The following is a 56,103-nucleotide window of genomic DNA, read 5'->3' on the forward strand; positions in this document are numbered from 1 at the left end:
GGCAGCAGCGCATAGGTGTCCCAGAAGGACTGATGTTTGGGCGCAAAGATGCAGCCGGTTTCGGGGATGTTTTCGAGGCCTTCGATCTCGAAGGTGGTGCCGACGATGGTCTTCATCAGCCAATGATTGGACCGGGCCCAGTTCTTCGGGATTTCATAGGCGATCTTGCGGGGCAGAATGAAATAGATCGGCGTCAGCACGATCATGCGAACGATCAGATTGAGGTAAAACAGTGTATTGAAAAGAAAAGAGCGCAGCTTGAGCATCAACAGCCTTCCCGGGATGCAGCCGTTCCGATGCCTTGGACAGGCTTCGGTGCCGGATGCCGATGCCAGACGCCTACACGAAAACAAGGGGCGGCAGCAAGCGTGTTTCTGGACGCTTACGACGAAGCCGCGGTAACTTTCGGCGGGGCGTGATCCGTGACGGCCTTGCGCAGACCGTCGCCCTTGCCGAAGCCGGTGAGGTCGCGTCCGGCTGCCGCCACGAACTTCAGATATTCGTAAAGCAGTGTCCGCACCACATCCGGCTCCACGAACCAGTTGGTGCGGACGAGATCGGCGCTGATGACGGGATAGGCGATGAATTCCGTCTGTGGGCTGGCATTGCGCAATTCATGCAGGCTGCGGTGCATGTGATAATTATTGGTGACGACGACAATGGAAGAATAGTTGTGATCACGTATCCAGCTTGCCGCCTCATTGGCGTTGCCGATTGTGTCTATCGCCTTGTAGCCCATGTCCACGCAGCAGGTGAACATGTCGGAAGACCCTTGAGTCATCTTGCGGATCTGCGAGCGGGTGGTGGCCGGGTTGACGCCTGATATCAAAAGCCTCTTGCCCACGCCGTCCCTGAGCAGGCCGACGGCCTGCTCGATGCGCTGATAACCGCCGGTGAGCACGATGATGGCATCGCCTCTTGCTCCCTCGGGCGGGCGCATGGAGGCAACGGAATCGGCAAACCACAAAAAACCGCCGGAAAATGCGCCGAGCGCAATGACGCAAACCAGGATGAGGCCGCGGATAAAACGGCGCAGACGGCCACGCCGCGACAACAGACCCTTTCGGGCCGGCCGCGCCGTCGTCTGATCCTGGTCCATCCGACTCACAAACATTCCTCCTGAATACTCGCCGATTAAGGCAAGGAACAGGCATTTTTGTCCACCGTCCGCAGGTTACATCCGGCGTGTGACGGTTTCAGTTTTCCGGCGAAATTCCGACCGTAATTTCACGATGCGAGGCCGTCGCTTTTCGACGGATCCGATCGGACGCGGTCAATATCGTCGATGGTGCGGATGACCGTCATGCGCGCCGTGATGGTGGTGAGAAGCGCGATGATGATCATCGTCAGGGCAATGCCGAGATAACCGCCGAGACCGACCGAAAACGAGCCAAAAAGCGCGCTCGCCTGATCGCTCTGCGGCGTGGCGACCGTGCTCGACTGCCAGAAACCGGCGACGAGAAACACGGCGGCCGCCAGTGCGCTGCCGGCCGCCGCGCCCTTGAGGCTGATCTTCAGGAAGTGCTTCTGGAATTCACGCGCCACGAAGCTGCTTTCCGCACCGACGAAGTGCAGCACCTCGACGATATGCCGGTTGCCGGAAAGCGCGCCGCGCGTGGCGAACACCACCGTCAGCACCATCGCCGTGAAGACGAGGATGAGCACGCCGACGCCGATCATGACCGTGGTTCTGGCCATGGAAACCAGCCTGTCGACCCAGGTGCGGTGGTCGTCCAGAAAGGCCTGCGGGATTTCCGTCTTCAGCATGTCCCGCATGGCCTGGAAATCGGGCGGGTTGCTTTCATCGATGGTGATGACGACGAGGCGCGGTATGGGAAGTTCGGAAAGATCAAGGCCGCTGCCGAGCCATGGCTCCAGCAGGCGCGATGTCGCCGCATCGTCGAGGATCGTGCCATCGCGGGTGCCGACGAAAGTCAGCGCCAGATTGCGCGCCTTGTTCAGCGCCGCTTCCATGTCCAGCCCGTCCTCGGGCTTGATCTGGATGGTGATCTCGCGGGAAATCTGGCTCTGCCATGTGGCGGCAGTGGCGCGCACCATGGAGACGGCGCCGAGCGTCAGGCAGGCGAGAAATGCCATGATCGCGATCACCACCATCAGCGCATTGCCCTGAATGTTGGAGGGCGGCAGGATGGGCGCCATGGGGCGGATGCGCATGGGCGGGCGTTTCGGCTGGGCCGCTTCGGGTTTCAAGGGCTTGCGGGTGATCTCATTCATATATGTCGAGCCGCCCTTCGGTCAGGATCATCCGGCGCGCGTCGATCTGGTCCATGAGCGCAAAATCATGGGTGGCGATGACGACAGCCGTGCCCAGCCGGTTGAGTTCAAGGAAGAGGTTGAGAAGGCGTTTGGCCATCGGCGGATCGACGTTACCCGTCGGCTCGTCGGCCAGCAGGATTTCCGGCTGGTCCATCAGAGCGCGGGCAATGGCGGCGCGCTGCTTTTCGCCGCCGGAAAGGATGGCCGGCAGCACATTGATGCGCTCGCCAAGCCCAACCCATTTCAGAAGCTCGATCACGTCGTTGCGATAGGCGCTTTCTTCCTTGCCGCGCACGCGCAGCGGCAGGGCGACGTTCTCATAGGTCGTCAGATGATCCAGCAGCCGGAAATCCTGAAACACGATGCCGACGCGGCGGCGCAGCATCGGCAGCTCACTGCGCGGAATGCGCGACACATCGCGGTTGAACATGCGGATATGGCCGCGCGTGGGCTGCAGCGACATTAAAAGCATGCGCAGGAGCGAGGTCTTGCCCGCACCCGAAGGGCCGGTCAGAAACTGGAACGAACCCTTGGGGATATCGAAGGTCATGTCCCTCAGGATCTCGGGTCCCATGCCGTAACGCAACCCGACATTTTCGAAATGGATCAACGGACTTCCAGTCTCTTCGTTTCGTGGTGGTTCGCAACCGCTGTCGCCTGGGGGTGCCGGACGTCGCGGTGTAACCCGGTTCCGGTGGCCTGTGCGAGCCGTTTTTGCGAAGCATTAACCAATTAAATTTAAAACTTGGCAGGATTCGTTGCAATGCCCAGTTTTGCGGGCCGGAAAACCTCACCCAAGGAATTCTATGGCTATGTTCCGTTCATCTCGCCGGCAAGCGGCATTCGATTTTGATCTCCTGATGCCGGAAACACCGGCGCGCCGAACGGCGCGGGCGGCAAACCCCGACCGCGATGTGGTAGACGCGGAATTTGTCACCATCAAGGAAAACCGTGTCCGCCAGCCGGGAAATGACAATCGCGGCGCTGCGCGTCGGCGAATGGTAAAACCGTCCGTCACCATCGGTGCGCTTGGCCTCGCCTTCATCGGCTGGCTGGATCGCAGATTGTCGCGCCTTTCTGCCGATGCCTATTCGGCGCTGGTGGCGGGGCTTGCGATTTTTGTTTTCGTCTGCTCCGGTGGCCTGTCTGTCGTGGTGCCGGAAACCTCGGCGGTCGCCGCCTCGGTCAACCCGCTCGCCATTTCCCATGTCACCATCACGCCGCAGGAAGCGGGCGGCATGGATATATTGCTCATTAACGGCATCGTGGAAAACAATGGCGGCAACCTGGAAGAGGTGCCGGCCCTTCGCGCCGATCTTTTCGCCGCCAAGGGGCAGCTGGTGGCAAGCATGGTCATCGAGCCGCCGGTCAAGGAGATGCAGCCTGGTTTTAGCCACGGTTTTTCAGCAAAACTGCGCCATCCCGGTGGAAAAACGCCCGAGATCAAGCTTTCCTTTGTTGAGGCGGGTGCGTCCGCACGCTGACTGTGCTAACGCGTGGTCTTCGTATTTTTACTGAAAGGTAAAATCGGCAAGGCGCAGCACAGGAGTAAGAATGCCCGTCGTCCGTGGAAAAAACATCGAGCCGCTCTACACCGCCGAGCAGATCGCCGAGCGCAATCGCGATATGGCCAAGCACATTGCCGGTGGCCCGACCAAGGATTTGCTGGTCATTGCCGTACTCAAGGGATCGTTCATTTTCGCGGCCGATCTTATCCGCGCGCTGCATGATAGCGGCTTTGCTCCCGAAGTCGAATTCATCACGCTTTCGAGTTACGGCGCCGGCACGGTTTCCCAAGGGGTGCGGATCGTCAAGGATATCGACAGCGATGTGAAGGACCGCGATGTCCTGCTGATCGACGACATTCTCGAATCCGGCCGAACGCTGCGTTTCGCCAAGGAACTGCTTTACGAGCGCGGCGCCCGCCACGTCACCATCGCCGTGCTGCTCGACAAGAAGGTCAAGCGCAAGGAAGATCTGGAGGCCGACTATGTCGGTTTCGAATGTCCTGACTATTTCGTCGTCGGTTACGGCATGGATGTGGCTTATGCCTTCCGCGAACTGCCTTTTGTCGGCGTCGTGACCGGCGACGCTTGAGCATCTTTGCCGTGCCGGAACGGCACAGGGCGGAGACGCCTCATTAACCATTCACCCAGCCAAAAGCTGGGTGTTTACCTCTTGAAAAGAGGAGCCTGCGATGTTGCTCACGGCTGGAAATGATGCCCAGGAGCAATAAATAATGGCGAAAATTCTGATTACCGAAGACGAGGATGCATTGCGGGCTTTCGTCGCCCGCGCGCTGCGTCTCGACGGTCACGAGACCCATGAGGCGGCTGACGGCGAGCAGGGGCTGGAGAAGCTTCAGGAGACCAGTTTCGATCTTCTTCTTTCGGATATCCGCATGCCGGTCATGGATGGCATCGAGCTGGCGCACCGCGCCGCCGAAAGCTTCCCGGCGATGCGTATTTTGTTGATGACGGGTTATGCCGAGCAGCGCGAACGCGCCGATGATCTGGCGACGAAGATTGTGGACGTGGTTTCCAAGCCCTTTGCGCTGCCGGATATTCGCAAGGCTGTGGCGCGGGCGCTGGCGGCCTGAGCGACGGGATTGCAGAGATTAAAGGGCGGCCCGCGGGCCGCTTTTTTTTGTCGAGGAGTTGTCAGCTCGCTCCTCCGTCATGCTCGGGCCTGTCCCGAGCATCTGCGACGTGTCGATTTATGAGAGGTTGGCGGATACTCGGCACAAAGCCACTGTTGTCCGGTTTAAGTTTCTGGACAAGGCACAAGACTCTCATTCGAATAGGCTTTCCGGATTTTCGCCTTAACCGGACACCAAAGAAGAGCGGCGTCGTCCGATGGGAAGGAAAGTCGTGCCAATTGCGCCGACGTCATCAACTCTGTTGTAACAAGTCGTCCCTGAGCCTTGCGTTTATGGTCACGACGATCTTTCGCATGGTTGCGGCGATAGCGACGATGGGCGGTTTTCCGTTTCGGATGAGGCGTTCGTAGAAGGGGGCGAACTGTCCCTTTCCCTGTGCTGCACACATTGCGGGCATGAACAATGCGGTTTTGGCCTGGGGTCTTCCGCCGCGCTGTCGCCGTCGACCTTTGGCGTTTCCGCTTTCGCTGGGATGGGGAGCGGTTCCGGCAAGGGCTGCGGCCTGGCGGCGATGCAGGGAGCCGAGTTCCGGCAGCTGGGCGATCAGGTTTGCAGCGCTTAGGGTTCCGACGCCGCTGACCGTGGTGCAGATACGGATGCGCCTGGCAAGCCTGTCGCTTCTTTCGACGAGCGCTGCGATTTGGCCATCGAGGGCGTCGATCTGGCGCTGGATGGCACCGAGCATGGCCTTGAACGAGGCTGCGATAGCCTTTGCGCCAGGGGCTTTAGAGCGGTTCTGCTCGGCTACCCTGAGCGCCACCAGATCGGTCCTGCGCCGCACCAACACCTGCAATTCCACCTCATCGGCATCCGGCGCATGCCATAGCGGCAACCTCGCCCAACGCTCGCAGCCATAGGCAGCCATCTGTCTGGCGTCGATGGCGTCGCTTTTGCCAAGCGTTCCCAGCGAACGGATATAGGCTTTGAGCTTCATCACATCGGCGCGATGGCAGGCAATGCCCACTTTGAGGCATTCCTCCAGCAGCATGAGCTCGTATCCGCCGGTCGGTTCGCAGATGACGAAATCCGGCCGCATCGTCTTGAGCAGCGCGCGGACGCCGCAGCGGTTGTTGTCGACGGTCAGGATGCGGCTACCCTCGCTGGCGACGAGACTGTCCTTGGCGACATCGACACCGAGGCATCGAAGGGGTGGCGTGTGCAAAAAGTCCATAGGTCTGCTATCCTTTGCAGGCTTCGGATTGTTTGCGGGCGTGGCGATCAGCGGCCCAATCAACTCTCCAAGCGGTGAAGCAAAGGCGGCAGGGAACCTTGATGACGTCGGGCGTGATCCCGATCCTTGGACGGTCGCCCGCCGCCGGGACTGCGGGCTGTGAAGGGCCCGCAGTCCCGCACCGACAATACCCGGAAAGCAACAAACAATCCTCGGACCTGTCCCGAGGATCTGCCAACGTATTGATTTTATTCGACGTGGTTAGATCCTCGGCACAAGGCCGAGGATGACGTTGAGTGAATGTTCACCCTTCATCACCGACTTCAAGGGACTGCGACCTGCCCGGAAATTTAAACCGGACAGCAGTGGCACAAGGCCGAGGATGACGCCGAGGGGATGGTTACCCTTCAGTAGAAATCTTTCCAATCCTCACCGTATATCCAGCAACCGTTCCAGATAACGCCGTTCTACTTCACCCGGCGGATTGTTGCCGAGCTTTTCCCTGATAGCGTCGAGAATTTCACGGGCGCGCTGCACGTCGATCTCGTCAGGCACCTTCACCGGATCGCCGAAATCCGGACCGGTGGTACTGCGCGGCCGGCCGAGTGGGTCACGGCCGTTTTGCCCGCCCTGACCGGCCATGCCTTCCTGACCTTGCCCAGGCTGCTGGCCCTGCTGGCGCATCGCCTGCATGATCTGGCCCATCATGTCCTGTGCGCCCTGTCGCAGCGCGTTCAGCGCGTTGCCCTGGCCTTCAACCGCCTGTTCGCCCTGACCCTTGCCCAGCGCTTCGCCGGCGCCCTGCATTTCCTGCTGCGCCTTGCCGAAGTTTTCGCCCGGTTCCATGCCGAGATCGCGTAGGCCCTGCTGCAACTCACCGAGTTGCTTGCCAAGAGCATCCTGCTGTGCCCGCAGGTTTTTCAATGCCTCGCGTAGCTGTTCAGCGGTCATCTGGTCGCTCGGCTGTTGTCCGCCCTGCTGACCATTTTGACCCTGTTCGCCTTGCTGGCCCTGCTGCGGCTGCTGGCCGTTTTCGCCCATCTGCTGGTCGTCTTCGTTTTCGCCGCCCTGCTGCGGGTCGCCGCGCTGCATGCGGTCGCGCAACGCCTGATCGAGCTTGAAAGTCTCGTCCATCAACTTCTGCTGCTGCTGAAGAATTTCGCCCAGCTTGTCGATCTGCTGGCGCATCTTGCTGCTCTGTTGCTGTCCCTGCTGGCCTTGCCGCTGCGGGCGGCCAGCCTGCAGATTGTTCATCATGCGCTGTAGCTGCGAGAGCATTTCCTGCGCCGCGTCACGATTGCCGGAACGGGCAAGGTTCTCGATCTGGTTCATCATGTTTTCCAGATCGCGCTGGCGCAGCACGTTCTGGGCCTGATTGTTCATGTTGGCCTGCGGCGCGTTCTGCATGCGCTGCGCCAGCTCGCTCATGAACTGTTGCATCGCTTCGCGCAGCTCCTGCATCAGCTTGGCAACTTCCTCATCGGAAGCATTGCGCTGCAGTGCCTCGGAAAGCGCGGTCTGCGCATCGCGAAGGCGTCTTTCGGCCTGCGAAAGGTCGCCATCTTCAATGCCGAGCGCGATTTCCCAGAGATAATCGGCCGTGTCCTTCAGCATCTCATCATTATAAGCGAGACGCATCCGCGTCTGCGCCGATTGCAGCAGGAGATAATGCGTAGTGTTGGGAATGGTCTCTTCCGGGCGCAGGCCCACCGCCTCATTATAGGCGATCGCCTTCGGCATCTGGCGTGTGTCGAGCGAGAAGATTTGCCGTTGCTCGGCGATCGCAGCCGCCAGCGGTTCGGAGAAGTTGCGGCCCGGCAGCACCATTTCATGCGCGGGGCTGCGGCCGGTCTGGCCGGCGCCATCAGTCGCCACCAGCGTGATGCGCACGCGTTTTCCCGCCATCGGATGTTCGGTCAGGTTACGGCTGGTCAGGCCCTTGATCTCGCGATTGCTCTGACGCGGCAGATCGAGCTTGAATTCCGGCGGCGGGTAAAGTGCTGTCGCGCCTTCCGCCACGCCGATGGGTTCGATGATGGCATGCGCTTCCTTCAGGCCATAATCGTCCTTGGCAGTGAAGCCGATTTCCAGCGCGCCGTTAACGGCGCGGCGCGGCATGTTGTCGAAGGCGATGCTGGGCGGCTGGTCAGGAATGACGTTGAATAGCCATTGTTCACCATTGGCGGTGATCATGCCGCTTTCGGTAACATCCATGGCGAAGGTGCGCGGCGCGACGGGCTGATCCGCTGAGCGGGGTGGCGTCTGGACAGCGACATCGCCGCTGGCGCTGTCGGCGCGCGCGGCTTCGGGCGCAAGCTTCTGCAATGCGCCAGCCATTTCCGGCTCGAAGGTCACTTCCTCACCGCCATCGCCACCGGTCATGCGGATCGTCAGCTTGGAGGATTGCGGCACGGAAACCGCGTCACGGTTTGTCGCGTCACGTCCGGTAAGGAAAATCGGCGCGCGGCCGGTATAGGCGGGCGGGGTGACCCACGCATCGAGACGGATATCTGGGTTGAGCGGACCGACGGCCGGTCGGCTGCGGAAAGCATCGGCAACCGTGCCCGCGCCGTTCGAATAGGAAAAACCGAAAGCGGTGACCAGAAGCAGTGCCGGAATGGCGCGCAGCGCCAGACGGTCATAACGGGCGATATCGGGTTTCGGCAGGCCGGCATTGAGCGCGGCAATGCGCTCCGCCATGCGGATCTGGTGTTCTTTCCAGAGGGCGCGGGAAAACGGCGTGTCGAAAGCGGGTTCGTCTTCCTGCACACCGACCGGCTGGTGCGCCAGGCCGTTGCGATCTTCAAGAAGACGCGAGGCCTCATGATCCGTCGGCCATTTCAGCCGCAGGATCGGCAAAAGCGTGGCGATGAAACTGAAAATCAGAACGAAAACGATGCCGAGCCGCAGGAAATCCGGCATATGCCGGTAAAGGCCAAACCATGACAGTACCAGAAATACGGCGGCGATGGAGAGAGGCCAGAGCGTTTTCGGCGTGATCTTCTCCGAGAGCAGCACGATTTTCGCGAAGAACCGCTTGGCCGCAACCCGCCGGGCAAGGTCCGGCCGCTGCGCGAATGCGCCGGTCGGGCGCTTTCTGCCTGTGCTGTCCTTACCGGCTGTGGTCATCAATCCGTTCTCCCGGTTCTGGCCACGTCGAACGCCATTCCCGGAACGGCGAGCTGTTCATATCACAGGGGCAAGGATAACATTGTTTGTGGCGAAGACGAGGGCACCTAGGCCCTCACCCCCATTTTTTAGGCAGCTTCGCTTGATTGTGATCGATTGCGCAGCGTCAATCGAGCCAGGCGGGCACGGAATCGAGGGCGATCAGTTCCTCATAGGTACCGCGCGGGCGGATGACGTGGAACCTGTCGCCCTTGACGAGCACTTCCGGCACCAGCAGACGCGAATTATAGGTGCCGGCCTGCACCGCGCCATAGGCGCCGGCTGAACTGACGGCGATGAGATCACCCGGCTGCGGTGCCGCCATCTCGCGGTCGAGCGCCAGATAATCGCCGGTTTCGCAGACCGGACCAACGATATCGGCCTTGATGCGCGGCGCGTTCTCTGAAGGCTGCACCACCGGGCGGATGCCGTGATAGGCTTCGTAGAGCGTCGGGCGAATAAGGTCGTTCATGGCGCCATCGACGATCACGAAGGTTTTGTCGCCGCCATCTTTCACATAGATCACTTCCGTCACCAGAATGCCGGCATTGCCGACAATCAGGCGGCCGGGCTCGGTGACGATCTTGCAGTTGAGGCTCTTCAGCTCGTTCTTGACGATATGAGCATAGGCATCCGGCAGCGGCGGCGGATTGTTGTCGTCGCGGTAGGGAATGCCGAGGCCGCCGCCAATATCGACGTGGCTGATCGCATGGCCATCGGTACGCAGCACTTCCACCAGTTCGCGCAGCAGCCGGAAGGCATCTTCGAAAGGCTGCAATTCGGTGATCTGGCTGCCGATATGCATGTCGATGCCGGTGACTTCGATGCCGGGCAGGGTGGCGGCATGGGCATAGACCGCACGCGCCCGCTCATAGGAAATGCCGAACTTGTTTTCTTTTTTTCCGGTGGAAATCTTGGCGTGGGTGCGCGCATCCACATCCGGATTGATGCGGAAGGAGACATGCGCCCGCTTGCCGGCCTTGACGGCGCGCAGGTTGAGGACTTCCAGTTCCGGTTCGGATTCGATGTTGAAGCAATAGATGCCGGCTTCCAGCGCGTAATCCATTTCCGCCACGGTCTTGCCGACACCGGAGAACATGATGCGGCTTGCGGGCACGCCGGCAGCCAGTGCACGGCGCAATTCGCCGCCGGAGACCACGTCGATGCCGGCACCGAGTTTCGCCAGCGTCTTCAGCACCGCCTGGTTGGAATTGGCCTTCATGGCGTAACAGACCATGGCGTCCACATCCGCGAAAGCGCCTGAGAACACCTTGTAGTGGCGCTCCAGCGTTGCTGTGGAATAGACGTAGAAGGGCGTGCCGACCGCCTTGGCGATCTCGGGCACGGGCACGTTTTCGGCGTGCAGCACGCCGTCGATATAGCCAAAATGGTTCACGGCTTTTTACCCGTCAGAGAAGCTTGTCGAGGATGAACGGCCGTTCCGCTGTCGCCGGCTTCGGCTCGCTGCCATCGGCGGCGCGTTTGTTGCGCATTTCGACCGGCGTGCTCGGCGGGTCGATGTCGCCCTTACGCCCGCAGGCACTGAGAGCAAGGCTGACGGCGAGCGTCATGCCGATGGGAACGATGAGTTTGCGCGCGGTTTTTGAAAGCATGAGCCTGTCCAAAGGAAATATGTGCCTCTCTGATAACGAAAAACAGGGCGCTTGTGCACCCTGTTTCTTGTGATCGCAGCGTAACGTGAATTTATCAGTTGCGTCCACGCCACCAGGCGATCTGCTTCCTGACTTCCGAAGGAGCGGTGCCGCCAAAGCTTGTGCGGCTGGCGACCGATGCCTCGACCGAGAGAACGTCGAAAATACCGTTGGTGATGTCGGGGTGGATGGCCTGCAATTCCTCCAGCGAAAGATCGGCCAGATCGCAGCCCTTTTTCTCCGCCAGCGCCACGGCATTGCCGGTCACATGGTGGGCATCGCGGAACGGCAGGCCCGCCTCGCGCACCAGCCAGTCGGCGAGATCGGTGGCTGTGGAATAACCCGAACCGGCGGCCGCACGCATACGGTCCTTGCGCACCTCGAGGTCGCGTATCATGCCGGTCATGGCGGCAATCGCCAATTCCAGGCTTTCGGCGGAGTCGAAAACCTGTTCCTTGTCTTCCTGCATGTCCTTGGAATAGGCGAGCGGCAGGCCCTTCATGACAGTCAGCAGCGCCACCAGCGAGCCGTTGATGCGACCAGTCTTGGCGCGCACCAGTTCGGCGGCGTCAGGGTTCTTTTTCTGCGGCATAATCGAAGAGCCGGTGGAAAAGGCATCCGAGAGGCGGATGAAACCGAATTGCGGCGTCGACCAGATGACGATTTCTTCGGCGAGACGCGACAGATGCGTGGCGCAGATCGAAGCGATCGACAGGAATTCCAGCGCGAAATCGCGGTCGGAGACGGTGTCGATAGAGTTGCGGGTCGGCTCGCGGAAACCGAGCGCCTTGGCTGTCATATGGCGGTCGATGGGGTAGCCGGTGCCGGCCAGCGCGGCTGCGCCGATCGGGCTTTCGTCCAGATGCTCGATGGCGTGCCGCACACGGGCACGGTCACGGCCGAACATTTCCACATAGGCCATGCAATGGTGGCCGAAGGTGACGGGCTGCGCCGTCTGCAGATGGGTGAAGCCGGGCATCACGGTATCGGCATTTTCCTCGGCGCGGTCGAGGAAGGCGGCGATGAGGGCTGTCAACATGCCCTCGGTCTTCTGCAATTCTTCCTTAACCCACAGGCGGAAATCGAGCGCCACCTGGTCGTTGCGCGAGCGCGCGGTGTGCAGGCGGCCGGCCGCCGTACCGATGAGGGTTGCAAGGCGCGCCTCGATGTTCATGTGAATATCTTCGAGCTTGCGCGAGAATTCGAAGGTGCCGGCTTCGATCTCTGACAGGATCGTGTTCAGGCCGTGAACGATCTTCTCTTTATCTTCCTGCGAAATAATGCCTTTTTCCGCCAGCATGGTGGCGTGCGCTATAGAGCCGCGGATGTCCTGGGCATAAAGCTTCTTGTCGAAGCCGATGGAGGCATTTATCTCTTCCATGATGGCTGATGGCCCGGAAGCAAAACGTCCGCCCCACATCTGGTTGGAGGATTTCTGATCTGTGCCGTCAGCCATGTTTAGTGCCCTGGAGTATTCGATGACAGAAAAAACGCCGTTCAGGCTTCCTTCCGCCAAGTTGGTTGCAATTGCTGCCGTTGCCGGTGTGCTCGCCGGTGCTGGCGCGGTCGGGTTCAGGCATATTGGGTCTGAGAGCCCGGTTCAAGGGGCTGCGGTGGCAGAGGGCGGTTTATGTGAGGGTGCTGCAAACCGCATCGCCTCGCTGAAGCCGTTTCTGAAGGGGCAGGTGGCTGCCATGTCGGCGGCGGACAAGCCGCGTGTCATCCCGCTGTCCTTCGAGGGGCCCGAGGCCAAGGACATGACGCTTGCCGATCTCAAGGGCAAGGCGGTTCTTCTCAATCTCTGGGCCACATGGTGTGTACCCTGCCGGGAAGAAATGCCGGCTCTGAACGCGCTGGAGAAGGAAAAGGGCGGTGACAAGTTCGAGGTTGTGGCCGTCAATATCGATGTCGGCGCGGATGAAAAGCCGAAAGCCTTCATGGATGAATACAAGATCGACGCGCTGAAGCATTACCGCGACAGTTCCATGGGCGTCTTCAACGTCCTGAAAAAGGAAGGCCTCGCTTTCGGCCTGCCGGCCACCCTGCTGCTGGATGAAAACGGCTGCCTGCTGGGCGCCATGAACGGGCCGGCCGCCTGGGACAGCGAAGATGCGAAGGCGTTGATATCGGCAGTCAGATGACTGCCGATAGGATTTCTCGAACTCAATATAATGGGTCAACCGACACGCCGTAATAGAGACCTCGGCCGACACGCCCCTGATTGCCCCCCAGCGTAATACCGAAGCCGGCTTCAATTTCCTTCAATATTGTGGCTTTGATGGAGGCGCTGGCCGATGCTTTGTATGTGATGGCGTAGTCTAGATCGGCCTTGAACGCAGAACGCACGATATGTGCATTTTGCTTCTGGCGCTGTTTGCACAGGACATTTCGGCACTTCGGCCCTAGGCTCTTTTCTATGGCTTCGAGTTTGTCGAGGCCATATTCGAGATATTCGATATTGCTGAACTTGATTGTCAGGTTGCTCACATATTGTGCGCTGGTTGAAAATCCGAGTTTTTGCAGGTTGTCTGCGTTGAAGGAAAAATCCTTCTTCCGCCCGAAATCGTTGATTTCGCCCATCCCTTTTTCAGGGCTGCCGGGAAACGTCACGTATTCCGGGGAGCAGATGTAACCAAGCGAGATGTCGTCTTTGTCATTATATCGATTAGTTCTTTTCCAGACGATGTTGCCCGGGCCGTAATTGGTGCTGGGCGGTACTGTCGTGAGATAACCTGCCCTTCTGACAATTTCCCGCGGATTTTCTGAAACGCAGCCGCTTGCGAGAATGGCGACAGCAGACATTGCAATATAAATTTTCATATAAGCCCCCAAAAGAATCACAGTCATGATCTTGGGTGCGCGCGCATTGCGCGTCTACTTATCTGATAATCGCATAGATTGCATTGTCACCCAACTGCTATGCGCGTTGCGACAACGGAGTACAGTCAAGGATTTACCGTGTCGGAACCGGCGTCTCGCCCCGATAGTCGTAGAAGCCGCGACCGGATTTGCGGCCTAGCCAGCCGGCCTCGACATATTTGACCAGTAGCGGGCAGGGGCGGTACTTGCTGTCGGAGAGACCGTCATGCAGCACCTGCATGATCGACAAACAGGTATCGAGACCGATGAAATCGGCAAGTTGCAGCGGACCCATCGGGTGGTTCGCGCCGAGCCGCATGGCGGTATCGATGGCTTCCACCGAACCGACGCCCTCATACAGCGTGTAGATCGCCTCGTTGATCATCGGCAGCAGGATGCGGTTGACGATGAAGGCCGGGAAATCCTCGGCGACGGTGATCGCCTTTTCAAGCGTCCGCACATAGGCTTTCGCCGCGTCGAAGGTTTTTTCGTTGGTGGCGATGCCGCGCACCAGCTCGACCAGTTTCATGACGGGCACCGGGTTCATGAAATGGATGCCCATGAACTGTTCGGGGCGGTCAGTGGCGGAAGCAAGCCGGGTGATGGAAAGTGAAGACGTATTGGTGGCGAGCAGCGCCTCGGGTTTCAAGACCGGGCAGACCTGCGCATAAATCTTGCGCTTGATCTCTTCGTTTTCCGTGGCTGCCTCGATGACGATATCCATCGGCGCCAGATCATTGACGTCGGTCGATCCGCTGATGAGCGCCAGCGCCTGCTTGCGGGCGTCATCGGAAAGCTTGTTGTTGGTCACCTGGCGGGCGAGATTGCCGTTGATCGTGGCAAGGCCGGCCTCGATGCCTTCTTTCGAAAGATCGTAGATGTGGACCCGGTAGCCGGCAATGGCGGAAACATGCGCAATGCCACATCCCATCTGACCGGCTCCGATGACACCGATGTTTTTAAAGGGGGCGGTCATATGCGGTTCTCCCATGTGATGCATCTGCAAATTCGCTGGCGATGTTACGCATATCGCCGAAAAAGAGAAGGCGGCGCGTTCAAAAAACGCGCCGCCTTCATCATGTATTTAAAATCAAAGGGCTTTTTGAAGTTCCGGCAGGGCCTCGAACAGGTCTGCGACGAGACCGTAATCGGCAACCTGGAAAATCGGCGCTTCTTCATCCTTGTTGATGGCGACGATGACCTTCGAATCCTTCATGCCGGCCAGATGCTGGATGGCGCCCGAAATGCCGGCAGCGATGTAAAGCTGCGGCGCAACCACTTTGCCGGTCTGGCCCACCTGCCAGTCGTTCGGCGCGTAACCGGCATCGACGGCCGCGCGGCTGGCACCAACGGCGGCACCGAGCTTGTCGGCGACGGGGAGGATGACTTCCTTGAACTTTTCCGACGAGCCAAGCGCGCGGCCACCGGAGATGATGATCTTCGAAGAGGTCAGTTCCGGACGATCGGAAGAAGCCAGCGCGTCAGAAACGAAGCTGGAGACACCGGGATTTTCAGCAGTAGCGATTGTCTCGACCGATGCCGAACCACCTTCGGCGGCGGCTGCAAAGGCGGTCGGACGCACGGTGATGACCTTCTTGGCGTCGCTTGCCTGCACCGTCTGGATGGCGTTGCCGGCATAGATCGGCCGTTTGAAGGTATCAGGCGATACGACCTCGATGATTTCCGAGACCTGCGCCACGTCGAGAAGCGCTGCCACACGCGGCAGCACGTTCTTGGCGGATGCCGTCGCGGGGGCGATGATGACGTCATAGGAGGGGCTGAGCGAAACGACCAGCGCCGCCAGCGGCTCGGCAAGCGCGTTGGCATAGGAGGCGTCGTCGGCGAGCAGCACCTTGGAGACGCCCGTCAGCTTCGCGGCCGCGTCGGCGGCAGCTTTCGCGCCAGAACCGGCGACCAGCACATGCACGTCGCCGCCGATCTGCGTTGCCGCCGTCAGCGTCTTTGCCGTCAGGTCGGAAAGGGTTGCGTTGTCGTGTTCTGCCAGAAGAAGAATGGCCATAAAAATATCTCCCTTTTCCGAAACCTTAGAGGACGCCGTCGGCTTTGAGCTTTTCGACCAGTTCGGCAACCGAGCCGACCTTGATGCCGGCCTTGCGGCCCGCGGGCTCCTCGGTCTTCAGCACCTTCAGGCGTGGCGAAACATCGACGCCGAAATCGGCCGGAGCCTTTTTGTCGAGCGGCTTCTTTTTTGCCTTCATGATGTTCGGCAGCGAGGCGTAACGCGGCTCGTTCAGACGAAGATCGGTGGTGACGACGGCTGGCAGTTTCAGCTCGACAGTCTGCAGACCGCCATCGACTTCACGGGTAACTGCGACCTTGCCGTCAGCAGGCACGACCTTGGAGGCAAACGTGCCCTGGCCCCAGCCGAGCAGGGCTGCCAGCATCTGGCCGGTCTGGTTCGAATCGTCATCGATCGCCTGCTTGCCGACGATGACGAGACCGGGCTGCTCAGCCTCGGCCACGCCCTTCAGGAGCTTGGCGACGGCGAGCGGCTCGACGGTTTCGTCGGTCTCGATCAGGATGGCGCGGTCGGCGCCCATGGCAAGCGCGGTGCGCAGCGTTTCTTCCGCCTTGGCCGGGCCGATGGAGACGACCACGACCTCTTCGGCTTTGCCGGCTTCCTTCAGGCGAAGGGCCTCTTCCACCGAGATTTCGTCGAACGGGTTCATCGACATCTTCACATTGGCAAGCTCAACGCCAGAACCATCCGACTTCACGCGGATTTTCACGTTGTAGTCGACGACTCGTTTAACGGGGACAAGGATTTTCATCGGCGGCTTTCCTCAAACTCCTGTCCGCGGGGCGGGTAAACCGCGCGGACCTCCAAAAACAGGTGGCGACATGGATAAGCATTTTTCCCGCAAATACAACGGAGCAATCTTCATTATCACATGCACGTAAGGCATATCTTACGTTGACGTTAACGTAAATACTGTATCTCTGACGAGAGGTCTCATCTACCCCCGTCATAGCCCCGTTCGATTTGCGACAACCCTGCCGTTTGCGACGTATTCTTGAACTGCGCCGCCCTCGGCGCAACAATGGTGCGGTCAAACAGGGGAACACCCGGCCTGCGCATGAAAATCACCATGATCGCGCCCGCCAGAATGCCACCCACATGCGCCCCCCAGGAAACGTTTTCCTCCAGCCCCAGCGCCAGCATCAGGAACTGCTGACCGATCCACAGCGCCAGCGGGATGAAGGCGGGCAGGGGAAGTGGAATGCGCATCAGGACCAGCACCCAGACACGTACCCTTGGATGCAGCAGAAAATAGGCCGCAACCACACCGGAGACCGCACCCGATGCACCGATCAGCGGTCCTTCGGAGGTGGGGGCGACAAAGCCGTGAAACAGGGCGCCGGCAATCGCGCAGACGAGGTAGAAGATCAGGAACCGGAAATGGCCGAGCGCATCCTCGACATTGTCGCCGAAGACCCAGAGAAACAGCATGTTGCCGGCAAGATGCCAGAAATCGAGATGTAGGAACGCATAGGTGACAACGGTGAGATCATCAGGCACCACCTGCAGGGCCGGTTCCAGATAGGCGTAATCGAATACCACGGCAGGGATGAAACCGAGGCCGAGCGCTGCGGCGTTGGCTTGCACGTCGCTGGCAAGCACGCCGGTAAACAGCCAGACCAGCACATTGATCACGATCAGGCCGATGGTCACATATTGCAGCCGGATATGTTTGAGGGAATTCGCATCGTGCAGCGGTATGAACATCGAACGCCCTTCGTTTGCGCCATGGACAGGCTTTAGCGGTTCTTGCCGGGAACCCACAATATGTCGGCACGCCCCTCGTCATTGGCGAAGCGGGCGGCGACGAACAGGAAATCGGACAGGCGATTGGCATATTTCAGGGCCGCCGGACTGACGATCTCGTTGTCAGTGACGGAAAGTTCCACCATCAACCTCTCCGCTCGCCGGCAAATGGTGCGCGCCATGTGCAGATTGGCCGCTGCCGCGCTGCCGCCCGGCAGCACGAAGGAGGTGAGCGGTTCAAGGGCGGCATTGAGTTCGTCGATTTCGTTTTCCAGCCGCGTGACCTGGCTTTTAACGATGCGCAACGGCTCATAGGAAAGCGGCTCGCCATTATCAGGCGTGGCGAGATCGGCGCCGAGATCGAAAAGATCGTTCTGGATGCGGAACAGCATGGCATCCAATGTCTCCAGCCCGCTCGTATGAAGCCGCGCGATGCCGATGGCCGAATTGGTTTCGTCGACCGTGCCATAGGCCTCGACGCGAAGATCGTGCTTCAGGCGGCGTGGGCCGGAAACCAGCGCCGTCGTGCCTTTGTCGCCGGTGCGGGTGTAGATCTTGTTCAGCTTCACCATGTCAGCGGCCACCGCCGGTGAGCCAGAGCGTCAGCATGATCAGCACGATGGCGATGGCCTGCAACAGCAGACGCAGCTGCATCAGCTTGTTGGAGCGGTTGGCGTCCTGTCCCTTCAGCATGTTGAAGAGGCCGCGTATCAGCACGATGACGACAAGGCCCATGGCGATAAGGGCCAGAACAGTGGTGAAGCCGGACATTTAGGGGTTACTCCTCCTCAATCGAATCTGCGCAGCAGACGATAGAACAGTCCGGCAGGCAAGAGCCGTTTCAGTAACAGCCCCTGTTTGGCAGGAACGGTGACGGGATAATGCGGTTTCGGCCTGGCGGCGGTCAGGGCATGTTTCAGTACGGCATAAACGGCCTCGGGGCCGAGCTTGTGGCGGTTGACGGGGCCTGAACCATCCATGCGCGCCAGCTGGCGTTTATATTCCGCCGCATGGGCCGAATTTTCCAGATCAATCTTGTCCTTGACGTGGGCAAGGGCCGTTGCCGTGAATTTCGAGGTAATCGGACCGGGTTCGATCAGGCTCACATGAATGCCGCTGCCCTGAAGCTCCATGCGCAGTGTGACGCCCAGCCCCTCAATGGCGAATTTCGATGCCGTATAGGCGCCGCGATAGCGATAGGGCACGAGGCCGAGAATGGAGGAGCAATGCACGATGCGGCCCGAACCACGCTTGCGCATGAAGGGAATGACCCGCCGTGTCAGATCGTGCCAGCCGAAGACATTGGTTTCGAACTGGGCTCTCAGCGCTTCGACAGGCAGGTCTTCCACCGCGCCCGGCTGGCCGTAGGCGCCGTTGTTGAAGAGCGCATCAATGCGGCCGCCGGTCCGGGCTGCAACGGTGTCCACCAGCGCGGCGATGGTTTCCGGCTTGGTGTAATCCATGATCAGGGTTTCGATGCCCTGATTTTCGAGCGCGGCCATGTCGACGATACGCCGCACGGTGGCAAAAACCCGCCAGCCGTCCCGCTGAAGCGCGCCGGCGCAATAGGCGCCGATGCCGGAAGAACATCCGGTGATGATGATGACCGGTTTTTCAGACATGTTCCGCTCCGCCAATGGTCTTTGCGCCAGGTTGCGCCCAGGTTTACAAAATTAAATTGCGCGAAATCCTTTTCGGCAATGGAACCGAAAGCCCGGCCTGCGCGCTGTACAAAGCGAAGCTGACTTCCCATATTCGGGGCGAAGTTACAAATGAAATGCCGATGAATGGAGGTGACATGGTTGCCGCAGTGCGCCTGGCAGGCAAGGTTGCCTTCGATGCCTATTCCCATTTCGCCGAGGATGACGGCTGGGCGATGGCGAGCCATATGGCGCTCTCCATCCTGCTGGCGCTGTTCCCCTTCCTGATCTTCGGTACAGCGCTCGCCGGTTTTCTCGGGGCCGACCAGTTTTCCGAGACGGCGGTGCATCTGATTTTCGATACATGGCCGGAGGCGATCGCGGGGCCGCTGGCGGCGCAGGTGCAGCAGGTGCTGACCATTCCGCGCGGCGGGCTGCTGACGATTTCGGTGCTGGCCGCCGCTTACTTCGCCTCCAACGGTGTCGAGGCGCTGCGCATTTCGCTGAACCGCGCCTATCGTGTCACCGAGACACGCTGGTGGTACGTCACCCGCCTGCTCAGTTTGCTTTACGTGCTGATTGCCGTGGTGGTTTTTACCGGCATCAGCATCGTGCTCGTCGCCGTACCGGTCGCCACCTCCTTTGCCGAGGCGCGATTTCCGTGGCTGACGGATTTGCTGAACACCGTCTCCAGCCTCGGCCTCTATGGCACGATCGTCGTGCTGACGGCGGGGCTGGTGGCTGCGCATCTGTGGTTGCCCGCCGGCAAGCGCCGCATCTGGGATGTCTGGCCCGGCATCCTGCTGACGATGATCTTCTGGGTCATCGGTGCGGCGATCTTCGCCTATTATCTGTCCACCTTCGCCAATTATGCGGCCACCTATGCGGGTCTCGCCTCTGTCATGGTGGTTCTGGTCTTCCTTTATATGGTCGGCGTCATCTTCATGCTCGGCGCGGAGGTGAACGCGGCGCTGATGAAATACAAGGTCCGACAGATCATCCGCCGCAATATCGGCAGCAATGGCGCGCGCCGCGAGCGGGCACTAGACGAGGCCGACAAGCCGGCGGATATCTGAGGGCGCGATACCTTCTGCACGAAGGGCGGCAAGGCCGGTGCTGCCTTCGCTTTTCGAAAGTTTGCGGCCGTCCGCACCGAGGAGCAGCCGGTGATGGTGATAGGTCGGTTGCGGCAGGTCCAGCAGATGCTGAAGCAGCCGGTGAATGGCGGTGGCGTGGAACAGATCCATGCCGCGCACCACATGGGTGATGCCCTGCAGTGCATCATCCACCACAACGGAAAGATGATAGCTCGAAGGCGCGTCGGAACGCGACAGCACCACATCGCCCCAGAGCCCGGGAAGTGCCTCGATGCGTCCCGTCTCGCCATCGCCGCTCTCCTGCCAGAACAGGGGGCTACCGGCGGCGCGGATTGCCTTTTCCATGTCGATACGCCAGGCGTGCTGCCGACCGGAGGCAAGCAGCGCTGCCCGTTCCGCGTCGGGCCTTTCGCGGTCCATGGATGGATAGAGCGGCGCGCCATCCGGATCGTGAGGCCAGAGCCTGCCATCGGCCTCGAAGGCCCTGACGATGGTTTTTGTTTCACCCCGGCTGAGAAAAGCCGGATAGGCAAGGCCCGCGTCGATCAACCTGTCCAGCGACACGCGGTAGGCGTCGAAATGGTCTGATTGACGACGCACCGGTTTTTCCCAGTCGAGACCCAACCAGTCGAGATCATCATAGATCGCCTGCTCCAGTTCCGGTGTGCAGCGGGTCTGGTCGATATCCTCAATGCGCAGCAGGAAGCGGCCGCCATTGTCCTGCGCCATATCATGGTTCAGGAAGGCGGAAAGCGCGTGCCCGAGATGCAGCGGGCCATTCGGGCTTGGTGCAAAACGATAAACCGGTTTTTGACGGAGAGGCGAAGGCATGGTTTCTTCTGCCATGTTTTAAAGTGCCCCGCCAGCCGGCTGGCGGCCTAGGGAATGACCGATATGAAAATCATCACCGGGATGGATGACATCAGCGAAGGGCTGGACCATCTCGCCCGCCTCGATCCTGCGCTCAGCCCCGTCATCGAAAAAGCAGGCCCGCTGGAATTGCGCATTCACGAACCCGGCTTTGCAGGCCTTGCCCATATCGTCGTCTCGCAGATGGTCTCGCGCGCCAGCGCCAATGCCATATGGGCGCGTATCCTTGCCGGTACCGGCGGCGAGGTGACGGCGGAAAATTATCTGGCCGCATCGGAGGAATTGCGCGCCACCTTCGGGCTTTCGCGTGCCAAGGCCACGACGCTGGAAGGTCTGGCGCGGGCCGTCACGGAAGGGCAGGTCGATCTTGACGGCGTGGTGCGCAAGGAGGCGGGTGCTGCCTTTTCCGAGCTGGTGGCGCTTCGTGGTATCGGGCCATGGACGGCGGAGGTCTATCTGATGTTCTGCGGCGGGCACCCGGATATCTTTCCGGTAGGGGATGTGGCGTTGAGATCGGCGGTGGCGCACGCGCTTGATCTGGAGGTGAGGCCGGACGCGAAATGGCTGGCGGAGCGGGCGACGCTCTGGTCGCCATGGCGTTCCGTCGCCGCCCGACTTTTCTGGGGCTATTATGCCAATATCATGCGGCGCGCCATGGTGCCTTTGCCCTGAGCGGGCTGCCTAAAAATCTGCGATCTGGTAGGGCAATGCCCCGCGCGACAGATGATCGAAATGCAGCTTCCGTTTCAACGGCGGCACGGCGCGCTGTACGCAGTCCACCCTCTCGCAGACCCGGCAGGATATGCCGATCGGTTTGAAGGATGCGGCATTGCCGAGATCGAGCGTATCCGCATAAACGAAATTCTGCGCGTGGGAAATTTCGCAGCCAAGTGCGATGGCGTAACGCGGTCTCTCCGTATTGAAACCGGCGCCGGCTTTCTCGATCTGGGTGGCAATGGAAAGATAGCGCACGCCGTCGGGCGTTTCCGCCAGCTGCCGCACGATCCTGTCGGAGCTTTCGAAAGCCTGATGGATATTCCACAGCGGACAGGCCGCGCCGAAACGGGCAAATTGCAGCCGTGTGGCACTGTGGCGTTTGGTGATGTTGCCGGCCCGGTCGATCTTGGCGAAAAAGATCGGCACGCCTTTCATGCCCGGGCGTTGCAGCGTGCTCAGCCGGTGGGCCACCTGTTCGAGGCTCGCGCCGAACCTTACGGCCAGAAGTTCGAGATCATGGCGCAGTTCCTGAGCCGCCCGATGAAATTGGCCATAGGGCAGGATGAGGGCGGCGGCGAAATAATTGTGCAGCCCGATACGACAGATTTCCGCCGCTTCCGCATTGCGGAACCCGGCGCCGGCAAGCACCCTGTCCACCGTCGCGCCGGCATGAAGCTGGGCGATCTGCAACGCAAGCTGAAAACAGCGGGTCGGCGCCGCCATGTAGGAACTGAGGGCGAGCGTCTTGCCGGCGGGATCGAAAAGCCGGATCAGCCCACCCGCGGCCTCGGTGCGGGTGATATGGATGCCGTAGCGGCTGCGCAGATGCGCCGCGAGAATGCCGTAGGTCTCGCCGCCTTCGATCTCCAGTTCCTGCGCCAGCTCCTCGGCCAGAAGATCGATCTCCGCGACGTAATTGTCGACGAAGTGGAAGAAGTCCCGCACTTCCTCATAGGGTGTTCTTTCCACTTGCGCGGTTCCGCGGCCCAGACGGTCATCCAGCTGCACCAGCTGCTCGCTGTTTTGCCGGTAAGCCTGATGGGCGCGCAGCAGCGCATGGGCAAAACCCGGCGCGTTCTGGGCGATCAGCTTCAATTCCTGAAGCCCCGGCTCGTAATTCATAAACAGCGGGTCTTTCAGCGCCTCGCGCACGGCGGAAACCAGCCGGTCGTTTTCGCCGGTCGCCAGTTCCGCCATGTCGAGCTGGAATTTTTCCACCAGCGTCACAAGAACGCTGGCCGAAACCGGGCGCTGGTTGTTTTCGATCTGGTTCAGATAGCTCGCCGAGATGCCCAGCCGTTCGGCAAATTGCGCCTGTGTGGCGCGGGCGTTTTCGCGCAGACCACGCACCTTGCGGCCAATGAAGAGTTTTTCCGTCGCCATGTTGCAACTTTGCAAAATTAAATATTGCAAATATTTATGGCACGCATACGCGCACGATCAAGGCTTCTAGGTGAATGTTTTCTAAGCTATTGATTTTGAGGAAACGCATGGAGGAAACATGCCCGGCATTCTGGAGCAGTTGGAAACGCGGCGACAAGAGGCCCGGCTCGGCGGTGGCGTCAAGCGCATCGAGGCGCAGCATGCGAAGGGCAAGCTGACGGCGCGCGAGCGTATCGATGTGCTATTGGATGAAGGCTCCTTTGAAGAATACGACATGTACGTCACCCACCGGGCGGTGGATTTCGGCATGGCGGAACAAAAGGTGGCGGGCGATGGTGTCGTTACCGGCTGGGGTACCATCAATGGCCGGCAGGTCTATGTGTTTTCTCAGGATTTCACGGTGCTCGGCGGTTCGCTATCAGAAACCCACGCCCAGAAAATCTGCAAGATCATGGATATGGCGGTGCGCAACGGCGCGCCGGTAATCGGCCTCAACGATAGCGGCGGCGCGCGTATTCAGGAGGGGGTCGCCTCGCTCGGCGGTTATGCCGATGTCTTCAAGCGCAATGTTGTCGCCTCCGGCGTCGTGCCGCAGATATCGGTGATCATGGGGCCTTGTGCCGGTGGTGCGGTCTATTCGCCTGCCATGACCGATTTCATCTTCATGGTGCGCGACACCTCTTACATGTTCGTGACCGGGCCGGATGTGGTGAAGACCGTCACCAACGAAATCGTCACCGCGGAAGAGCTGGGCGGAGCCTCCACCCATACGAAAAAATCCTCGGTTGCCGATGGCGCTTATGAAAACGACATCGAGACGCTGGAACATGTGCGGCTGCTGTTCGATTTCCTGCCGCTCAACAATCGCGAAAATCCGCCGGTCCGGCCGTTTCATGACGATCCGGCGCGGCTGGAAGCGCGGCTCGACACGCTGATCCCTGATAGTTCCAACAAGCCCTATGACATGAAGGAACTGATCCACGCGCTGGCCGATGAGGGTGATTTCTTCGAGTTGCAGGAGGCTTTTGCCCGCAACATTATCACCGGCTTCATCCGTCTCGAAGGCCAGACGGTGGGTGTCGTCGCCAACCAGCCGATGGTGCTGGCCGGCTGCCTTGATATCGACAGTTCGCGCAAGGCCGCCCGTTTCGTGCGCTTCTGCGATGCCTTCAACATTCCGCTGCTGACGCTGGTGGATGTGCCGGGTTTCCTGCCGGGAACGGCGCAGGAATATGGCGGCGTTATCAAGCACGGCGCGAAACTTCTCTTCGCCTATTCGGAAGCGACGGTGCCGATGGTGACGCTGATCACCCGCAAGGCCTATGGCGGTGCTTATGACGTGATGGCCTCGAAACATATCGGTGCGGATGTCAATTACGCCTGGCCAACAGCGGAAATCGCCGTCATGGGGGCGAAGGGGGCAGCGGAAATCCTTTATCGTTCCGAGCTTGCCGATCCCGAGAAGATTGCTGCGCGTACAAAAGAATATGAGGAGCGTTTCGCCAATCCTTTCGTGGCGGCAGAGCGCGGTTTCATCGATGAGGTGATCATGCCGCATTCCTCGCGTCGCCGCATCGCCCGTGCGTTCGCGTCGCTGCGTAACAAGAGTGTCGAAACCCGCTGGAAGAAACACGATACTATTCCGCTCTGATCCCGCTGCGGGGCTGGAAAAATGCTTCGGCCACCTTACTATATTGATGTTCAGGCGCCCGGATGTCCGGATGTCCTCCCGAAACGAACAAGGACACATTTTCATGGCCGAAAATTCCTCCGCCGATAATTTCCCCGCCGGATATGAACCGCCCAAGGTCTGGACCTGGGACAAGGGCAATGGCGGTCAGTTCGCCAATATCAACCGCCCGATCGCCGGTCCCACCCATGACAAGGAACTGCCTGTTGGCAAGCACCCGCTGCAGCTTTATTCGCTGGCGACGCCGAATGGCCAGAAGGTCTCGATCATGCTGGAAGAATTGCTGGCCGCCGGCCACAAGGGCGCAGACTATGATGCGTGGCTGATCAAGATCGGCGAAGGCGACCAGTTCGGCTCCGGTTTCGTCGGCGTCAATCCGAACTCCAAAATCCCGGCACTGATGGATCATTCGACGCCTGAGCCGACGCGCGTTTTCGAGAGCGGCTCGATCCTCGTTTATCTCGCGGAAAAATTCGGCGCTTTCCTGCCGAAAGAGGGCAATGCCCGCACGCAGGCGCTGAACTGGCTGTTCTGGCAGATGGGCTCCGCCCCCTTCCTCGGCGGCGGTTTCGGCCATTTTTATGCCTATGCGCCGATCAAGATCAAATATGCGATCGACCGTTACGCCATGGAAGTCAAACGTCAGCTTGATGTGCTGGACCGGCACCTCGCCGACAACCGTTATCTGGCCGGTGACGAATACACGATCGCCGACATGGCCGTCTGGCCGTGGTATGGCAAGATCGCGCTCGGCCAGGCCTATGGCGATGCCGGTGCTTTCCTGGAAGCAGACGGCTATAAGAACCTCATGCGCTGGACGCTTGAAATCGGCGAACGCCCGGCGGTCAAGCGTGGCGTGATCGTCAACAAAACCTCGGGCGACCCATCCGAACAATTGCATGAACGCCATGATGCTTCTGACTTCGACACGAAGACACAGGACAAGATCGGTAAGGCATAACGACAAGACTAGAGCGCTTCTGGTTTTCATGGGACCATGGAAGCGCTCTAATCATTTGAACGACGCATTTTCCGCAGGTAAAGGCGAAGCCGCTTTTACTGGAAATACTTTTCGAAGGATAAAACATGGCGAACCTGCCCGAAATGACCAAACACAAGGGGTTTCCCTCCGGCATGCCGAGCACGGGCGTCCAATTCACCATCCGCCGGGCCAACCCCAAAGGGGTAACGCCCGTCAAGATGATACCCCGCAGGGCACGCGACGACTCCAAGGAACATCGCATCGATGCCGCCTTCCTGCATTCGCTCTGGCACCATTTCGGTCCGGAACCGTTCGAGCGCGGCAATCTGGACGCTGCCCGCTTAAGCCTGCTGTTCGGCCGTGAGGTCGTGGCGGCCGAAAAGAATTTCGATCCGCTTTCCTATCAGGCGATGCTTGTCATCGACGAGCGCGTCGCCCGGCAGAACTTCCCGGAATCCTTCGAGAATTTTTTCGAGATTTGAAGGGTGGCCATCCACCAGCGGGGAATGAAATTCGATGTCGACGGCGACCAGTAAGTTCCTGAGTTATGTTCTGCGCCATGCGCCTGAAAGTATTGGCCTTGTCCTGGATTCTCAGGGTTGGGCGGATGTCGCAGACCTGCTGGCAAAAGCCAATGCGAGTGGCACGCCGCTCGATGAGGCAGGCTTGCGTGCAGTCGTCGCAGAAAGTGACAAGAAGCGCTTCACGCTGTCGGAAGATGGTCGCCGCATCCGGGCCGCGCAGGGGCATTCGGTGAAGGTCGATCTTGGCCAGCCGCCAGTCGAGCCGCCGCCGCAATTGTTTCACGGTACGGCGACCCGTTTCCTCGAACCCATCCTGCGGGAAGGCCTGCGCCCGGGGGAAAGACAACAAGTTCATCTTTCCGCTGACCGGACGACCGCGCTTGCTGTCGGGCAACGGCATGGAAAGCCTGTGGTCCTGATTGTCGATGCCGGTCAGATGTTTGCGGATGGTTGCCGTTTCTACCTGGCCGATAACGGCGTTTGGCTGACGGATGCCGTGCCATTTTCGTATCTGACCGTGTCTGCGGATTCCTCAGCGGAAAACGACAGGTGACGGCGTGAAGTTTGATAATGGGGGAGGGAGGCGAAATGGGTGTCGGCATATTTCAGATCGATATGGATTGGCTGCATCGCTGGCTGCGGCACCGGCGTGGCCCTGGCTCCGGTAAGACATCCGGCAACCGTAATCTGAAACCCAGGCTGACACCGGCGGCCGCGCAGCAAGATCATCGACAGATGCTGTGCTTCATGACGCTCAATGCAGCGGTTGGTGTTTTGATCGGTATCTGCGTTGGTGCGGCACTGATATTTCTCGATATTGGCGGTTTGGGTGCGCGGATCGGCCGTGCCGCAAGTCCTTTCGTGCCCTTGCTGCTGGTCGTCGTGCCCATCGCGTCCCTGTTCGGCGCGGCGGCCGCTGCGTCGGCGATCTTGCTGATGCCCTATGAGAAGAAGTTCCGCGACGATGACGACGATGCGAGGGGAGAATAACCGCATGATCAAGAAAATCCTCATCGCCAATCGCGGCGAGATCGCCTGCCGGGTGATCAAGACGGCGAAGAAGATGGGCATCGCCACCGTTGCGGTCTATTCGGATGCGGATGCCAATGCGCTGCATGTGAAAATGGCGGATGAAGCTGTTCATATCGGTCCAGCGCCCTCGTCGCAGTCCTATATAGTCATCGATAAAATCCTTGAGGCGATTCAGAAGACCGGGGCGGATGCGGTCCATCCCGGTTATGGTTTCCTGTCTGAAAATGCCGCCTTCGCTCAGGCGCTAGAGAAGGTAGGCGTTGTATTCATCGGCCCGCCCGTTGGTGCGATCGAGGCCATGGGTGACAAGATCACCTCCAAGAAGCTAGCGGCGGAAGCCGGCGTTTCCACCGTGCCCGGCCATATGGGGCTGATCGAGGATGCGGATGAGGCGGTGAGGATCGCGTCGCAGATCGGTTATCCCGTGATGATCAAGGCCTCGGCCGGCGGCGGCGGTAAGGGGATGCGCATCGCCTTCAACGATGCCGAGGCGCGGGAAGGCTTCCAGTCCTCGAAGAACGAGGCGAAATCCTCCTTTGGCGATGACCGTATCTTCATCGAAAAATTCGTCACCCAGCCGCGCCATATTGAAATTCAGGTGTTGGGCGACAAGCACGGCACCATTCTTTATCTCGGTGAGCGCGAATGCTCGATCCAGCGCCGCAACCAGAAAGTCATCGAGGAAGCACCGTCGCCGTTTCTGGATGAGGCAACACGAAAAGCCATGGGCGAAGAGGCCGTGGCGCTGGCGAGAGCTGTCGGCTACCATTCGGCTGGCACGGTGGAATTCATCGTTGATGGCGAGCGCAATTTCTATTTCCTCGAAATGAACACCCGCCTGCAGGTGGAACATCCGGTGACGGAGCTTGTCACCGGCATTGATCTGGTCGAGCAGATGATCCGTGTGGCATCGGGCGAAAAACTCTCTCTCGCGCAGGGGGATGTGAAGCTGAACGGCTGGGCGATCGAAAGCCGGCTTTATGCCGAAGACCCCTATCGCAACTTCCTGCCCTCCATTGGCCGGCTGACGCGTTATCGCCCACCGGGAGAGGGTGCACAGGACAGTGGCACCGTCATCCGCAATGATACCGGCGTTTTCGAAGGCGGCGAAATCTCGATGTATTACGATCCGATGATCGCCAAGCTGTGCAGCTGGGGCAAGGATCGGGAGACCGCCATCGATGCCATGGGAGAGGCGCTGGATCGTTTCGAGGTTGAGGGTATTGGCCACAATTTGCCGTTCCTGTCCGCCGTCATGCAACATGAACGTTTTCGCTCCGGCCGGCTGACGACAGGCTTTATCGCGGAAGAATTTCCGGAAGGCTTTTCCGGGATCGAGCCGGACGAGACCGCTGCACGCAAGCTTTCCGCCATTGCCGCCATCGTCAATCAACGCTTGCAGAGCCGCGCGGTCGAAATTTCCGGCACCATCGGCAATCATCGCCGCGTCGTCGGCCATGACTGGATGGTTTCGTTTGGCGCGTTCCGCCACGGGATCAGCGTTGAAACCAGTGCGGATGGCACAGCGGTCTGTTTTGAAGATGGGACGACCTTGGCCATTGATACCGGCTGGCGTCCCGGCCAGAGCCTTGGCCTCTTCACGGTGGCGGGCGAGGTCATCGCTGCCAAGGTGGATCTTGCCGGCGCAGCGGTTCGCCTGCGCTGGCGCGGCATGGATATTCTTGCCCGGGTGCGCAGCCCGCGCCTGGCGGAACTGGCGCTGCTGATGCCGGAAAAACTGCCGCCGGATACCTCGAAACTGCTGCTCTGCCCGATGCCGGGCGTCATTACCGGCATTTCGGTGGGTGAGGGCGACGAGGTGGAGGCCGGCCAGGCGCTGGCGACGGTGGAGGCCATGAAGATGGAAAACATCCTGCGCGCGGAAAAACGTGGTCGCGTTGTAAGAGTGGCGGCAAAACCGGGCGACAGCCTCGCGGTGGATGAGGTCATCCTCGAATTCGAGTGACGGCCGCCGCCGTTTCTTCGGAACGCATGCGGGCCGCAGCGGTTTACGGGCAGTGGGTGGATCGTTCGATTTTCGTCATGATCGCCCGTCATAATGCTGAAATGGAATGCAGAAGGGGAGAGATGCATGTCGGGTGAAAAAACGGTGCGGGACTGGCTGCAGCTTGCCGAAAAGGAGCTGAAGCGTTCACCGGAAACGCTCGTCTGGAATACGCCTGAAGGCATCGAAGTCAAGCCGCTCTACACCGCTGACGATCTGCAAGACGTTTCGCATCTGAACAGCCTGCCGGGTTTTGCGCCGTTCACGCGCGGCCCGCGCGCCACCATGTATGCGGGGCGGCCCTGGACTATCCGCCAATATGCCGGTTTTTCCACGGCCGAAGCCTCCAACGCCTTTTACAGAAAGGCGCTCGCCGCCGGCCAGCAGGGCGTTTCCGTCGCCTTCGATCTCGCCACCCATCGCGGTTATGACAGCGACCATCCGCGCGTGGAGGGCGATGTCGGCAAGGCGGGTGTGGCGATCGACAGCGTCGAGGACATGAAAATCCTGTTCGACGGCATCCCCCTCGAAAAAGTCTCGGTATCGATGACCATGAATGGCGCCGTCATTCCGGTGCTCGCCAATTTCATCGTAGCGGGGGAGGAGCAGGGCGTTCCGCGCGCTGCGCTTTCCGGCACCATTCAGAACGATATCCTGAAAGAGTTCATGGTCCGCAACACCTATATCTATCCGCCCGAACCCTCGATGCGGATCATCGCCGACATCATCGAATATACGGCCAAAGAGATGCCGAAATTCAACTCCATTTCCATTTCCGGCTATCACATGCAGGAAGCCGGCGCGACGCTGGTGCAGGAGCTTGCCTTCACCCTGGCCGATGGTAGGGAATATGTGCGGGCGGCCCTCGCCAAGGGGCTGAATGTCGATGATTTTGCCGGCCGCCTGTCGTTCTTCTTCGCCATCGGCATGAATTTCTTTATGGAGGCGGCGAAGCTGCGCGCCGCGCGCCTGCTGTGGTCGCGCATCATGGAGGAATTCAAGCCGCAGAAGGCGTCATCGCTGATGTTGCGCACTCATTGTCAGACCTCCGGCGTCTCGTTGCAGGAGCAGGACCCCTATAACAACATTGTCCGCACCGCTTTCGAGGCTATGTCCGCCGTGCTCGGCGGCACGCAGTCGCTGCACACCAATTCCTTCGATGAGGCGATTGCCCTGCCGACGGAATTTTCCGCCCGCATCGCCCGTAATACCCAGCTGATCCTCCAGCACGAGACCGGCGTGACGAAGGTCGTCGACCCGCTGGCCGGCTCCTATTATGTCGAAAGCCTGACCGATGAACTGGCTGAAAAGGCGTGGGCGTTGATCGAGGAAGTCGAGACGCTTGGCGGCATGACCAAGGCGGTGGCGGACGGCCTGCCGAAACGGCTGATCGAGGAAGCGGCGACACGCCGGCAGGCGGCTGTGGACAAGGGCGAGGAGGTCATCGTCGGCGTCAACCGTTACCGGTTGGAAACGGAAGAGGATATCGACGTTCTCGACATCGATAACGCCGCCGTACGCGCCGCACAGATCCGCCGCATCGAGGAGACGCGCCGCCGCCGCGACGGCAAGGAAGCGACCGCCGCTTTGGAAGCGCTTTCCGAAATCGCCCGCAGCGGCAAGGGCAATATTCTCGAAGCCGCCGTCGTCGCTTCCCGTGCCCGCGCCACGGTAGGCGAGATTTCCGACGCGCTGCGTGTGGCCTTCGGCGACCACGCCGCCGTGCCGGAAGTGGTGAGCGATATCTACGGCGAGGCCTATAAGGATGAACCGGAGCTTGCCACTCTCTCCGCCCGGCTCTCCGGCGTCGCGGAAAGGATCGGGAAGAAGCCGCGCATCATGGTCGCCAAGCTTGGGCAGGACGGGCACGATCGTGGCGCGAAGGTCATTGCCTCCGCCTTCGGCGATATCGGGTTCGATGTGCTGGCCGGGCCGCTGTTTCAGACGCCGGCGGAGGCGGCCGATCTCGCCGTTCAGAACAAGGTGCATGTGGTCGGCATGTCGTCGCTCGCGGCGGGTCACAAGACGCTTGCGCCGCAGCTGGTCGAGGCGCTGAAACAGAAGGGTGCGGAAGATATCATCGTCGTTGTCGGTGGCGTTATTCCGCGTCAGGATTATCAGTTCCTGCTCGACCACGGTGTCGCGGCCATTTTCGGCCCCGGCACCAATGTCATGGACGCGGCCAACAAGGTGCTCGACCTGCTCGAGGGCATCAGGCGAAATGCGTGAGGGGTTGGCAAGCATGTTCGGAAGATTGAACCACGTCGCCCTTGCCGTGCCTGATCTCGATGCCGCCGTTTCGCGATACAGGGCGCTCGGCGCACAGGTTTCCGAGCCGCAAGCGTTGCCGGAACACGGCGTGACGGTGGTGTTCATTGCGGCTGACAATACCAAGATCGAACTGCTTCATCCGCTCGGGGAGAATTCGCCGATTGCCGCTTTTCTCGAGCGGAATCCGGGCGGCGGCACGCATCATCTCTGCTTCGAGGTGCCGGATATTCTGGCAGCGCGCGATGATCTCCTCAAAAAAGGCGTCCGTATCCTCGGCGATGGCGAACCGAAGATCGGTGCGCATGGCAATCCAGTCCTTTTCCTGCATCCGAAGGATATGGGCGGCGTGCTTTACGAACTTGAGCAGGTTTCGCAGACACACGGCTGAAACATAAATCTCCTAGGAGACTGACCCTGTGGGGCACCGCTCACGGCGGCGCTTTCACTTGCGCCTTTCTGGTTCGTTTATTTTCTTTTGACATTCGTTTTGTTTTCGCTTTTATGTAGTTGTCTTTCCATAAAGGGGTTTTTCCCTTGCATTGTCGCGGAGGCTTCATGTCCGGCGAAAACAACATTTTCGATCTTTTTGTCATCGGTGGCGGCATCAATGGCTGCGGCATTGCCCGCGATGCGGTGGGCAGGGGGTATTCAGTGGCGCTTGCGGAAAAGGGCGATTTTGCCTCTGGCACCTCGTCAGCGGCCACCAAGCTCATCCATGGCGGCTTGCGTTACCTCGAACATTATGAATTCCGCCTAGTACGCGAGGCGCTGATGGAACGGGAAATCCTCTGGGCCATGGCGCCGCATGTCATCTGGCCCATGCGTTTCATCCTGCCCGTGCAGAAGGGCGGCGTGCGTCCATCATGGATGGTCCGGCTCGGCCTGTTTCTTTATGACAATCTCGGCGGCCGCAAGCTCTTGCCGCCGACGCGGACGCTCGATCTTCGCAAGGACCCGGCTGGCAAACCGCTGAAGCCTGTTTTCGCCAAGGCTTTCGAATATTCCGACGGCTGGGTGGATGATGCCCGTTTCGTGGTTCTCAATGCACGCGATGCGGCGGATCGTGGCGCGACGATCATGAACCGCACACGGGTCGTTTCGGCGCGGCGCGAAGGCGGGCTGTGGCTCATCGAGACGCTGGACGAAAAAACCGGCCGGCCGGCCATGCACAAGGCCCGCATGCTGGTCAATGCCGCCGGTCCCTGGGTGGACAATGTGCTGTCAGGCGTGTTCGGCCGCAATGACGTGCACAATGTCCGCCTGGTGCAGGGCAGCCACATCATCGTGCGCCGGAAATTCTCCGATCCGCGCGCCTATTTCTTCCAGAACCCGGACAACCGCATCATCTTCGCCATCCCCTATGAACAGGATTTCACCCTGATCGGCACCACGGATCGCGACTACAAGGGCGATCCGGCCAAGGTGCGCATTTCCGAGGAGGAAATCTCGTATCTCTGCAATGCGGCGAGCGACTATTTCAGCGAGCCGGTGCGCCCGGACGATATCGTCTGGACCTATTCCGGCGTGCGGCCGCTCTTTGATGATGGCGCTTCGAAAGCGCAGGAAGCCACCCGCGATTACGTGCTGAAGGTGGAGCAAGCCGAAGGCGAAGCGCCGCTCCTCAATATTTTCGGCGGCAAGCTCACCACCTACCGCCGGCTGGCGGAACACGCGCTGGAAAAGATCGGCACGGCAATCGGTGAAAAAGGCAAGCCGTGGACGGCGGGCTCGCATCTACCGGGCGGCGATTTCGGCGTTCAACGATTTGACGCGCAGGTGAAGACGCTTCTCTCGCGTTATCCCTTCCTGGACGAACGCCATGCCGACCGGCTCGTCAAAAACTATGGCACGAAAGCAGCGAACCTGCTCGGCGCCGCCACCGATATTTCCGGCCTTGGCCGGCATTTCGGCGGCACCGTCTACGAATGTGAAGTGCGCTGGCTGGTGGAAAATGAATGGGCCTTTTCAGCCGAGGATATTCTCTGGCGCCGCACAAAACAGGGCCTGCGTTTGAGCAAGGACGAAGCCGCCGCTCTCGACGAATTCGTGGCTGTGCTGACAGGTATCAGGGAAAAGCCGGAAGCCATGGCGCAGCGGGCCTGAGTACCCGCCGGCCGGCCTCTCATGTTCCCTAATTCCGCACCGGTTTCTGAGCGCCTTCGGCGCTCAGAATGTAATCATCGGCGGCGGAAAGTGCGTGTTCCATGTGGCCTTCGAACACCAGTTCCGGCTCGTTGGGGGCGATGGTGATTTTGGGCATGCCGCCGAAACGGACGGCCTGCGATTGGGCAAGCCCGTCGCGCAGGCCGCTTTCCAGAAGATCGAAATAACGTGTGCCGGTTCCGGTGATGAAGACCGGCATATGGCCATGCAGGCTGAACAGGCGCGAAAGGCCGTTGCCGAGCGCAAGGCCGGCGGTGCGGAAGGCGAAGCGGGCCATGCGCGCGCCGGCGCGGGCTGAAGCGGCGATCTTGTCCACCTCTGCGACAGGTACGAATTTTGCCGGCTCCGCCTGCGGCGGTGCTTCAAAAGCCGAGCGTAGGATGGCGTAGAAGCCCGAATAGGCCTCGATACAGCCTCTGGTGCCGCAACGGCACAAAGCGCCATCGGCGAGATGCAGCATATGGCCGAAATTGGGGGCGCTGACCTCGATTGTGCTGGCTCCGGAGCGGGCAATGCCGAGACCGATGCTGTGGCCGAGCGACAGGGTGACGAGGGCTTCCGGTTTTGGGCCGTCTTTTGCCTGCTCTCGCATCCAGATGGCTTTTGCGGCCAGCAGCGTTTCGTTGTTCAGCGTCACGCGGATGCGACCGTCCTGCGAAATCAATTGCTGGAAATCTATCTTTTCGGTGCCGAGCACCGGAGACCAGACGAGCACTGCTGCTGCCGCGTCCACAAGCCCCTTGCTGCTGATCGACACCTGAAGAATATCGTGCCGGTCGATGCGCGAGCGGTCTGCAAGCCTTGCGAGGCCTGAGAGGATCGAGCCGCCGAACGAACCTTTTTCAGCCGTGATTCTCTGCTCGGTGAAACGGTCCACCAGCTTGCCGGCATAATCGACCAGTGAATATTGCACGCTGTCGGACGAGATGATGATGATCGCGACGTGGCAGAAGGCGCCGTTAGGTGCAAAGAGGATGCGCGGCCGTCCGCGGCCGGCAGCGGCGATCTGTTCCTTACGCAGGATGAGGCCAGTCCGTTCCAGATCGGTGGTGATGACGGAGACGGTGGCAGAGGCGAGACCGGTGAAGGACGACATGTCCGTGTGGGACAGGCTGCGATAAAGGCGCAATGCCGCCATCACCGATAGACTGTTTTTCTGGCGCACCAGTTCCGTGCTTGCAATGGCGGACATGGGCTGGGGCATGCTCCCTGAACGGCCTTTTTTCCTGTCGTGCTTATCCCCTCTGATGGCGCATGCCACGAGCAAGATCAAGGCACCCGGATGCTGCCCGCAGCCGTTGTTGACAGCATGGGGAATCTCTGACATTAATTTTCTCGACTGTCGAGAAAATTGTGAAACCACAGAGACCGACAGCTTTTTCCGGGCGTTTTCCCTGCATGGAGGTGCGGGGCTTCGCCCCTACCGGGAGGACATCATGAATTCATTTGCCAAGCTTTTGGCGGGTACGGCTGTACTCGTTTCCCTGCACACTGCCGCCATTGCGGCTGATCTCGTCGTTGGCGTTTCCTGGTCGAATTTCCAGGAAGAACGCTGGAAAACAGATGAGGCGGCCATCAAGGCAGCGCTCGACAAGGCCGGTGCGAAATACATCTCCGCCGATGCGCAGTCGTCCGCCGCAAAGCAGTTGACTGACGTGGAATCGCTGATTTCCCAGGGCGCCAACGCGCTGATCATCCTGGCGCAGGACAGCGACGCGATTGGCCCGGCCGTTGAAAAGGCCGTTGCCGAGGGTATTCCGGTTGTCGGTTATGACCGCCTGATCGAAAACAAGAGCGCCTTCTACATCACCTTCGACAACAAAGAAGTCGGTCGACTGCAGGCCGCCGAAGTGTTCAAGGTCAAGCCGGAAGGCAACTACGTCTTCATCAAGGGCTCGTCTTCCGACCCGAATGCGGACTTCCTTTTTGCCGGCCAGCAGGAAGTGCTGAAGGCCGCCATGTCGTCAGGCAAGATCAAGAATGTCGGCGAAGCCTATACCGATGGCTGGAAGCCGGAAAATGCCCAGAAGAACATGGAGCAGTTCCTGACCAAGAACAACAACAAGGTCGATGCGGTCGTCGCCTCGAACGATGGCACGGCCGGTGGTGCAATCGCCGCTCTCGCCGCGCAGGGCATGGCGGGTTCGGTTCCGGTGTCCGGTCAGGACGCTGACTTCGCCGCGCTCAATCGCGTTGCGCTAGGCACGCAGACGGTATCCGTCTGGAAGGACAGCCGCGAACTCGGCAAGGAAGCGGCCGGCATCGCGCTTGCATTGGCCGGCGGCAAGAAGATGACCGAGATCAAGGGCGTCACCGCCTTTGATGGCGGGCCGAAGAAGGTCACGATGCAGTCGGTCTTCCTCAAGCCGATCGCCATCACCAAGGACAATCTCGGCACTGTCATCGACGCCGGCTGGATCAAGAAGGAAACGGCCTGCCAGGGTGTGAAGGCCGGATCCGTCAAGGCCTGCAACTGAGACCGTTAGGTTGATGTTTGGGCGCCGCGTCACGAACAGGTGGCGCGGCGCCTTTAAGATGTAAGGAGGACCGGCAGTCCATGGCCGACATGACACAATCCAATTCCACGACGTCCCCCAAGACGGAAAAGACCGGCTCTATTTCGCGTTTCATCAGTGCTACGGAGCTCGATACGCGGCTGCTTGGCATGGTCGGCGCGCTTCTTCTGATCTGGATCGGTTTCCATATTCTTTCGGGTGGACTGTTCCTGACGCCGAGAAACCTCTGGAACCTCTCTGTCCAGACCGCTTCGGTCGCGGTGATGGCGACAGGCATGGTGCTTGTCATCGTTACCCGCAACATCGATCTGTCGGTCGGGTCGATCCTCGGTTTTTCCGGCATGATCATGGGTGTCATGCAGGCGGAAATCCTGCCGCAAATCCTCGGCTTCGAACATTGGGCGACATGGATCGTCACGCTTCTGGTCGGTATTCTCGTCGGCGGCGCCATCGGCATGCTGCAGGGCTCGATCATCGCCTTCCTCAACGTACCGTCCTTCATCGTCACACTTGGCGGTCTGCTGGTCTGGCGTGGTGGCACGTGGTTCGTTACCAGCGGCCGCACCGTGGCACCGATGGATTCCACCTTCCGCCTGATGGGCGGCGGCACCAGCGGATCGATCGGCGCGACATGGAGCTGGATCGCAGCCATCGTCGCCTGCGTCGCCATTGTCGCGGCGATCCTCAATTCCCGTCACCAGCGCCGCCGTTTCGGCTTTCCGCTGCGGCCCGTCTGGGCGGAATATTTCCTGGTGGCGCTTGGCTGCTTCGTCGTCGTCGGTTTCGTGGCTGTCGTCAACAGCTATCCCTGGCCGATCAACATCGCCCGCAACTATGCCGATGCCAATGGCATAGCCTGGCCGGATGGCGGCCTGTTCATTCCGCACGGCATTGCCATTCCTGTGCTGATGGCGCTCGCAGTCGGTGCCGTCATGACCTTCATCGCGACGAGGCTGCGCTTCGGACGTTATGTTTTCGCCATCGGCGGCAACCCGGAAGCGGCGGAACTGGCCGGCATCAAGACCCGCTGGGTCACGGTGAAGATATTCACGCTGATGGGCGTTCTGTGCGCCATCGCCGCGGCAATCTCGACGGCCCGCCTCAACGCGGCCACCAATGCCCAGGGTGAACTTGACGAACTTTATACGATCGCGGCCGCGGTCATCGGCGGCACCTCGCTTGCCGGCGGCGTCGGCACCATAGCGGGCGCGATGCTCGGCGCGCTCGTCATGCAATCGCTGCAATCCGGCATGGTGCTGGTGGGCATCGATACGCCCTTCCAGCGCATCGTCGTCGGTGTGGTCCTGGTCGTCGCCGTCTGGCTCGACACCATCTACCGCGCCCGCGCCAAGTAAGAACCGAGGAGAACTCCAATGACGGACCAAGTCACGCCCCTCGTGGAAATGCGCAATATTTCCATTTCCTTCGGCGGTATCCATGCGGTGGAAAACGCCTCAGTCGATCTTTTCCCCGGCGAGGTGGTAGCCCTTCTCGGCCATAACGGCGCGGGCAAATCGACGCTCATCAAGATATTGTCCGGCGCATATAGGCGCGATGGGGGCGAAATCCTCATCAATGGCGAGGATGCGGATATCCGCAATCCCCGCGACGCCAAGAAATACGGCATCGAAACCATCTACCAGACGCTGGCGGTGGCCGATAATGTCGATGCGGCGGCCAATCTTTATCTCGGCCGCGAGCTGAAGACGAAATGGGGCACGCTTGACGATGTCGCCATGGAAGCCTCGGCTCGCGAGGTGATGGGACGCCTCAACCCCAATTTCCGGCGATTCAAGGAGCCGGTGAAGGCGCTCTCAGGCGGTCAGCGCCAGTCGGTCGCCATTGCCCGCGTTATTCTGTTCGACGCCCGTATCCTCATCATGGATGAGCCGACGGCAGCGCTCGGGCCGCAGGAAACGGCGCAGGTGGGGGATCTCGTCAAGGAACTGAAACGGCAGGGCATCGGCATCTTCCTCATCAGCCACGATATCCATGACGTCTTCGATCTTGCCGACCGGGTGTTCGTCATGAAAAACGGCAAGGTGGTCGGTCATGCGCGAACCGAAGATGTCACCAAAGACGAGGTTCTCGGTATGATCATTCTGGGCAAGGTACCGGCAGGCGCGGTGGCGGGTCCGGGCGCGGTCGTCTCCTGATGACGGGATTTGGCAGTCTTTACTTCCGATATAAATCGAGGCCCGGTAAAAACCGGGCCTCGACAAACGCTAGGAACAAAAGTTCTTGGGGTTGATTATAAAATATATGCGTCCGGTGTGTTTCAGCCCAGCCGGAACCGCAGACGAAAAATGTCTGCGGCTCTGCGCAATTGCAGACGCGGTCGTTTAAAATGCGGTCGTTTTAATGTAGTTCGGCGTGTGCGAAACCGCTGCCGTTCATCTCTGCGCCGGCCTGTGGCAAACCGTGCTGATTGATGTCCTGGGCCAGCGATAACAATGCCATTTCCAGAAAATAGGTCGACATGCCCAGTTCCAGAGATTTGGAGCGCTGGCAGAGATAGGAAACCATCCGCCCGAGCGCCAGAATCTCGTCCGCATTGTCCTCTTCAACTATTGCTGTGGTAGACGCCACCATGATTTCCCTCTCGACAGTCGACAGTATGAAAACGCGTTGATCCCGCGTTATTCATTTTCGACCACATCGAGCGTCACGCGAGCGTCACACCTGCGTCAATCGTCGCTTTTGTCCGTCGGCGTGCCGGCATTTTCAGCCGTTTCGCTCGCGGCGAGCGATGTCACGAGGGCAACGATGCTTCTGCGCACGGTCGAACTCTTGATACGCGAAAACGCCTGGTTGAGCGAGAAGCCCTCATTTGAAGCCACGAAGCTCTGCATGGCATTGATCGTGCCGAGCGCCGGGTTGGCGGGGTCGCCATCGGGCGTGGCATTGGCGAACAGGGAGCTGACATCCACGCCGAGGATCGACGCGATGGCCTGCAGACGGGACGCGCCGACGCGGTTGGCGCCCTTTTCATACTTCTGGACCTGCTGGAAAGTGATGCCCAGTCGCCCGGCCAGCGCACTCTGGCTCATGCCAAGCGATTTGCGGCGCATTCTGATCTGCGTGCCCACATGGACATCGATCGGGCTGGGTAGTTTGGCTTGCATTACAAAATCCTCCTGTTGAGGTTATTAAATTCGATGATCGTCAATTAATATTGTTGAAGGTATACATTCAATACAATTTCCACGGGTATTGTGAACCTTTATTGACAAAGCGCCAGGGTTTTCCATTCATAATCTTGTGTCTGAATCGCGATCGACGATCTTTATTGCACAGCGCAACGCGCCGTTGCGGCTTGAAAGGTGGCTCCATCCAGCTACGCCAATAGGCTGAAAGCCCAGCCCGTCCCAGATTTTCCGGTTCACCGTATCGAACTCCTCAAGCGTTTCAGTATCGCCGAAATGCGGAATCCAGACGAATGGCCGTTTCTGACCGGAACGTGTGACATTTTCAAGAACGACATTGTTGTAAAGTCTGGGCAGGCATTTATTGGTATCGATAGCAGGCGCAACCGGAATGGGGTTGCGTTCAATCGCAAAACCCTGCCGTGCAAGCGAGAGGGCCGAGGCGTCCAGTTTTCGTTTCAGCTCGGTTGCAACACGGACATTACATCCACCATGCGCGACAGGATCGGCGACGAGCAGGAGCGGACGGCCACCGTGTTCGAGACCGGTAACGGAAACGAACTGATCGACGTGGAAACCGCACTGGTGCATCTTTCCCTCGAGTGCTGCCGGGTCGACCGGTATCGCCAGAAGATCGAAGGGGACATTGCTGAGGTCTTGCGGCCTGTACCCGAAACTATGCACGCTTCTGCCGTCGAGACCTTCAATTTTCCGCCGCCGATGTGCGGAGACGGCCGTCGTCCTTCCGATCCCGCTGTTTTCAACAAGGCTGGAATGGCCCACCAGCCGAAAATCCGCGCCAATAAGCTGGTTGCCGCCTGCCAGGGTTACATCCGAATGCGTGATTGCCGCTCCGAGATGCTCGGCCAGACCAGGGCCGACCCTATTTTCCGCCGCCAGGACAAGTTCCGGTGCCGCTCCCCGTCCGCGATCGCTTGCCCGCACATGGAACATGTCCTGTATCCACGGATGCGGGATGTTGTCGTTTCCAGAGAGGGGCACAAGTTCGGAGATGCAGCGGATTGGCAGGCTGGAGAGCCAGTTTCGTGCCGAGGCAAGAGAGGCGCTATCGATCACAAGAATGGAAATGATATCAGAAGGCAGGGCCGAGAGCAGGTTACCGATTGGGATGAGCGGCGAAACGGTGCCCTCTACCCCGCTTTTAGCAAAAAAAGCGGCCGGCAATGCCAGCGCGACCGTGCGGATCAAACCGCCACAATCGGGCACCAGTGGCGGGGAACCGGCGATGGTCAAGACGCTTCTTCTCCCGCTACCCGCCGTGCAGCCAATTGCTGGAAAAACAGGGTGTTCTGCAGTTTCCACGATTGCGGCACCGGGGATGGCAATGGCTCCCCCTTGAGCGCCGCCAGAAGTCTGGCTGCATCGTTTCGTTTGGCGGATACCGCATGGGCGGCGAGCAGATTTGCTGTTGCGGAGCCGAGACCCGCTTCAACGGTGATGGCGCGCCAGGTCCTACGGGTAAAATGCAGGGTGCGCGCGGCAGAGACGAGCGCTTCATATTCCTCCGGGGTGACTGCATCACCGCAGGCGGCGAGCGTGGCCTCGGCATCGACCAGAGCGATCGTCAGCGGGCGGTAGCCGAGTTCGCCGGGCGCGTGGCTCACCGCCACGTCAGCATCGGAAACACGGTGGCTGTCGCGATAGGCTTCGAAGATATCGCCTATGCCGATCATGCCGAAGGCTTCACATTCCGCCGCCCTCAGCGCCCCCATGCTGGCGGCGCCGAAAACCGCGATACCGCTCGACAATGCAAACAGGATTTCCTTGTGCCATACGGCGGCGCAATCGCCGTAGAGACCGTCGATCAGCCCGATCGCCCGCGCACCTTGCCGCACCGCATCGAAAATATCACCGCAGGCCGCCGGTCCGCGACGATCGAGGCCGGAGAGATGTTCATCTGCAATGCCGTGGATGGACGGTCCTGCAAAAACCACCGGCTGCATCAGGTACCTCCAAGATTTAAAAGGTGATCGAGCGTGCGTGGCGAGATGTGTTGCAGGCCGCCGCCGGCCGGGGCGAGGCCGCTGGCCAGAACCCTGACAACATGCAGGCCGGAGACCTCCGTTTCCAGCGGAAAGACATGGATATCCTCGATACCGCGGGCGAAAAGGTGCTCCGCCAGCTGGCGCCATGGCGGCAGAGATAGATCGCTTTCTGGAAAATTGAGATCGGCTGGCATCTGCCGCAACGGCTGCGCACGGGAGGCCGTGGGGCCCGATGTTGACAGGTCGCGTTGATAGCGCAGCGGGGAGAGGTCGTCCCTAGCGCCGCTGATATCAGTCAGCCGCGACTGGATCGCCTCCAGCAGCGCGGCCATGGCGGCGGCGTGGGTGTTCGGGCGGCAGGCCGCACCCGCGGCGCTGCGGGTGGCCGGACCGTCCTCAGCCTGAAGCGAGCGGGGCAGGCTCGCCATCACTACCGGCACGCCGAGCGCATTCGTCAGATCGAAGAAGGACGGCGGCAGGCCGATATTCGAAAGATGTTGAATGAGATCATCGAGGAGCGAGTCCATTCCTGCCGGAAAGAGAAACGGTTGCGGCGTTATGGCGCGCGTTTCGAACGTATCGACGAGAAAGCTGGCGTCGTTTTCAATGAGTTCGAGCAGGGCATGGAGAATCGCATGATCCTGGTCGAACCCGGCCGCGAGCCCTTGCGAGCTCATGCGGAAGGCCTGCCGGTCCCATGGGAAGTCCGCACGGAAGTCCATGCCGATGAGTTCGTAAGGGGCAAAGACCTCCTGCTGCCGGCGAATCGAGGTTCCCTTCACCCAGGCGCGCTCCCTGCGCAGATCGAGAGCGTCCGGATCGATCCGGCCGACGGTTTCGAAGGGAATGAGCGGGATGCCTTTGTTCCGCATCTCCTCGATGGAGCCGAAAGCCGCAACGTGTCTGCGGGTTTCTTCGGCAACCGCGCCTTCGATCGCTTCCATGATCGCCGATAGCCGGGCCTGGTCGGCAACAAGCCCCTTGCCCTGCGAGACGGAGAGGCCGCGCGAATTGGGTCGGGCCGCAAACCAGACGGGGACGCCGATGATGTCGAGACCGGTCACATCGCCGACGCGTGTAATCCCGAACCGCCGAAGCAGTCCGGGATCGAAAAATGAAGCGTCTGCTTGCCCTGAAGCCGCGGTCGCTGACATGGGAGCATCGGCGCCGGTCAAGGCAAGAGGGCCGTCATCAGCGCGCCGTGTTGCTGTCGTCGGCAAGGATGGCGTCGAACAGTTCGCCGGTGACGGAACCCGCCGGGCCGACAGCCTTCAGAGCCGCTTCGATCGGTGCCTGCACCATGCGGTTGAAGTCCCAGCCGGCATCGACCACTTCGCCGATGAAGGCGAAATCGGCTTCGGAAACCACGGCGCCGCCGGCGACGAGGGCTTCGATGCCCTGAATCTGCACCTGATCCAGTTCCGTTTCCTGCTCGCCGTCCTGGCGAACGAGCATGGACTTCGCGGCGGCAGCCACGCGGGCGTAACCGTCCACGCCCGGATGGCTGGCTTCATAAGCGGCAATCGTTTCATGCGATACGGACGCAACCCGAAGCGGCGCCGTGCGAATGAAAAGAACGCCAAAACCCTTTTTTCCGACAATGAAGAAATGCGAGGACATAATATCTCCTATTTGATCCCGGCTAATCGAAGTGCGTGATAGAATCGTTCATTCGCTATCGGGTCTCGGTCCGGAGACAGGCTGCTGATCTCCCTTGCCGTCATACCCGGATAGTTTTCCTGAAGCCTGCTGCCGCTTTCGCGGGCGGCGAGCAAATCGCCATGCAGGGCGTGGCTTGCGGTCAGAACGCGCAGCGCCGGTTCGTCATTTTCCATCCGCCCGCACAGTTCCACCGCCGTGCCGTAATCCTGACGTTTGAAGGCGATGCTGGCACCGGCCCACCAATAGATGTCCGGGGCCAGCGGATTGAGGTCGATGGCCTGCTGAAACTTGTTCCAGGCAATTTCCGCATCGCCAAAATGGGCGAGCGCATCGGCGTGCTGCAGGAGAAGATCGGCGGAGTTGGGCGCCAGCGCCTCCGCCTCGAAGAATTTTTCGGCGGATATGTCAAAATCCCGCTGGTAGAGCGCCACGACGGCGCACATCCAGTGCCCGACGCCAAGTGCCGGATCGATCTCGACGGAGGCATCGGCCTCCGCCTTGGCGCGATGCAGCAGGTGGGGGTCATTGCCCCCCAGCATCAGCCATTCCAGCTGCAGGCTCTGCGCCACCCGGGCGCGGGCGACCGCCAGGCTGTGGTCGAGATCGACCGCCTTGCGGAACAGGGAGCGTGCTCTCCTGAGAAGCGGCAGGTCGCATTTGCCGCGCAGAAGCTGCTGCCCCTCCAGCAATTGCCGGTAGGCTTCGCCGCTGTGGTTACGGTCGGGCTCCACCTGCAGCCGCTCGATTTCGCGGGCAAGTGCTGCCGCCACCTGTTTGGAGAGCAGCCGGAAGGCGGCGTGGATATGCCGCTCTGTCAGCACCGCCTCCAGCGACCAGACGATTTCGCCGCTCGCATCCTCGATCAGCGCAACGGACATGCGGCTGTCGTCGAAGACCGTGGAGATGATGCGGTAATCCGCCCGCAGCATGGCGTAACTGTCGTCTACCCGGTCATGGGCCAGCGCAAAGGTGCTGTGCGGCGAAAGCACGGTGAAGGTGCGGTATCGGACGAGGCTGTTGGCAACATCCTCGACAAAGGCATGCATGATCGTGGGGACCGGCTGCCCGTCTACCCGGGTCGGGCGAATGAATGCAACACGCGGTTTTGCCAATGTTTTTCGGCGGCTGCCTTCTTCCGGCTCCGCCGGGCCGGTTATCGTTGCGGCAAGGCTCTGTATCCGCCGTTTCAGGGCCACGGTTTCCGCTTCCGGCGAGCGGGCCTCCTGACGAAGCTGTTCCATCAGAAGCTGATACATGCCTTCGCAGGCGCTGATATTGCCTATTCGCGCATAGGCCGCCATGGCGGCGCGGTAGGTTTCCTCGCGCTCCGGCTCGATCTTGCAGGCGCATTCTGCCAGTCTGGCAATGTCGTTGGAACTCGCACGCCCAAACCGGGTCAATTCCTCCAGCAGCTGGGTATAGCTCGAAAAGAATAGGTCCTTGAGGCGACGGCGCTCCGAAAGCAGTCACAGGTAGAGATGATCCTGCCCGGCCTCCAGACCCTCCAGCAGATCACCGCCGAATTCGAGCAGGGCATTGAGCCGCCGCATCGGGTCCTCGGCTCTTGCGCCAGCCAGGAAGATGGCAAGATCGGTGCGCTGTGCCAGCGCTCCGGCCTTCAGATCGTTCCCTTCGGTCAGAAGGATGGCGTCATCTTCATTGGGAAGTTTCTGCAGGCGCAGGATGAGCTGCCGCAAGTTGCCAAGCGCTCGTTTCTGCTCGACATTTTCCCACAGCAGCGATGCGGCGTGCTGGCGGGAAAGCGACTGGTTCGGGGCAAGGATCAGGGCGGCGGTGAGGGCAAATCCCTTGGACGGAAAAAATGCGTCCCGCACCGCTTCGCAGCGCGGGGTGCCAAATAGCCGGATCGGTATCAGTTCAGCGTTCCCAGCCACGTTCGTCCCCTCATGAAACATCATCTAACAATGTGCTCGGGAAATTGAAAGTCATCATAGCGTTCCATTTGACGCTGGTGTGACGCGGCCTGTCTATTGTCGGAAACAGAAGAATGAATGACGGGCGGAAAACAGCGGATATGCGGCGGGCAGGCATCGGGATTTTTCGACAGTGATCGCGTTTAACGGAAGCTACATGGCGTTCGAGCCGCGTACCGAACCTTACCAGCGTGCCGACGATGTCGGTTATGCGGTCAGTGAATTCATGTGGTTCAAGGGCCGGCCTTTTTATCCGGTTTCGGCGCTTGTTCATGCGAAGGTCGCCCATGCCAGACTATCGGTGGAAAAAGGCGACGAGGAAGACGAGGATAATCTCGATATTCTCTTTCGCATGCCGCTGGTGGCAGGCGGGCATTTTTTCGAGATCGTGCTGCGGTCGAATGAAGGGACGTCTTACGGCGGCTGGGTGTGGGGAGAAGAACTGGAAATCCTGAATGAATTCGTCAACGGCTATCGCGTTCTGGCGGGGAAGTTCGACGACAGGCTCATCCGGTTTGAATATTCCAGGCGGTTTCAGCGTTATCGGACGCTCGAGCCGCTACCGGTGGAAAAGTCCGTCTTCCTGATCCAGCGTGAGGCAAAACCTTACGCAGGCGGGCGTGGCCTGCCGGAAAAGCTGGCTCCCTGATCGTGGGGACGCTTTGCCGCAAGGGGCGCAAGGCGTGGAGAAAGAGGGGCGATTGACGCGGCGGGGGTCGTGCATATCGCAGCATGCCCGGTAAAGCGCGGCATTACCGGATGTCACCTGAATTTTTTTATTTTTATTGTGTGGAACATTATGATGCCCAATAGAGGTAATGTGTGTAACAGGGGGATATCACCGCAACTTGTGGCGGTGGGCTGTGCTTCCGGCGACAGTGCGCTTTCCGATGCGGAGAGCGTTGAGGATGTGTCGCGTCCACTTCTGCGCAACGACAGGCTTTACGTTGTCAGTGAGCCGATTTCGCAGACGCGGCCACCTTCCGCTTTGGATGATCGGCTCGAGGAGGCTGCGCCGGGCAGGCTCGAAATACGAAATACGGTTGTCGATGCCGATATCAGGGTCGCAAAATGGGCGTGGGCGATATTGGCCATCGCACATTGCTGGCTGATCTATTTCATGGTCCATAATCTCGGTTGATGGCTTTCGCCCGAAGACCGCTGTCTTCAGTCCGCTGATCGCTCAGGGCCACCGCCGCCACGCCGCGCGGGCGCCTGGTTATCCCAGATTTACAGCGTTCGCGGCAACAGGTGCCGCTTCACGAACCGGGCACCGGTTTCAGCCTTTCCCAACAGCCTCTTGCGCGCTCTTTCCCGATGACGCTGCGTATTCGCGGAGATCCCGTTCATCACGCCCGGAAATGTCATAAAGCTGTAAATGAAGAAACTTAATTGAATGATCGGTTTCAACGCAAACCGATCACCATGTTCCCGTCGCTTTCCACCGAGCGGCGGCGACCGTGGACTTTTCTGACGACATCGCGTCGGTCGGCATAGACGACGTCAAAATCGACCGGCCGGACCTGTTTCCATGCGGCACGACGTGTTGCGCTGTCGCACGGCCCCGTATGACCTTTTTAGCCCTGGAGATGACGACGTGAGCAATCTTATAGGTACCGGCTTCAATGCCGGCTCGGACGACGGCGAACTGACCACACTCGAAAGCGATCTGCACGCGCTTGCCGATATCGGCTGCGATACCGTTGAGATTGCGGTGACAAGCCTCGACCTGATCGCCGGCGGCCGCATCATCGAGGAGCGCGCCGAGCGTTTCGTGGCGCTGGCAAAGCAGTTTGGCTTCCGCTACACCGTGCATGGTCTGGTGTCGTCCAATTTCATGGATCCGGTGACATGTCGTTACCAGATCGATGCCGCCAAGGCGCTCGCCGTTCTCTGCGATCGTATCGGTGCGGGTATCCTCGTTCAGCATAGCGGCGCGCTGCGTGCCGACCAGATTGCCGAACGGGCCGATGCCGATGCCCGTGAGCGGGAAGCGCTTTTCGAACTGGCGGAATTCTGCAAGCCCTATGGCGTGCGTATTGCCCTTGAAAACATCTTCTCCACCGAATCCGGCCAATATCGCCAGACGCCCACCGAGGTGGCTGCTACGGTGAAGGCTCTCGGTCACGACAATGTCGTGGCGCTGATCGATTTCAGCCATGCCTATCTCGAATCCACCTATCGTGGCCTCGACTTCCGTACCGAGCTTCGCGCCATGGCGCCGGTTGCCGGTCACCTGCATGTGCATGATTCCTTCGGCCGCCCGCAGGGCTTTTATGAGCCCTATTTCCCGCAGGAGAGCACGGCGTTGGGCATCGGCGACCTGCATATGCCGCTCGGCTGGGGCGATATCGACTGGCAGGACATCTTCTCGGAACTCACCTTCCTGCCGGATACCGTGCTGATGATGGAAATCGGCCGCCGTTACCGCGCCGAGCAGCCGGCAAGCCTCGAAACGGCGCGGCATCTGATGTCGCTGAATGCTGCACGCACCCAGCTCGCTGCCGAGTGATGCACTCTCACAGGGCTTAGTCGCGACGGGTTGATATGTGAACACCGGCAGTCAAATACGACTGCCGGTGAATTAATTCATGCCGCCCAGTCGGAGAGCGAATAGACCCTGATGTAATCGATCATCATCTGTGAGCCGTCGCTGAAGTCGCTGGCCGATGGTGTTCCCGCCATTCCGCCAACGGCCAGGTTGACGACCATATACATGGGGTCATGCATGTCATCAGGCGTCTCCGTCTGGGCAACGGCGACATCGTCGAAATACCAGGTGATATGTTCAGCATCCCATAAGACACCGTAAGTGTGAAACCCCTCCGTGCTCGGCACGCTGACATTGTTGATGACCGATGTCTGCTCGCCGGTGGCATTGGAATGGGTAGACATGATAAGCGTGTTGGGATTCTGGCCGCGCATTTCGATGACATCGAGTTCTGGCGGCCAGGATCCGTCTTCCGGCAGGAGCCAGAAGGCCGGCCAGGCGCCCCGGTCGGTCGGCATATCCGCACGGATTTCAAAATAACCATAGGTCTGGCTGAAGGAAGAATAGGTGTTCAGCATGCCGGACGTATAGTCGTAACCCTCGACTTCATCGGCGATCGCCTGCGCGGTTTCCGCGGCCGTGATGGTCAGGACGCCGTTTTGAACGCTGAACGGATTGACCTCCGCCGTGCCGGCATAAGCGGGGTTGACGTACCATTGCGCCTCGCCATTAGCCGTCAGCGAACTTCCCTTTTCCGGCGCCCACCAATATTTGGCATCCCAGATACCCTGACCGCCGCTGCGCAGCGACAGCGCGTCGAATTCATCGGCAAAGGTCTGGGTAAATGACGATCTGTCGAGGCTGAGTTCGAACTGATCGGCCTGAAGATCGTCCACGGTGGTCCCGGCAAGAACGACGGCTTCGCCATTCGAAAAATTGAGCCAGAGGTCGTTGCCCTGCTGTGTGGCGTTATTGACAAGCTGATCGAAAGACGTGACGCCGTAACCATTGAGGCGGATCGTGTCATTGGCGCTGAAATCCATGATGAGATCCGTGCCGTTACCGCTCGTGAAAACGAAGGTGTCTGCACCGCCGCCGCCGATCAGCACATCGTTGCCGGCCCCGCCGTCGATCGTTTGGCTGCCCGATCCGCCGGTGATGATATTATCGAGCGAATTGCCGAAGGCATAACGCCCGTCGCCCGTTACCCGCAGGTTTTCGAAATTCTCGGGCAGGGTATAGCTCATCCAGGTATCGATGGTGTCGATGCCTTCACCGGCGTTTTCGACGGCGCGATTGATGCTGGAATAGAGATAATAAATATCGTCGCCGGTGCCGCCCGCCATCGTCACGTTTACGGAACTGTCGCCCCACATGGAATCATTGCCGGTAGTGCCGCCAAGCATGGGTCCGGAACCCGTGGCGGAGAAAAATCCGGTGGAACTGCCGCTGTAATAGAGTGTGTCTCCAAGCGCATTCACTACTGTGCGGGCCATGAACCGTCTCCTGTCCGTTCGCGTTGGTGTCCTCACTCCTCCCTGCTTCACACCCTAACAGGGCAAAAAGCCTCTCGTTAGGCCGAATTATGAGGGGTATGTTTCCTATTGGTTGCATCGCGCTGTTGAACGGGCGCGTTGTCATCAGCCGGTTCCGCCTGTTACATGTCCGTTTTTGAACCAACGGCGTGGTCTTGGCGTGCCCCTGTGGGCGATGGCAAGATTGGCTCGGAAGATGCCCGCGCGGCATCTCGGCAGTGGAGTGTCAAAATTGAGCGTAGCCTTTACCAAGGAAGACAGTGCGGAAACCGCAGCCGAAACCGTTCTGCCGGATCGGGTGATCTCGCCTCATCTCAATCTGGTGACGCAGGCCGGGCTGAAGGCGCTGGAACAGCAATTGCAGCTGGCGCGGCAAGCCTGCGAGGCGGCCAATGCCATCGAAGACATCAATGAAAGACGGCGCCTCTCGGCCAGTCCCCTGCGGGACATGCGATATTTCGCGGAACGGGTGCGCACGGCACAACTGATGCCTGATCCGCAGGCGGATGGCGTCGTCGCCTTCGGTAGCCTGGTGACCTTCAGTCGCGATGATGGTCGAACGCAACGGTTCCGGATCGTCGGCGAGGATGAGGCCGATCCTGCTGCGGGCACGATGTCCTATGTTTCCCCCGTTGCAAAGGTACTGATGGGGAAAACGGTCGGAGACGTGGTCAGCCTCGCCGGCAGGGAGATCGAAATCATCGACGTTGCCTGACGCCTGTGCCGGAATGAGCATAAGACGCCCACCAACCTGAGAGTCTTTCCGCCGTTATCTGCCATCGGACAATAATGTATTCAGACCCGGATTCCCTATGATGCCTTTTTCCTCTCGGTCACGATCGTCATAGGCCGTTCCCAGTATCCGCATCATCGTGTTTTTCAGGAAAAGCCTGAAGTCCAGATCGATGGCGGCATAGGCGAGGGCAAGTCCCACATGGGCCATGAAGACGGGATTGAAATTCAGCTCCTCGAACTGATAGCCGATCATGATCCCGATTGCCGAATAGACGAAAAAGCCGACCTTGCGTTTCCGGAAAATTGCATAAAACAGCGCAAAGGCGCTCATCAAGCAAAATCCCAGGCCGGAAGCGTAGGCAGTGGCCATGAAGCCGTTATGGGGGGTGCCGATCTTCGCGATACGGACAAGCTCTTCATATCGAGCGGTAAATCCTATGCCCAAGGGATGCTGGAACATGACCTGAAAACCGCCGGTGATCGTCTCCCACCGCTCATGCAGGTTGTTGCTGCTATTGCTATCCTCGAAGAACCGTTTTGAAAAAACCTCTCCCGCAAAATCGAAAGCGCCGAGCGGCAGAACGGCGGCAATGACGAGGGCACACAAAGCAAAGCCGAGATAGGTGCTGAGCAGCATCTTGATCGAAAAATTCCGGATGTAGAAATAAAGCCCGATGGCGAGAACGGCAAACACGCCAGAGCGGTTGAGCGTGAGCGTGAAGCTAGCCAGATATATGAGCAAAAACACCGCAAACAGCGCGGGCCGTCTTTGCCGTTCCGCGACATAGGCGGCTGCCGCTCCGGCCAGCGCGAAGGCCGGTCCAGCCGTGTTGCCCACTGGCCAGATGCCGCCTGCCTTTTCGACGCGCAAAAGCAATGGGGTTATCTCACCTTTTGCCGCAAGCTCCAGGACGCCAGCCTCGTCGAACATGAAGGATAATCCGAGGGAGGCAAGCTGGTCATGGATGACGATGTCCAGGAAAAGCAGGATCGTCACCGCTATGAAGCCTGCAAATATGCCCCAGCAGAACAGTTCGAGGAGGTTTTCCCTGAACAGCATATAGGCAAAGAACAGAAAATAGACCGCATAAAAATAGGTCATCGCCGTCGTATAAAATTCGCCATCACCCCGCGCGTCGGCGAAGAGGGTGGTGAGGGCAAAAAGAACCGTCAGCGGCAGGAGGTAAAACAGGACGATGGAGGGCGTCAGGCAGCGAATGTAAAGTAGCGCTATGACGGGCAGCGTTATCAGCACCAGCATGTCGGTGATGTTGAGGAAACGTAGGCCAATATTGCTGGTCACAACATTGCATTGAATGAAGAAACCAATGGCAAAAACGAATGTCGCGAGAAAGACGCCGGGAATATTGATTATTTTTGAAGGATAAAGCGGCATTGCAAAAACAAAACCCGGTAAAGCGGGTTGGTGCGATGCCGCATCATTTGCTCGTCTTTTCATTGGCGGCCTTTATTTTTTATCGACGGATTTCAGCGGTCCCGTAGAGACAGCGCTACCGCGCGGCAATAAATACAATATGGTGACCATTAGTGGGCTTGATGACGTCGCCACGCAAGATATTTTATCGGTTTCTTCATGGGATCAGATTGCCTCTCGGCAAGTCTCCTTCGACAGCAATGACACGCTGAATGTAAACGGGTTCATTCGAGGCAGGGGCGCTGGTGCCGAATGCCGGAAGGATCCTGATGTAGAAATTATATCCGGACGGGCTGATATCGGCGTCGATGGGGATTTCATTGGCAACGGCCCACATCCAGCCGCTGTTGCCGGAGATACTGCCGCGCCCGAATTGCAGGGCGGAGCATGAGATCGTTCTGGTTGCGCCGCCGCTTTTGGCGACTAGGTTGATATATGGGAGACGTTGCTTTTCGTTGTTTTTGTAGAGCACGGCGAAAGAAATGGTCCTGCCAATCAACGATGCTGCTTCCGAATTGCGGAAATAACGTGTGAGTCTGGCTGCCTGGTTGCCATTTGCGTAGAGGGCAAGGCAACTGGCGAACGATGAGGAAAAGACAACCTCTGTGGTTTTGATGGCGGAGCCCGGCGCAATCAGGCCCCAACCCGTCGGAATGGCGCTGGACCAGTCGATGAAATCACCATTGCCGATGAGATTGGCGGCAACAAGCCGGGACCCTATATCGTTTGGATGGATATTATCCGGGTAAAGGGCGGTGTCTTTTCCTTTCGCCAGAAATGCGGCGTGCGTATCCACCAGCGTGAGGTTTGGATGTGCTCGGGCCAGCTCAAGGGTTGCCTGATAGACCTTGTCGTAACCGGTCCCCTCACGCCGGGGGTTCTGCGTGGTGATAAGCTGTGGTGTGCTGGTCATTGCCATTCGGTCATGCCCAGCGGACCGAGCAGGGTGGACCGGCCGGAACCGAGGATGCCACCCGGCACTTCGAAGGTCTGCATGTTATGGCCATGATGCATGATACACAGATCGGGCCGGGGAATTTTCAGCGCCGCGGCGCGCTGCTCTGCCAGCATATACCGCCATGCCGCCGGGCAGCGTTGCGAGATAGAGTGTCCGCGTTGCTCCCTTGCCGGTGCGCAGGGTGACTGGATCCGCATAGGCCTTCGGCCCGGTGGTGGCGTTCGTCTCCCATTCCGCGCAGCGGTATAGTATCACCTTCGCATCGTGCAGATCGCCGAGCATCATGGCAAATTGCTGAAACGGTCCCGCTTCGGCATGAGTGGTGCTGTCGCCGTTCACGAAGATCGTGGCGTTCCGACCGGCCTTCAGCAGGGCGCGCACGGGAGAAAGTGCGGAGGCCGAAAAGCCGGTGACGCCGATGCTCTGCGGGCGGATACCGAGCGTTACACCGATCATGCTGCCACCTCTTCCGTTCGCACCATATATATGCATAAGTTGTCTTTGAGCGGTGTCATCGTTCGTTCTCCAGGTCTGGCCGCAGGATAAGCCGGTCTCGAAGGGCGGGGAAAAGACACAGGCAGCGAAACGGCGAACAGTAAAGAAAACTGATCGCAGCTGAGTGTTCTCAGGTTTTGGCGTAAATATAAAAATAGAATATTTGACTTTTATATTTGTTGTTATTGAATTTTATTATGAATAAAGGTCTGAATTCTGGTAGTTTTATCTAGCAACGTGCAATTTTGTGCGGTTTCCGTTGAAAATATTTTCGTCGCGCTCCGACAGGTGATTTCTTGTTACGGGGCGGCCGCTCATTCCCGCAATCCAGTGCAGAGTCACCGCGCGCGGCTGCATTCGGCAGGGGAAATGCGATGACGTCGGCTCTTTTTGTCAGTCATACCGGAGAGAAGGGCGGTGCCGAGCTTTTCCTGGCGGACCTCGTCAAGGCTGGACCGCATTCCTGGCGTGCCTGTTTTCTCAGTGGCGGTGCCACCGCGGAAGATCTGGCGGAGGCGGGGCGGCCGCCGGTGATGTTGTCGGCCGGAGAGAAAATGCTGTCGATCCGCCGTAACTCGTCATTCGGCGCGCTGGCGCGCGGAGCGGCTGATGTCATGGCGGTTGCCTGGCAATTGAGCCGGGAAGCCAGACATTTTGATGTGATCTGTGCCAATTCGCAAAAGGCGCTTTTTGTCTGTGCTCTGGCGGCGAAGCTTAGCCGTCGGCCGCTCGTCTGGATATTGCATGACATCGTCACCGATCCGGCTTTCAGCGCCACCAACCGCCGGGCCTCGCTGGCATTTGCGCGTATTTTCGCCAGGCTGGTGGCGGTCAACTCCGAGGAGACGGGCCGGGCGTTCATCGAGGCCGGTGGCGAAGCGGATAAGGTTCGCATCGTTTACAACGGCTTCGACCCTGCAAAAGCAAAACTTCGTGACCCCGATGTGGCTGTGCGGCTGCGAGCGGAGCTTGGCCTTGGTCCGCAACCGCTTGTCGGCCTGTTTGGCCGTTTGAGCGAATGGAAAGGGCAGCATGTGTTTCTGGATGCTCTTGCCGCCATGGAGGGTGTGCAGGCCGTTATCGTTGGTGGCGCCCTTTTCGGACAAGAAGCCTATGAGGCGCGCATTCGCGAACAGGCGTCGCGTCTGGGGCTGGATGATCGCGTCCGCTTCCTTGGTTTCCGTTCGGATGTGCCGGAACTGATGGCGTCGATGGATGTGGTTGCCCATACCTCGATCGTTGCCGAACCCTTCGGCCGGGTCGTTGTCGAGGCGATGATGTGCGGCCGGCCGGTCGTCGCCACGCGTGGTGGTGGGGTTACTGAAATCATTCGTGACGGAGAAACGGGTCTTCTCGTGCCGCCGGGGGATGCAGCGGCGCTGGCGGCGGCGCTTGGTACGATCCTGTCTGATCCTGCTCTGGCGCAAAGGCTGGGACAAAGCGGGCGGGAGGATGTGAGCGACCGTTTCTCGCTGGAAGAGACATGTCGATCCGTCTCCGCATTGCTGACAGAGGCAGCGTAGTCTCGCCCCGTGGTTGACAGAAATAGCCAATGCCGGCAGGCGGAAGGGCCAGAATGCGCATTCTCGTAAACATGCCGAGCCAATATGGCGGCAAGGCCTCCGGTGTGGCGCGCGTGACCTTCAGCCTGCTGGAGCGGCTGCTTGAGCAGACGGCCGACGACTATATTCTGCGCTCGCCATGGACGAGGGAGCAACTGCCGAAAAGCCTACGTGACAGCCGGCTGGAGCTCATGGAGACGCCACGGCCGCGCATCATGGTTTTTGACGTGCTGCGTCAGGCCGCCATGCTGCCTGCGCTGTGCCGCCGGCATGGCATCGATGTGCTGTTTAATGTCGATCCATTTGGAAGTCCCCTGGGCGGCAAACGGCGCCTCACCCTCGTTCATGATCTCTATTTCAAGACCATTCCGGAGCAGATCGGCTGGCGGGCGACCCTGACGACCGATTTCATCTTCAGGCTGATGATGGCCGGCTCGAACCGGGTCGTCTGCGTGTCCGAGGCGACGCGGAAAGATCTGGCGCGCTTTTATCCCGCTGCTGCGGCCAAAAGCCTCACCATTTATTCCGACAGCACATTGAGTGTTGATCCCGATGCCGCTGATGCGGCGTCCCCTATCGCCGGTCGCTACATATTGGCGGTCGGAAACGCGACGTCGAACAAGAATTTCGCTCTTCTCGGCAAAGCCTTTGCCATGATCGGCAAAAAATGGCCGGACCTGCATATCGTGCATGTAGGTCGTGACGAGGCGGAGGAAATCGCCGACATGCTGGTTGATCCGGACCTGAAGGACCGGCTGATCCGGCTTTCGGGCATAGACGACCGCCAACTGGCCGAACTTTACCGCCACGCCGCCTGCCTTTGCGTCCCTTCCACCTATGAAGGGTTCTGCCTGCCGGTGCTGGAGGCGCAGCAACTTGGATGCCCGGTCGTGTGCTCCAATCGCTCCGCCACACCGGAGATCGCCGGCGAGGGGGCGCTGACGTTCGATCCAACCGACGCCCAAAGCCTTGTTGCGGCCCTCGAACGACTTTTGGAAAATCCCGAACTGGCAGGGAAGCTTCGCCAGGCGGGTTATGAAAACCGCAAATTATATTCGTGGCAGAAAGCGGCCGAAAGCTATGCACGGCTTTTTCAGGCTGAGGCCTGACGATTGGGATTCCGGTTGGAGAGGAAGAGGCGGCTTCCTGGCTCAACACCCGGCCTATGGTTGAGTGCCACTGCGCACATCCGAATAGAGCTTTTCGTAAGCTGCGACGACTACTTCAGGCGCGACGCCCTGACGAATTCGTTCCCGCGTTTCAGGCGTTTCGGTGAGCATGGCAGGATTGCGCATCGCTTCCGCCATGCGTGCGGCGAGTTCGGCGGCATTGCCCGGTGCGAAAAGACGTTCCTGTCTTTCCGGGCCGATCTGTTCGGCAACACCGGCGAGATTGGCGCCGATGACGGGCACGCCGCGCAGAATGGCTTCGGCGACGGTGCGGCCGAAGGCTTCCGGCCACAAAGGCGGGACAATGAGGCAGTCGATGCCGGCGAAGAAATTGTTAGCCTCGACATAACCCGGAAACTCGACCGGGAGCCCTGCTGCTTTTTGCTGATAAGCTTTGATACCATCGGGCGCCCGGCCCGCCATGACCAGTCGCCAGCCTTGTGAAGGCAGGAACCGTAAAGCCTCGATCAGCAGGTCCGCTCCTTTCGCCGCCTCGATACGTCCCAGATAAC

The 56,103-nt window shown here is 59.6% G+C and carries 53 protein-coding genes and 2 pseudogenes (2 of these 55 running past the window's edge); 24 read left to right on the forward strand and 31 right to left on the reverse strand.

The features are described 5' to 3' along the window. The 4 genes from GSF67_RS20395 to ftsE all read right to left on the reverse strand — a co-directional run. Positions 1-266 carry the 5' portion of a 1-acyl-sn-glycerol-3-phosphate acyltransferase gene (locus tag GSF67_RS20395; protein WP_006310377.1) on the reverse strand. 532 nt of this gene lie to the left of the window's left edge, so only the first 266 of its 798 coding nucleotides appear in the window; the start codon lies at positions 264-266; the stop codon falls past the left edge of the window. A 116-nt stretch (positions 267-382) separates the two neighbouring features. After that, positions 383-1,099, reverse strand: coding sequence for a YdcF family protein (locus tag GSF67_RS20400; RefSeq protein WP_006310379.1), 717 nt, complete (start codon positions 1,097-1,099; stop codon positions 383-385). Positions 1,100-1,227: 128 nt separating this feature from the next. Then, positions 1,228-2,235, reverse strand: coding sequence for an ABC transporter permease (locus tag GSF67_RS20405; protein WP_006310380.1), 1,008 nt, complete (start codon positions 2,233-2,235; stop codon positions 1,228-1,230). Beyond that, positions 2,228-2,887, reverse strand: coding sequence for a cell division ATP-binding protein FtsE (gene ftsE, locus GSF67_RS20410; protein WP_006310381.1), 660 nt, complete (start codon positions 2,885-2,887; stop codon positions 2,228-2,230). The genes GSF67_RS20405 and ftsE overlap by 8 nt, the downstream gene beginning before the upstream one ends. 202 nt (positions 2,888-3,089) lie before the next feature. Between ftsE and GSF67_RS20415 the strand changes: the two genes are divergently transcribed. The 3 genes from GSF67_RS20415 (at position 3,090) to GSF67_RS20425 (ending at position 4,876) form a co-directional block, all read left to right on the forward strand. Next, positions 3,090-3,761, forward strand: coding sequence for a hypothetical protein (locus GSF67_RS20415; RefSeq protein ID WP_035214611.1), 672 nt, complete (start codon positions 3,090-3,092; stop codon positions 3,759-3,761). A gap of 70 nt (positions 3,762-3,831) precedes the next feature. Beyond that, complete coding sequence (gene hpt, locus GSF67_RS20420) at positions 3,832-4,374, forward strand: hypoxanthine phosphoribosyltransferase (RefSeq protein WP_176072076.1); 543 nt, start codon at positions 3,832-3,834, stop codon at positions 4,372-4,374. 142 nt (positions 4,375-4,516) lie between these two features. Further along, positions 4,517-4,876 carry a response regulator gene (locus GSF67_RS20425; protein WP_006310388.1) on the forward strand — a complete coding sequence of 120 codons (360 nt, stop codon included), beginning with the start codon at positions 4,517-4,519 and terminating at the stop codon, positions 4,874-4,876. A 292-nt stretch (positions 4,877-5,168) separates the two neighbouring features. Here the strand turns inward: GSF67_RS20425 and GSF67_RS20430 are convergent, their stop codons facing one another. The 5 genes from GSF67_RS20430 to argH all read right to left on the reverse strand — a co-directional run bounded on the left by GSF67_RS20430 (position 5,169) and on the right by argH (position 12,383). Next, positions 5,169-6,107, reverse strand: a complete 939-nt coding sequence (locus tag GSF67_RS20430; RefSeq protein WP_006314745.1) for an IS110 family transposase — start codon at positions 6,105-6,107, stop codon at positions 5,169-5,171. Between the two features lie 429 nt (positions 6,108-6,536). Further along, positions 6,537-9,236, reverse strand: coding sequence for a TIGR02302 family protein (locus GSF67_RS20435; protein WP_006316153.1), 2,700 nt, complete (start codon positions 9,234-9,236; stop codon positions 6,537-6,539). 166 nt (positions 9,237-9,402) lie between these two features. Continuing rightward, on the reverse strand, positions 9,403-10,671 hold the full coding sequence (gene lysA, locus GSF67_RS20440) for a diaminopimelate decarboxylase (protein ID WP_006316154.1): 1,269 nt from the start codon (positions 10,669-10,671) through the stop codon (positions 9,403-9,405). Positions 10,672-10,684: 13 nt separating this feature from the next. Next, positions 10,685-10,888 carry a lipoprotein gene (locus GSF67_RS20445; RefSeq protein WP_003509930.1) on the reverse strand — a complete coding sequence of 68 codons (204 nt, stop codon included), beginning with the start codon at positions 10,886-10,888 and terminating at the stop codon, positions 10,685-10,687. 94 nt (positions 10,889-10,982) lie between these two features. Continuing rightward, positions 10,983-12,383, reverse strand: a complete 1,401-nt coding sequence (gene argH, locus GSF67_RS20450) for an argininosuccinate lyase (RefSeq protein WP_006316155.1) — start codon at positions 12,381-12,383, stop codon at positions 10,983-10,985. A 22-nt stretch (positions 12,384-12,405) separates the two neighbouring features. Between argH and GSF67_RS20455 the strand changes: the two genes are divergently transcribed. After that, positions 12,406-13,068 (forward strand): TlpA disulfide reductase family protein, encoded by a 663-nt coding sequence (locus GSF67_RS20455; RefSeq protein ID WP_006316156.1) that lies wholly within the window; start codon positions 12,406-12,408, stop codon positions 13,066-13,068. A gap of 22 nt (positions 13,069-13,090) precedes the next feature. On the opposite strand, the gene GSF67_RS20460 is transcribed toward GSF67_RS20455, so the two are convergent. The 8 genes from GSF67_RS20460 to GSF67_RS20495 all read right to left on the reverse strand — a co-directional run bounded on the left by GSF67_RS20460 (position 13,091) and on the right by GSF67_RS20495 (position 19,195). Further along, positions 13,091-13,747, reverse strand: a complete 657-nt coding sequence (locus tag GSF67_RS20460) for a hypothetical protein (protein WP_176072077.1) — start codon at positions 13,745-13,747, stop codon at positions 13,091-13,093. Positions 13,748-13,880: 133 nt separating this feature from the next. Beyond that, positions 13,881-14,762: a 3-hydroxybutyryl-CoA dehydrogenase gene (locus tag GSF67_RS20465; RefSeq protein WP_006316158.1), complete on the reverse strand. Its 882-nt coding sequence runs from the start codon at positions 14,760-14,762 to the stop codon at positions 13,881-13,883. A gap of 114 nt (positions 14,763-14,876) precedes the next feature. Next, the gene (locus tag GSF67_RS20470; RefSeq protein WP_128822062.1) at positions 14,877-15,806 is read right to left on the reverse strand and encodes an electron transfer flavoprotein subunit alpha/FixB family protein; all 930 of its coding nucleotides are present in this window, start codon (positions 15,804-15,806) and stop codon (positions 14,877-14,879) included. Between the two features lie 25 nt (positions 15,807-15,831). Beyond that, entirely contained in the window at positions 15,832-16,578 is a 747-nt protein-coding gene (locus GSF67_RS20475; RefSeq protein WP_010973172.1) for an electron transfer flavoprotein subunit beta/FixA family protein, read from the reverse strand. Positions 16,579-16,760: 182 nt separating this feature from the next. Beyond that, on the reverse strand, positions 16,761-17,534 hold the full coding sequence (locus GSF67_RS20480; RefSeq protein WP_006315576.1) for a rhomboid family intramembrane serine protease: 774 nt from the start codon (positions 17,532-17,534) through the stop codon (positions 16,761-16,763). A gap of 32 nt (positions 17,535-17,566) precedes the next feature. Next, complete coding sequence (locus GSF67_RS20485; RefSeq protein ID WP_006315577.1) at positions 17,567-18,145, reverse strand: cob(I)yrinic acid a,c-diamide adenosyltransferase; 579 nt, start codon at positions 18,143-18,145, stop codon at positions 17,567-17,569. Position 18,146: 1 nt separating this feature from the next. Further along, the gene (locus GSF67_RS20490; RefSeq protein ID WP_006315578.1) at positions 18,147-18,344 is read right to left on the reverse strand and encodes a twin transmembrane helix small protein; all 198 of its coding nucleotides are present in this window, start codon (positions 18,342-18,344) and stop codon (positions 18,147-18,149) included. A 17-nt stretch (positions 18,345-18,361) separates the two neighbouring features. Further along, on the reverse strand, positions 18,362-19,195 hold the full coding sequence (locus tag GSF67_RS20495; protein ID WP_006315579.1) for an SDR family oxidoreductase: 834 nt from the start codon (positions 19,193-19,195) through the stop codon (positions 18,362-18,364). A gap of 176 nt (positions 19,196-19,371) precedes the next feature. Here GSF67_RS20495 and GSF67_RS20500 point away from each other — a divergent pair, with 176 nt between their 5' ends. Beyond that, positions 19,372-20,289, forward strand: a complete 918-nt coding sequence (locus GSF67_RS20500; protein ID WP_035216462.1) for a YihY/virulence factor BrkB family protein — start codon at positions 19,372-19,374, stop codon at positions 20,287-20,289. Here GSF67_RS20500 and gluQRS read toward each other — a convergent pair. Continuing rightward, positions 20,257-21,156, reverse strand: a complete 900-nt coding sequence (gene gluQRS / locus GSF67_RS20505; RefSeq protein WP_006315581.1) for a tRNA glutamyl-Q(34) synthetase GluQRS — start codon at positions 21,154-21,156, stop codon at positions 20,257-20,259. The genes GSF67_RS20500 and gluQRS overlap by 33 nt on opposite strands. A gap of 39 nt (positions 21,157-21,195) precedes the next feature. Here gluQRS and GSF67_RS20510 point away from each other — a divergent pair, with 39 nt between their 5' ends. Further along, positions 21,196-21,852 carry a DNA-3-methyladenine glycosylase gene (locus GSF67_RS20510; RefSeq protein WP_006315582.1) on the forward strand — a complete coding sequence of 219 codons (657 nt, stop codon included), beginning with the start codon at positions 21,196-21,198 and terminating at the stop codon, positions 21,850-21,852. A gap of 9 nt (positions 21,853-21,861) precedes the next feature. Here GSF67_RS20510 and GSF67_RS20515 read toward each other — a convergent pair whose 3' ends face one another. After that, complete coding sequence (locus GSF67_RS20515; RefSeq protein WP_006315583.1) at positions 21,862-23,280, reverse strand: short-chain fatty acyl-CoA regulator family protein; 1,419 nt, start codon at positions 23,278-23,280, stop codon at positions 21,862-21,864. A 118-nt stretch (positions 23,281-23,398) separates the two neighbouring features. Between GSF67_RS20515 and GSF67_RS20520 the strand changes: the two genes are divergently transcribed. The 9 genes from GSF67_RS20520 to GSF67_RS20560 all read left to right on the forward strand — a co-directional run bounded on the left by GSF67_RS20520 (position 23,399) and on the right by GSF67_RS20560 (position 33,887). Continuing rightward, positions 23,399-24,931, forward strand: coding sequence for an acyl-CoA carboxylase subunit beta (locus GSF67_RS20520; protein WP_006315584.1), 1,533 nt, complete (start codon positions 23,399-23,401; stop codon positions 24,929-24,931). Between the two features lie 103 nt (positions 24,932-25,034). Next, complete coding sequence (gene yghU / locus GSF67_RS20525) at positions 25,035-25,931, forward strand: glutathione-dependent disulfide-bond oxidoreductase (protein ID WP_035216465.1); 897 nt, start codon at positions 25,035-25,037, stop codon at positions 25,929-25,931. 125 nt (positions 25,932-26,056) lie between these two features. Continuing rightward, positions 26,057-26,434: a hypothetical protein gene (locus GSF67_RS20530; protein ID WP_006315586.1), complete on the forward strand. Its 378-nt coding sequence runs from the start codon at positions 26,057-26,059 to the stop codon at positions 26,432-26,434. Positions 26,435-26,468: 34 nt separating this feature from the next. Then, complete coding sequence (locus GSF67_RS20535; RefSeq protein ID WP_006315587.1) at positions 26,469-27,029, forward strand: RNA 2'-phosphotransferase; 561 nt, start codon at positions 26,469-26,471, stop codon at positions 27,027-27,029. Between the two features lie 35 nt (positions 27,030-27,064). Next, the gene (locus GSF67_RS20540) at positions 27,065-27,466 is read left to right on the forward strand and encodes a hypothetical protein (protein ID WP_006315588.1); all 402 of its coding nucleotides are present in this window, start codon (positions 27,065-27,067) and stop codon (positions 27,464-27,466) included. A gap of 4 nt (positions 27,467-27,470) precedes the next feature. After that, positions 27,471-29,474, forward strand: a complete 2,004-nt coding sequence (locus tag GSF67_RS20545; RefSeq protein WP_006315589.1) for an acetyl/propionyl/methylcrotonyl-CoA carboxylase subunit alpha — start codon at positions 27,471-27,473, stop codon at positions 29,472-29,474. A gap of 126 nt (positions 29,475-29,600) precedes the next feature. Beyond that, positions 29,601-31,742 carry a methylmalonyl-CoA mutase gene (scpA, locus tag GSF67_RS20550; protein ID WP_006315591.1) on the forward strand — a complete coding sequence of 714 codons (2,142 nt, stop codon included), beginning with the start codon at positions 29,601-29,603 and terminating at the stop codon, positions 31,740-31,742. Between the two features lie 13 nt (positions 31,743-31,755). Continuing rightward, on the forward strand, positions 31,756-32,172 hold the full coding sequence (mce, locus tag GSF67_RS20555) for a methylmalonyl-CoA epimerase (protein WP_006315592.1): 417 nt from the start codon (positions 31,756-31,758) through the stop codon (positions 32,170-32,172). 167 nt (positions 32,173-32,339) lie between these two features. Then, positions 32,340-33,887 carry a glycerol-3-phosphate dehydrogenase gene (locus tag GSF67_RS20560; RefSeq protein ID WP_006315593.1) on the forward strand — a complete coding sequence of 516 codons (1,548 nt, stop codon included), beginning with the start codon at positions 32,340-32,342 and terminating at the stop codon, positions 33,885-33,887. Between the two features lie 28 nt (positions 33,888-33,915). Here GSF67_RS20560 and GSF67_RS20565 read toward each other — a convergent pair whose 3' ends face one another. After that, positions 33,916-35,139, reverse strand: a complete 1,224-nt coding sequence (locus GSF67_RS20565) for an ROK family transcriptional regulator (RefSeq protein ID WP_006315594.1) — start codon at positions 35,137-35,139, stop codon at positions 33,916-33,918. Between the two features lie 244 nt (positions 35,140-35,383). Between GSF67_RS20565 and xylF the strand changes: the two genes are divergently transcribed. The 3 genes from xylF to GSF67_RS20580 all read left to right on the forward strand — a co-directional run bounded on the left by xylF (position 35,384) and on the right by GSF67_RS20580 (position 38,619). Next, positions 35,384-36,424: a D-xylose ABC transporter substrate-binding protein gene (gene xylF, locus GSF67_RS20570; RefSeq protein WP_006315595.1), complete on the forward strand. Its 1,041-nt coding sequence runs from the start codon at positions 35,384-35,386 to the stop codon at positions 36,422-36,424. Between the two features lie 80 nt (positions 36,425-36,504). Continuing rightward, the gene (locus GSF67_RS20575) at positions 36,505-37,818 is read left to right on the forward strand and encodes a sugar ABC transporter permease (RefSeq protein ID WP_006315596.1); all 1,314 of its coding nucleotides are present in this window, start codon (positions 36,505-36,507) and stop codon (positions 37,816-37,818) included. An 18-nt stretch (positions 37,819-37,836) separates the two neighbouring features. Then, positions 37,837-38,619 carry an ATP-binding cassette domain-containing protein gene (locus GSF67_RS20580; protein WP_176072078.1) on the forward strand — a complete coding sequence of 261 codons (783 nt, stop codon included), beginning with the start codon at positions 37,837-37,839 and terminating at the stop codon, positions 38,617-38,619. 202 nt (positions 38,620-38,821) lie between these two features. Here the strand turns inward: GSF67_RS20580 and GSF67_RS20585 are convergent, their stop codons facing one another. The 7 genes and pseudogenes from GSF67_RS20585 to GSF67_RS20615 all read right to left on the reverse strand — a co-directional run bounded on the left by GSF67_RS20585 (position 38,822) and on the right by GSF67_RS20615 (position 45,196). Then, positions 38,822-39,055, reverse strand: a complete 234-nt coding sequence (locus GSF67_RS20585) for a hypothetical protein (protein ID WP_006315598.1) — start codon at positions 39,053-39,055, stop codon at positions 38,822-38,824. A 95-nt stretch (positions 39,056-39,150) separates the two neighbouring features. Continuing rightward, positions 39,151-39,588: a helix-turn-helix domain-containing protein gene (locus GSF67_RS20590; protein WP_006315599.1), complete on the reverse strand. Its 438-nt coding sequence runs from the start codon at positions 39,586-39,588 to the stop codon at positions 39,151-39,153. 126 nt (positions 39,589-39,714) lie between these two features. Further along, a complete protein-coding gene (locus tag GSF67_RS20595; protein WP_006315600.1) occupies positions 39,715-40,863 on the reverse strand; it encodes a hypothetical protein in 1,149 nt (382 codons plus the stop codon). After that, on the reverse strand, positions 40,860-41,573 hold the full coding sequence (locus tag GSF67_RS20600; RefSeq protein WP_006315601.1) for a TfuA-like protein: 714 nt from the start codon (positions 41,571-41,573) through the stop codon (positions 40,860-40,862). Before GSF67_RS20600 ends, GSF67_RS20595 begins: the two co-directional genes overlap by 4 nt. After that, positions 41,573-42,769, reverse strand: coding sequence for a YcaO-like family protein (locus tag GSF67_RS20605; RefSeq protein ID WP_035216469.1), 1,197 nt, complete (start codon positions 42,767-42,769; stop codon positions 41,573-41,575). The genes GSF67_RS20600 and GSF67_RS20605 overlap by 1 nt, the downstream gene beginning before the upstream one ends. A 37-nt stretch (positions 42,770-42,806) precedes the next feature. After that, positions 42,807-43,235, reverse strand: a complete 429-nt coding sequence (locus tag GSF67_RS20610) for a hypothetical protein (RefSeq protein ID WP_006315603.1) — start codon at positions 43,233-43,235, stop codon at positions 42,807-42,809. A gap of 8 nt (positions 43,236-43,243) precedes the next feature. Next, positions 43,244-45,196: pseudogene (locus GSF67_RS20615) on the reverse strand (BTAD domain-containing putative transcriptional regulator). 172 nt (positions 45,197-45,368) lie between these two features. Between GSF67_RS20615 and GSF67_RS20620 the strand changes: the two are divergent. From GSF67_RS20620 to GSF67_RS20630, 3 genes are all read left to right on the forward strand, one after another. Next, a complete protein-coding gene (locus GSF67_RS20620; RefSeq protein WP_006315606.1) occupies positions 45,369-45,860 on the forward strand; it encodes a hypothetical protein in 492 nt (163 codons plus the stop codon). Between the two features lie 201 nt (positions 45,861-46,061). Then, on the forward strand, positions 46,062-46,352 hold the full coding sequence (locus GSF67_RS20625; protein ID WP_006315607.1) for a hypothetical protein: 291 nt from the start codon (positions 46,062-46,064) through the stop codon (positions 46,350-46,352). 456 nt (positions 46,353-46,808) lie between these two features. Beyond that, a complete protein-coding gene (locus GSF67_RS20630) occupies positions 46,809-47,723 on the forward strand; it encodes a TIM barrel protein (protein WP_006315609.1) in 915 nt (304 codons plus the stop codon). Positions 47,724-47,800: 77 nt separating this feature from the next. On the opposite strand, the gene GSF67_RS20635 is transcribed toward GSF67_RS20630, so the two are convergent. Further along, positions 47,801-49,198, reverse strand: coding sequence for a family 16 glycosylhydrolase (locus tag GSF67_RS20635; RefSeq protein ID WP_006315610.1), 1,398 nt, complete (start codon positions 49,196-49,198; stop codon positions 47,801-47,803). A gap of 271 nt (positions 49,199-49,469) precedes the next feature. Here GSF67_RS20635 and greA point away from each other — a divergent pair, with 271 nt between their 5' ends. Next, positions 49,470-49,952, forward strand: a complete 483-nt coding sequence (gene greA, locus GSF67_RS20640; protein WP_035216471.1) for a transcription elongation factor GreA — start codon at positions 49,470-49,472, stop codon at positions 49,950-49,952. 54 nt (positions 49,953-50,006) lie between these two features. Here greA and GSF67_RS20645 read toward each other — a convergent pair whose 3' ends face one another. Beyond that, a complete protein-coding gene (locus tag GSF67_RS20645) occupies positions 50,007-51,431 on the reverse strand; it encodes an O-antigen ligase family protein (RefSeq protein WP_006315612.1) in 1,425 nt (474 codons plus the stop codon). A gap of 133 nt (positions 51,432-51,564) precedes the next feature. Beyond that, a pseudogene (locus tag GSF67_RS20650) lies at positions 51,565-52,821 on the reverse strand (SGNH/GDSL hydrolase family protein). Positions 52,822-53,234: 413 nt separating this feature from the next. Here GSF67_RS20650 and GSF67_RS20655 point away from each other — a divergent pair. Together GSF67_RS20655 and GSF67_RS20660 are read left to right on the forward strand one after the other, a co-directional pair. Beyond that, a complete protein-coding gene (locus GSF67_RS20655; protein WP_006315618.1) occupies positions 53,235-54,383 on the forward strand; it encodes a glycosyltransferase family 4 protein in 1,149 nt (382 codons plus the stop codon). A 53-nt stretch (positions 54,384-54,436) separates the two neighbouring features. Further along, entirely contained in the window at positions 54,437-55,531 is a 1,095-nt protein-coding gene (locus GSF67_RS20660; RefSeq protein WP_006315620.1) for a glycosyltransferase family 1 protein, read from the forward strand. Between the two features lie 54 nt (positions 55,532-55,585). Here the strand turns inward: GSF67_RS20660 and GSF67_RS20665 are convergent, their stop codons facing one another. Next, positions 55,586-56,103, reverse strand: the end of a protein-coding gene (locus GSF67_RS20665; RefSeq protein ID WP_006315622.1) for a glycosyltransferase family 4 protein. Its footprint extends 688 nt past the window's final position; only the last 518 of its 1,206 coding nucleotides appear in the window; the start codon falls outside the window, past its right edge; its stop codon occupies positions 55,586-55,588.

Origin of the sequence: Agrobacterium sp. CGMCC 11546 (assembly GCF_013365515.1) — a bacterium.
In the GTDB taxonomy this organism is placed as follows: domain Bacteria; phylum Pseudomonadota; class Alphaproteobacteria; order Rhizobiales; family Rhizobiaceae; genus Agrobacterium; species Agrobacterium fabrum.

What these genes read in the sequence shown, in the direction of transcription:
- GSF67_RS20400 (WP_006310379.1), bottom strand. Translation starts at nt 1,099, where the DNA reads ATGGACCAGGATCAGACGACGGCGCGGCCGGCCCGAAAGGGTCTGTTG.
- GSF67_RS20405 (WP_006310380.1), bottom strand. Translation starts at nt 2,235, where the DNA reads ATGAATGAGATCACCCGCAAGCCCTTGAAACCCGAAGCGGCCCAGCCG.
- GSF67_RS20415 (WP_035214611.1), top strand. Translation starts at nt 3,090, where the DNA reads ATGTTCCGTTCATCTCGCCGGCAAGCGGCATTCGATTTTGATCTCCTG.
- hpt (WP_176072076.1), top strand. Translation starts at nt 3,832, where the DNA reads ATGCCCGTCGTCCGTGGAAAAAACATCGAGCCGCTCTACACCGCCGAG.
- GSF67_RS20425 (WP_006310388.1), top strand. Translation starts at nt 4,517, where the DNA reads ATGGCGAAAATTCTGATTACCGAAGACGAGGATGCATTGCGGGCTTTC.
- GSF67_RS20430 (WP_006314745.1), bottom strand. Translation starts at nt 6,107, where the DNA reads ATGGACTTTTTGCACACGCCACCCCTTCGATGCCTCGGTGTCGATGTC.
- GSF67_RS20435 (WP_006316153.1), bottom strand. Translation starts at nt 9,236, where the DNA reads ATGACCACAGCCGGTAAGGACAGCACAGGCAGAAAGCGCCCGACCGGC.
- GSF67_RS20445 (WP_003509930.1), bottom strand. Translation starts at nt 10,888, where the DNA reads ATGCTTTCAAAAACCGCGCGCAAACTCATCGTTCCCATCGGCATGACG.
- argH (WP_006316155.1), bottom strand. Translation starts at nt 12,383, where the DNA reads ATGGCTGACGGCACAGATCAGAAATCCTCCAACCAGATGTGGGGCGGA.
- GSF67_RS20455 (WP_006316156.1), top strand. Translation starts at nt 12,406, where the DNA reads ATGACAGAAAAAACGCCGTTCAGGCTTCCTTCCGCCAAGTTGGTTGCA.
- GSF67_RS20460 (WP_176072077.1), bottom strand. Translation starts at nt 13,747, where the DNA reads ATGAAAATTTATATTGCAATGTCTGCTGTCGCCATTCTCGCAAGCGGC.
- GSF67_RS20465 (WP_006316158.1), bottom strand. Translation starts at nt 14,762, where the DNA reads ATGACCGCCCCCTTTAAAAACATCGGTGTCATCGGAGCCGGTCAGATG.
- GSF67_RS20470 (WP_128822062.1), bottom strand. Translation starts at nt 15,806, where the DNA reads ATGGCCATTCTTCTTCTGGCAGAACACGACAACGCAACCCTTTCCGAC.
- GSF67_RS20475 (WP_010973172.1), bottom strand. Translation starts at nt 16,578, where the DNA reads ATGAAAATCCTTGTCCCCGTTAAACGAGTCGTCGACTACAACGTGAAA.
- GSF67_RS20480 (WP_006315576.1), bottom strand. Translation starts at nt 17,534, where the DNA reads ATGTTCATACCGCTGCACGATGCGAATTCCCTCAAACATATCCGGCTG.
- GSF67_RS20485 (WP_006315577.1), bottom strand. Translation starts at nt 18,145, where the DNA reads ATGGTGAAGCTGAACAAGATCTACACCCGCACCGGCGACAAAGGCACG.
- GSF67_RS20490 (WP_006315578.1), bottom strand. Translation starts at nt 18,344, where the DNA reads ATGTCCGGCTTCACCACTGTTCTGGCCCTTATCGCCATGGGCCTTGTC.
- GSF67_RS20495 (WP_006315579.1), bottom strand. Translation starts at nt 19,195, where the DNA reads ATGTCTGAAAAACCGGTCATCATCATCACCGGATGTTCTTCCGGCATC.
- GSF67_RS20500 (WP_035216462.1), top strand. Translation starts at nt 19,372, where the DNA reads ATGGTTGCCGCAGTGCGCCTGGCAGGCAAGGTTGCCTTCGATGCCTAT.
- gluQRS (WP_006315581.1), bottom strand. Translation starts at nt 21,156, where the DNA reads ATGGCAGAAGAAACCATGCCTTCGCCTCTCCGTCAAAAACCGGTTTAT.
- GSF67_RS20510 (WP_006315582.1), top strand. Translation starts at nt 21,196, where the DNA reads ATGACCGATATGAAAATCATCACCGGGATGGATGACATCAGCGAAGGG.
- GSF67_RS20515 (WP_006315583.1), bottom strand. Translation starts at nt 23,280, where the DNA reads ATGGCGACGGAAAAACTCTTCATTGGCCGCAAGGTGCGTGGTCTGCGC.
- GSF67_RS20520 (WP_006315584.1), top strand. Translation starts at nt 23,399, where the DNA reads ATGCCCGGCATTCTGGAGCAGTTGGAAACGCGGCGACAAGAGGCCCGG.
- yghU (WP_035216465.1), top strand. Translation starts at nt 25,035, where the DNA reads ATGGCCGAAAATTCCTCCGCCGATAATTTCCCCGCCGGATATGAACCG.
- GSF67_RS20530 (WP_006315586.1), top strand. Translation starts at nt 26,057, where the DNA reads ATGGCGAACCTGCCCGAAATGACCAAACACAAGGGGTTTCCCTCCGGC.
- GSF67_RS20535 (WP_006315587.1), top strand. Translation starts at nt 26,469, where the DNA reads ATGTCGACGGCGACCAGTAAGTTCCTGAGTTATGTTCTGCGCCATGCG.
- GSF67_RS20540 (WP_006315588.1), top strand. Translation starts at nt 27,065, where the DNA reads ATGGGTGTCGGCATATTTCAGATCGATATGGATTGGCTGCATCGCTGG.
- GSF67_RS20545 (WP_006315589.1), top strand. Translation starts at nt 27,471, where the DNA reads ATGATCAAGAAAATCCTCATCGCCAATCGCGGCGAGATCGCCTGCCGG.
- scpA (WP_006315591.1), top strand. Translation starts at nt 29,601, where the DNA reads ATGTCGGGTGAAAAAACGGTGCGGGACTGGCTGCAGCTTGCCGAAAAG.
- mce (WP_006315592.1), top strand. Translation starts at nt 31,756, where the DNA reads ATGTTCGGAAGATTGAACCACGTCGCCCTTGCCGTGCCTGATCTCGAT.
- GSF67_RS20560 (WP_006315593.1), top strand. Translation starts at nt 32,340, where the DNA reads ATGTCCGGCGAAAACAACATTTTCGATCTTTTTGTCATCGGTGGCGGC.
- GSF67_RS20565 (WP_006315594.1), bottom strand. Translation starts at nt 35,139, where the DNA reads ATGTCCGCCATTGCAAGCACGGAACTGGTGCGCCAGAAAAACAGTCTA.
- xylF (WP_006315595.1), top strand. Translation starts at nt 35,384, where the DNA reads ATGAATTCATTTGCCAAGCTTTTGGCGGGTACGGCTGTACTCGTTTCC.
- GSF67_RS20575 (WP_006315596.1), top strand. Translation starts at nt 36,505, where the DNA reads ATGGCCGACATGACACAATCCAATTCCACGACGTCCCCCAAGACGGAA.
- GSF67_RS20580 (WP_176072078.1), top strand. Translation starts at nt 37,837, where the DNA reads ATGACGGACCAAGTCACGCCCCTCGTGGAAATGCGCAATATTTCCATT.
- GSF67_RS20585 (WP_006315598.1), bottom strand. Translation starts at nt 39,055, where the DNA reads ATGGTGGCGTCTACCACAGCAATAGTTGAAGAGGACAATGCGGACGAG.
- GSF67_RS20590 (WP_006315599.1), bottom strand. Translation starts at nt 39,588, where the DNA reads ATGCAAGCCAAACTACCCAGCCCGATCGATGTCCATGTGGGCACGCAG.
- GSF67_RS20600 (WP_006315601.1), bottom strand. Translation starts at nt 41,573, where the DNA reads ATGCAGCCGGTGGTTTTTGCAGGACCGTCCATCCACGGCATTGCAGAT.
- GSF67_RS20605 (WP_035216469.1), bottom strand. Translation starts at nt 42,769, where the DNA reads ATGTCAGCGACCGCGGCTTCAGGGCAAGCAGACGCTTCATTTTTCGAT.
- GSF67_RS20610 (WP_006315603.1), bottom strand. Translation starts at nt 43,235, where the DNA reads ATGTCCTCGCATTTCTTCATTGTCGGAAAAAAGGGTTTTGGCGTTCTT.
- GSF67_RS20620 (WP_006315606.1), top strand. Translation starts at nt 45,369, where the DNA reads ATGGCGTTCGAGCCGCGTACCGAACCTTACCAGCGTGCCGACGATGTC.
- GSF67_RS20635 (WP_006315610.1), bottom strand. Translation starts at nt 49,198, where the DNA reads ATGGCCCGCACAGTAGTGAATGCGCTTGGAGACACACTCTATTACAGC.
- GSF67_RS20645 (WP_006315612.1), bottom strand. Translation starts at nt 51,431, where the DNA reads ATGAAAAGACGAGCAAATGATGCGGCATCGCACCAACCCGCTTTACCG.
- GSF67_RS20655 (WP_006315618.1), top strand. Translation starts at nt 53,235, where the DNA reads ATGACGTCGGCTCTTTTTGTCAGTCATACCGGAGAGAAGGGCGGTGCC.
- GSF67_RS20660 (WP_006315620.1), top strand. Translation starts at nt 54,437, where the DNA reads ATGCGCATTCTCGTAAACATGCCGAGCCAATATGGCGGCAAGGCCTCC.